Origin of the sequence: Pantoea sp. M_10 (genome assembly GCF_008631515.1) — a bacterium.
Classification (GTDB): Bacteria; Pseudomonadota; Gammaproteobacteria; order Enterobacterales; family Enterobacteriaceae; genus Pantoea; species Pantoea anthophila.
On record NZ_VWUL01000009.1, the window covers coordinates 112,955 to 156,928 of the forward strand.

Annotated in this window: 45 protein-coding genes (1 of these 45 running past the window's edge); 27 read left to right on the forward strand and 18 right to left on the reverse strand. The window is 54.8% G+C overall.

The features are described 5' to 3' along the window. The 3 genes in view from uxaC to F3I47_RS19910 are tightly spaced (at most 2 nt apart) and all read left to right on the forward strand, a layout consistent with a single transcriptional unit that may run on beyond the window. A protein-coding gene (gene uxaC, locus F3I47_RS19900; protein ID WP_009087351.1) for a glucuronate isomerase crosses the window boundary here: on the forward strand, positions 1-561 show its 3' end. The gene continues 855 nt to the left of window position 1, outside the view; only the last 561 of its 1,416 coding nucleotides appear in the window; its start codon lies off the left edge, out of view; it ends in the stop codon at positions 559-561. 2 nt (positions 562-563) lie between these two features. Beyond that, the gene (locus F3I47_RS19905; RefSeq protein ID WP_150030264.1) at positions 564-2,033 is read left to right on the forward strand and encodes a tagaturonate reductase; all 1,470 of its coding nucleotides are present in this window, start codon (positions 564-566) and stop codon (positions 2,031-2,033) included. Beyond that, on the forward strand, positions 2,017-3,507 hold the full coding sequence (locus tag F3I47_RS19910; protein WP_150030228.1) for a UxaA family hydrolase: 1,491 nt from the start codon (positions 2,017-2,019) through the stop codon (positions 3,505-3,507). Before F3I47_RS19905 ends, F3I47_RS19910 begins: the two co-directional genes overlap by 17 nt. Before the next feature lie 194 nt (positions 3,508-3,701). On the opposite strand, the gene sstT is transcribed toward F3I47_RS19910, so the two are convergent. The 3 genes from sstT to F3I47_RS19925 all read right to left on the reverse strand — a co-directional run bounded on the left by sstT (position 3,702) and on the right by F3I47_RS19925 (position 7,381). Continuing rightward, the gene (gene sstT / locus F3I47_RS19915) at positions 3,702-4,934 is read right to left on the reverse strand and encodes a serine/threonine transporter SstT (protein WP_111208118.1); all 1,233 of its coding nucleotides are present in this window, start codon (positions 4,932-4,934) and stop codon (positions 3,702-3,704) included. A gap of 235 nt (positions 4,935-5,169) precedes the next feature. Further along, entirely contained in the window at positions 5,170-6,138 is a 969-nt protein-coding gene (locus tag F3I47_RS19920) for a TerC family protein (RefSeq protein ID WP_009087344.1), read from the reverse strand. A 256-nt stretch (positions 6,139-6,394) separates the two neighbouring features. After that, on the reverse strand, positions 6,395-7,381 hold the full coding sequence (locus F3I47_RS19925) for a Gfo/Idh/MocA family protein (protein WP_150030227.1): 987 nt from the start codon (positions 7,379-7,381) through the stop codon (positions 6,395-6,397). Positions 7,382-7,527: 146 nt separating this feature from the next. On the opposite strand from F3I47_RS19925, the gene F3I47_RS19930 reads away from it, so the two are divergent. After that, complete coding sequence (locus tag F3I47_RS19930) at positions 7,528-9,216, forward strand: chloride channel protein (protein WP_111208139.1); 1,689 nt, start codon at positions 7,528-7,530, stop codon at positions 9,214-9,216. On the opposite strand, the gene F3I47_RS19935 is transcribed toward F3I47_RS19930, so the two are convergent. Then, on the reverse strand, positions 9,213-9,716 hold the full coding sequence (locus F3I47_RS19935; protein WP_009087337.1) for a M48 family metallopeptidase: 504 nt from the start codon (positions 9,714-9,716) through the stop codon (positions 9,213-9,215). The two genes, F3I47_RS19930 and F3I47_RS19935, sit on opposite strands and share 4 nt — an antisense overlap. Positions 9,717-9,801: 85 nt before the next feature. On the opposite strand from F3I47_RS19935, the gene rlmG reads away from it, so the two are divergent. Then, entirely contained in the window at positions 9,802-10,920 is a 1,119-nt protein-coding gene (gene rlmG / locus F3I47_RS19940; RefSeq protein WP_111208120.1) for a 23S rRNA (guanine(1835)-N(2))-methyltransferase RlmG, read from the forward strand. On the opposite strand, the gene F3I47_RS19945 is transcribed toward rlmG, so the two are convergent. Next, positions 10,921-12,939, reverse strand: coding sequence for an NADPH-dependent 2,4-dienoyl-CoA reductase (locus F3I47_RS19945; RefSeq protein WP_150030226.1), 2,019 nt, complete (start codon positions 12,937-12,939; stop codon positions 10,921-10,923). A gap of 151 nt (positions 12,940-13,090) precedes the next feature. After that, complete coding sequence (locus F3I47_RS19950) at positions 13,091-13,798, reverse strand: polyphenol oxidase family protein (protein WP_150030225.1); 708 nt, start codon at positions 13,796-13,798, stop codon at positions 13,091-13,093. 106 nt (positions 13,799-13,904) lie between these two features. Between F3I47_RS19950 and F3I47_RS19955 the strand changes: the two genes are divergently transcribed. From F3I47_RS19955 to F3I47_RS19970, 4 genes are all read left to right on the forward strand, one after another. Then, a complete protein-coding gene (locus F3I47_RS19955) occupies positions 13,905-14,714 on the forward strand; it encodes a 5'-nucleotidase, lipoprotein e(P4) family (protein ID WP_150030263.1) in 810 nt (269 codons plus the stop codon). Positions 14,715-15,294: 580 nt separating this feature from the next. Further along, positions 15,295-15,927 (forward strand): carbonic anhydrase, encoded by a 633-nt coding sequence (locus F3I47_RS19960; protein WP_033736060.1) that lies wholly within the window; start codon positions 15,295-15,297, stop codon positions 15,925-15,927. After that, positions 15,927-17,402: a SulP family inorganic anion transporter gene (locus tag F3I47_RS19965; protein ID WP_150030262.1), complete on the forward strand. Its 1,476-nt coding sequence runs from the start codon at positions 15,927-15,929 to the stop codon at positions 17,400-17,402. Before F3I47_RS19960 ends, F3I47_RS19965 begins: the two co-directional genes overlap by 1 nt. 269 nt (positions 17,403-17,671) lie before the next feature. Continuing rightward, complete coding sequence (locus tag F3I47_RS19970; RefSeq protein WP_150030224.1) at positions 17,672-19,096, forward strand: GGDEF domain-containing protein; 1,425 nt, start codon at positions 17,672-17,674, stop codon at positions 19,094-19,096. 19 nt (positions 19,097-19,115) lie between these two features. On the opposite strand, the gene ddlA is transcribed toward F3I47_RS19970, so the two are convergent. From ddlA to F3I47_RS20005, 7 genes are all read right to left on the reverse strand, one after another. After that, positions 19,116-20,213, reverse strand: a complete 1,098-nt coding sequence (gene ddlA / locus F3I47_RS19975) for a D-alanine--D-alanine ligase (RefSeq protein WP_150030223.1) — start codon at positions 20,211-20,213, stop codon at positions 19,116-19,118. A 92-nt stretch (positions 20,214-20,305) separates the two neighbouring features. Next, complete coding sequence (locus F3I47_RS19980; protein WP_150030222.1) at positions 20,306-20,857, reverse strand: hypothetical protein; 552 nt, start codon at positions 20,855-20,857, stop codon at positions 20,306-20,308. Next, on the reverse strand, positions 20,854-23,217 hold the full coding sequence (locus tag F3I47_RS19985) for a fimbria/pilus outer membrane usher protein (protein WP_150030221.1): 2,364 nt from the start codon (positions 23,215-23,217) through the stop codon (positions 20,854-20,856). The genes F3I47_RS19980 and F3I47_RS19985 overlap by 4 nt, the downstream gene beginning before the upstream one ends. Before the next feature lie 18 nt (positions 23,218-23,235). Beyond that, entirely contained in the window at positions 23,236-23,916 is a 681-nt protein-coding gene (locus tag F3I47_RS19990; protein WP_111208126.1) for a fimbria/pilus chaperone family protein, read from the reverse strand. Between the two features lie 63 nt (positions 23,917-23,979). Continuing rightward, the gene (locus tag F3I47_RS19995; RefSeq protein ID WP_150030220.1) at positions 23,980-24,669 is read right to left on the reverse strand and encodes a DUF1120 domain-containing protein; all 690 of its coding nucleotides are present in this window, start codon (positions 24,667-24,669) and stop codon (positions 23,980-23,982) included. Positions 24,670-25,423: 754 nt separating this feature from the next. Next, positions 25,424-25,738, reverse strand: coding sequence for a hypothetical protein (locus tag F3I47_RS20000; RefSeq protein WP_009087309.1), 315 nt, complete (start codon positions 25,736-25,738; stop codon positions 25,424-25,426). An 828-nt stretch (positions 25,739-26,566) separates the two neighbouring features. Further along, on the reverse strand, positions 26,567-27,172 hold the full coding sequence (locus tag F3I47_RS20005) for a sigma 54-interacting transcriptional regulator (protein ID WP_150030219.1): 606 nt from the start codon (positions 27,170-27,172) through the stop codon (positions 26,567-26,569). A gap of 161 nt (positions 27,173-27,333) precedes the next feature. Between F3I47_RS20005 and F3I47_RS20010 the strand changes: the two genes are divergently transcribed. Further along, positions 27,334-27,558 (forward strand): hypothetical protein, encoded by a 225-nt coding sequence (locus F3I47_RS20010; protein ID WP_150030218.1) that lies wholly within the window; start codon positions 27,334-27,336, stop codon positions 27,556-27,558. 486 nt (positions 27,559-28,044) lie between these two features. Here the strand turns inward: F3I47_RS20010 and F3I47_RS20015 are convergent, their stop codons facing one another. Both F3I47_RS20015 and F3I47_RS20020 read right to left on the reverse strand, forming a co-directional pair. Next, positions 28,045-29,082, reverse strand: coding sequence for a tyrosine-type recombinase/integrase (locus F3I47_RS20015; protein ID WP_122889576.1), 1,038 nt, complete (start codon positions 29,080-29,082; stop codon positions 28,045-28,047). Continuing rightward, positions 29,082-29,654, reverse strand: a complete 573-nt coding sequence (locus F3I47_RS20020) for a phage repressor protein CI (protein WP_150030217.1) — start codon at positions 29,652-29,654, stop codon at positions 29,082-29,084. Before F3I47_RS20020 ends, F3I47_RS20015 begins: the two co-directional genes overlap by 1 nt. Positions 29,655-29,787: 133 nt before the next feature. Between F3I47_RS20020 and F3I47_RS20025 the strand changes: the two genes are divergently transcribed. From F3I47_RS20025 to F3I47_RS20095, 14 genes are all read left to right on the forward strand, one after another. After that, complete coding sequence (locus tag F3I47_RS20025; protein WP_010256626.1) at positions 29,788-30,051, forward strand: hypothetical protein; 264 nt, start codon at positions 29,788-29,790, stop codon at positions 30,049-30,051. Between the two features lie 30 nt (positions 30,052-30,081). Beyond that, positions 30,082-30,591: a phage regulatory CII family protein gene (locus F3I47_RS20030; protein ID WP_150030216.1), complete on the forward strand. Its 510-nt coding sequence runs from the start codon at positions 30,082-30,084 to the stop codon at positions 30,589-30,591. Positions 30,592-30,600: 9 nt separating this feature from the next. Further along, entirely contained in the window at positions 30,601-30,804 is a 204-nt protein-coding gene (locus F3I47_RS20035) for a phage filamentation protein Fil family protein (protein WP_122889578.1), read from the forward strand. Continuing rightward, entirely contained in the window at positions 30,741-31,082 is a 342-nt protein-coding gene (locus F3I47_RS20040) for a DUF5347 family protein (protein WP_150030215.1), read from the forward strand. The genes F3I47_RS20035 and F3I47_RS20040 overlap by 64 nt, the downstream gene beginning before the upstream one ends. A gap of 69 nt (positions 31,083-31,151) precedes the next feature. Next, complete coding sequence (locus tag F3I47_RS20045) at positions 31,152-31,379, forward strand: DUF2732 family protein (RefSeq protein WP_150030214.1); 228 nt, start codon at positions 31,152-31,154, stop codon at positions 31,377-31,379. Next, complete coding sequence (locus tag F3I47_RS20050) at positions 31,379-31,591, forward strand: TraR/DksA family transcriptional regulator (protein ID WP_122889581.1); 213 nt, start codon at positions 31,379-31,381, stop codon at positions 31,589-31,591. Before F3I47_RS20045 ends, F3I47_RS20050 begins: the two co-directional genes overlap by 1 nt. Then, on the forward strand, positions 31,578-31,940 hold the full coding sequence (locus F3I47_RS20055) for a DUF5405 family protein (RefSeq protein WP_150030213.1): 363 nt from the start codon (positions 31,578-31,580) through the stop codon (positions 31,938-31,940). Before F3I47_RS20050 ends, F3I47_RS20055 begins: the two co-directional genes overlap by 14 nt. Beyond that, complete coding sequence (locus F3I47_RS20060; protein ID WP_150030212.1) at positions 31,937-32,758, forward strand: DNA adenine methylase; 822 nt, start codon at positions 31,937-31,939, stop codon at positions 32,756-32,758. Before F3I47_RS20055 ends, F3I47_RS20060 begins: the two co-directional genes overlap by 4 nt. Then, positions 32,755-35,001, forward strand: a complete 2,247-nt coding sequence (locus tag F3I47_RS20065; RefSeq protein ID WP_150042094.1) for a replication endonuclease — start codon at positions 32,755-32,757, stop codon at positions 34,999-35,001. The genes F3I47_RS20060 and F3I47_RS20065 overlap by 4 nt, the downstream gene beginning before the upstream one ends. Positions 35,002-35,205: 204 nt before the next feature. Further along, the gene (locus tag F3I47_RS20070) at positions 35,206-35,397 is read left to right on the forward strand and encodes a hypothetical protein (protein ID WP_010256650.1); all 192 of its coding nucleotides are present in this window, start codon (positions 35,206-35,208) and stop codon (positions 35,395-35,397) included. Between the two features lie 15 nt (positions 35,398-35,412). After that, complete coding sequence (locus tag F3I47_RS20075; protein ID WP_223812774.1) at positions 35,413-35,649, forward strand: DinI family protein; 237 nt, start codon at positions 35,413-35,415, stop codon at positions 35,647-35,649. A 74-nt stretch (positions 35,650-35,723) separates the two neighbouring features. Then, positions 35,724-35,981 carry a hypothetical protein gene (locus F3I47_RS20080; RefSeq protein ID WP_150030210.1) on the forward strand — a complete coding sequence of 86 codons (258 nt, stop codon included), beginning with the start codon at positions 35,724-35,726 and terminating at the stop codon, positions 35,979-35,981. Between the two features lie 366 nt (positions 35,982-36,347). After that, on the forward strand, positions 36,348-36,602 hold the full coding sequence (locus tag F3I47_RS20090; protein ID WP_029519675.1) for a type II toxin-antitoxin system HicA family toxin: 255 nt from the start codon (positions 36,348-36,350) through the stop codon (positions 36,600-36,602). After that, a complete protein-coding gene (locus F3I47_RS20095) occupies positions 36,599-36,940 on the forward strand; it encodes a type II toxin-antitoxin system HicB family antitoxin (RefSeq protein ID WP_150030209.1) in 342 nt (113 codons plus the stop codon). Before F3I47_RS20090 ends, F3I47_RS20095 begins: the two co-directional genes overlap by 4 nt. A gap of 35 nt (positions 36,941-36,975) precedes the next feature. On the opposite strand, the gene F3I47_RS20100 is transcribed toward F3I47_RS20095, so the two are convergent. From F3I47_RS20100 to F3I47_RS20110, 3 genes are all read right to left on the reverse strand, one after another. Then, positions 36,976-38,517, reverse strand: coding sequence for a P-loop ATPase, Sll1717 family (locus F3I47_RS20100; protein ID WP_150030208.1), 1,542 nt, complete (start codon positions 38,515-38,517; stop codon positions 36,976-36,978). A 230-nt stretch (positions 38,518-38,747) separates the two neighbouring features. After that, positions 38,748-39,779, reverse strand: a complete 1,032-nt coding sequence (locus F3I47_RS20105) for a phage portal protein (RefSeq protein WP_150030207.1) — start codon at positions 39,777-39,779, stop codon at positions 38,748-38,750. Further along, entirely contained in the window at positions 39,779-41,542 is a 1,764-nt protein-coding gene (locus F3I47_RS20110; RefSeq protein ID WP_150042096.1) for a terminase ATPase subunit family protein, read from the reverse strand. Before F3I47_RS20110 ends, F3I47_RS20105 begins: the two co-directional genes overlap by 1 nt. Positions 41,543-41,686: 144 nt before the next feature. Here F3I47_RS20110 and F3I47_RS20115 point away from each other — a divergent pair, with 144 nt between their 5' ends. The 3 genes from F3I47_RS20115 to gpM all read left to right on the forward strand — a co-directional run. Next, the gene (locus F3I47_RS20115; protein WP_150042098.1) at positions 41,687-42,535 is read left to right on the forward strand and encodes a GPO family capsid scaffolding protein; all 849 of its coding nucleotides are present in this window, start codon (positions 41,687-41,689) and stop codon (positions 42,533-42,535) included. A 52-nt stretch (positions 42,536-42,587) separates the two neighbouring features. Continuing rightward, the gene (locus tag F3I47_RS20120) at positions 42,588-43,736 is read left to right on the forward strand and encodes a phage major capsid protein, P2 family (RefSeq protein WP_150029885.1); all 1,149 of its coding nucleotides are present in this window, start codon (positions 42,588-42,590) and stop codon (positions 43,734-43,736) included. Between the two features lie 3 nt (positions 43,737-43,739). Next, on the forward strand, positions 43,740-43,974 hold a 235-nt coding region (gene gpM / locus F3I47_RS20125), incomplete at its 3' end, for a phage terminase small subunit (RefSeq protein WP_255474559.1).

Sequence of the window (43,974 nt, forward strand, 5' to 3'; positions counted from 1 at the left end):
GAATATGCCCGTCGCGGCTGGGTGCAGCAGTATCACATTGGCGCGCTGCGCAACACGAACCCGCGTCAGTATCAGCTGCTGGGGCCGGACGTCGGCTTTGACTCGATCAACGATCAGCCGCTGGCCGAACCGCTGGCACGCCTGCTGGGCGCACAGAACCTCAATAACGCGCTGCCGAAAACCATTCTTTACTGCCTGAACCCGCGCGACAACGAAGTGCTGGCTACGATGGCGGGCAACTTCCAGGGCGAAGGAGAGGCGGGCAAAATGCAGTTCGGCTCCGCCTGGTGGTTCAACGACCAGCTGGATGGCATGCAGCGCCAGCTGACCCAGCTGTCGCAGATCGGACTGCTGAGTCGCTTTGTCGGGATGCTGACCGACAGCCGCAGCTTCCTCTCCTACACACGCCACGAATATTTCCGCCGCCTGCTGTGTCAGATGATCGGTCGCTGGGTAGAGCAGGGTGAGGCGCCAGGCGATGAAGCCCTGTTAGGGCAGATGGTGCAGAACATCTGCTTTAACAACGCCCGCGATTACTTCGGCATTGAGCTGGGAGCCTGATGATGCAGAGGCTGAACCGCCGCGACTTTCCGGGCGCGTGCTATCGTGACCGGGTGATCCAGTTTGGCGAAGGCAATTTCCTGCGCGCCTTTATCGACTGGCAGATCGACTGGCTGAACGAGCATCAGGGCACTGATGCCGGGATCGTGGTGGTGCGGCCTCGTAACCGGGACGTCAGCGATACGCTGAATCAGCAGGAGGGACTCTACACCACGCTGATTCGCGGGCTGAACGCGCAGGGTGAGCCGGTCAGCGAAACCCGCCTCATCCGCAGTCTGAACCGTGAGATCCACCCTTATCAGCAGTTCGGCGACTTTATGGCGCTGGCGCAAAATCCTGACCTGCGCATGGTTTTCTCGAACACCACCGAGGCGGGTATCGCCTTTGCGGAGGCGGACCAGCTCACCGACCAGCCCGCCAGCAGCTTCCCGGGAAAACTGACGCAGCTGCTGTGGGCGCGCTACTCCCATTTTAATGGGGCCAGCGACCGTGGCTGGCTGGTGGTGCCGTGCGAGCTGATTGACCACAACGGCGACACGCTGCGTGAGCAGGTGCTGCGCTACGCCGATCACTGGCATCTGCCGACCGAATTTAAAAGCTGGGTGCATCAGCACTGCGCTTTCTATAACACCCTCGTCGACCGCATCGTCACCGGGTTCCCGGCGGAGAGTGAGCAGCTGCAAAGCGAGCTGGGCTATGAAGATCGCTATCTGGTGGCGGGCGAAGTCTACTACCAGTTTGTGATTCAGGGGCCGTCGGCGCTGTTCAGTGAACTGAAGCTGGAGGCGCTGTCGCCGCAGGTGCGGCATGTGGACAACATCGCGCCCTATAAAGCGCAGAAGGTGGCGATCCTGAATGGTGCCCATACCGCGATGGTGCCGGTGGCGTTTCTGGCCGGTCTGGAGAGCGTGGGCGAGGCGATGGCCGATCCGGCTATTGCCGGGTTTGTGGCGTCGTTACTGCGCGAGGATGTCATCCCAACGCTGGATCTGCCTGCTGCGGAGCTTCATGCCTTTGCCGATGCGGTTCTGCGCCGTTTCCGTAATCCCTTTATTCGCCATGCGCTGCTGTCGATTGCCCTGAACAGCATGACCAAATTCCGCACCCGTCTGCTGACGCCGCTGCTTAACGCACATCAGCAAACCGGGCAGTGGCCGGTGCACATTACCTTTGCGCTGGCGGCGCTGATCGCCTTTTATCGCGGCGAGCTGGCCGGAAAAGCGTGGCCGCTGCAGGATGATCCCCACTGGTTACAGCGCTATGCCGATGCCTGGCAGGCGCAGGAGAGCGGGGCGATGTCGCTGCAGCAGCTGGTGGAGAACGTGCTCAGTGATGCGCAGCACTGGGGCGAAGATTTAACCCGTCAGCCCGGGCTGGCTGAGACGGTTACCCGGCACCTGCAAAACATTACCGTCCACGGCGTTCGTGAGGCGCTGAGTCAACTGAGGTCACGCGATGCAAGACGCAATTAAAATCGATCCCCGCGACAATGTCGCCGTGGCGTTACGTGACTTAGCCGCAGGCGCGACGGTTGAGCTGCCACCACAGCGTGTGGTGCTGCACCAGGCCGTCGGGCGTGGGCATAAATTTGCCCTGCAGCCTGTCGGGCAGAATGAGTTGGTAATCAAATATGGCCTGCCGATTGGCCATGCCACGCAGCCGGTGGCGGCCGGAGAGCTGATCCACTCGCAGAATGCCCGCACCAATCTCAGCGATCTGGACCACTATGCATATCAGCCCGACGTCGTGTCGCTGCCGCCGCAGCGTGGCGATCGGGAGGTGCAGATCTACCGGCGCGCCAGTGGCGAGGTCGGCATCCGCAACGAGCTGTGGATCCTGCCCACCGTCGGCTGCGTCAACGGCATTGCGCGTCAGATCCTGCAGCGTTTCCTGCAGGAGACGCAGCAGGCGGAAGATATTGATGGCGCGTTCCTGTTCAGCCACACCTTTGGCTGTTCGCAGCTGGGGCAGGATCACGACAACACCCGCACCATGCTGCAAAACATGGTGCGGCATCCCAACGCGGGCGCAGTGCTGGTGATTGGTCTGGGGTGTGAGAACAATCAGGTCGACGTCTTCCGTGACACCCTCGGTGCTTTTGAAAGTGACCGGGTGGAATTTATGGTGTGCCAGCAGCATGACGATGAGGTGGAAGCCGGACTGGAACGTCTGCATGCGCTCTATCAGAAGATGCGTCACGATCGGCGTGAACCGGGCAGGCTCAGCGAGCTGAAGTTCGGGCTGGAGTGTGGCGGCTCGGACGGCTTCTCCGGCATCACGGCCAACCCGCTGCTGGGACGTTTCTCCGACCAGATGATCGCCAACGGCGGCACCACCGTGCTGACCGAGGTGCCGGAGATGTTTGGCGCGGAGCGGATCCTGATGAGCCGCTGTCGCGACGAGGAGACCTTCCATAAAACGGTCGCGATGATCAACGACTTCAAGCAGTACTTTATCGATCACCAGCAGCCGATCTATGAGAATCCCTCGCCGGGCAACAAGGCGGGTGGCATTACTACGCTGGAGGAGAAGTCGCTGGGGTGCACCCAGAAAGCGGGGCAGAGCCAGGTGGTCGATGTCCTGAAATATGGCGAGCGGTTAACCACACCGGGGCTGAATCTGCTGAGTGCACCGGGCAACGATGCGGTCGCCACCAGCGCCCTGGCGGGTGCCGGATGCCACATGGTGCTGTTCAGTACCGGACGCGGCACGCCCTATGGGGGGTTTGTGCCTACGGTGAAGCTGGCGACGAATACGCCGCTGGCGGAGAAAAAACCGCACTGGATCGACTTTAATGCCGGACGGCTGATTGAGGGGATGAGCATGGAGGCGATGCTGGAAGATTTTGTCGATACCATCGTGGCGATTGCCAGCGGTCAGCCCACCAACAACGAAAAGAACGACTTCCGCGAGCTGGCGATTTTCAAAAGCGGGGTGACGTTATAATTTGCGGGCAAAAATGACGATCCAGAAGTCGTCATTACCGTCTGTTGATTCGGTGCACTTCGCGGGTGGCAGAGTCCGATCGCAAAGTCGCTTAAAGCATCCCTGCTCGCTCGGCCCGCGCCTTCCCTGGCGCGGGACGCTTTGCTCTTCGGACTCAGCCACCCACTCTTTGAACTGCTGAGCTATCTGAAAGATTAAGCCCGGCTGGTTTCGCGTTCCGCTTCTGCCTGGCAGACAGCGGCGGTAAACAGAATATCCGTCGACGAGTTCAGCGCGGTTTCTGCCGAATCCTGCAGGACGCCGATAATAAAGCCGACAGCCACCACCTGCATCGCCAGGTCATTCGGAATACCAAACATGTTGCAGGCCACCGGGATGAGCAGCAGCGAACCGCCCGCCACACCCGATGCGCCACAGGCACAGAGGGAGGCCACCAGACTCAGCAGAATGGCAGTCGGCACATCAATGCTGATCCCCAGCGTATGCACCGCCGCCAGCGTCAGCACGGTAATGGTGATTGACGCGCCCGCCATACTGATGGTCGCGCCCAGCGGAATCGACACCGAATAGGTATCCTCATCCAGCTTCAGACGTTTCGCCAGCGCCATATTCACCGGAATGTTGGCGGCAGAACTGCGGGTAAAGAAGGCGGTGACGCCGCTTTCGCGCAGGCAGGTGAAGACCAGCGGATAAGGGTTACGGCGGATCTTCCAGAACACCAGCAGCGGGTTAACCACCAGCGCCATCAGCACCATACAGCCCAGCAGCAGCGCCAGCAGATGCGCATACTGCCACAGCGCACCAAAGCCGGTGGAGGCCAGAATTGACGCCACCAGACCGAAAATACCGACAGGCGCACAGCGGATGACGCAGCGCACCAGCCAGGTCACGGCTTCGGACGCGTCATTAAGAAAGGCGCGGGTGGTGTCACTGCTGTGCCGGAACGCCAGACCCAGACCAATCGCCCACACCAGAATACCGATATAGTTCGCCTGCATCAGCGCGGTGATCGGATTCGACACCATGCTCATCAGCAGCCCGTGCAGGACTTCCGTGATGCCGGAAGGAGGAACGATTTCGGTACTCCCGACCGCCAGCGTCAGCGTCTGCGGGATCAGATGGCTGAACAGCACCGCGACTACTGCCGCGAAAAAGGTGCTCAGCAGGTAGAGCATGATAATCGGCCGGATGTTGGTTTTCTGGCCCTGCTGGTGGTTCGCAATCGAGGCGATGACCAGCACCAGAACCAGTAAGGGGGCCACCGCTTTCAGCGCACTGACAAACAGTTCGCCCAGCAGACCGACCGCTAACGCGGCATCGTGTGAGATCCAGGCGAGCGCGACACCGGCGACCAGCCCAATCATGATTTGCTTCACCAGGCTACCGGCGAGCAGCGTACCCAGACGTGCGGAGAGAGTTTTCTGCATAATAGTTTCTATATTTTGTCGCGAATGTAGTTTCAGGCGCGATGTTTTGCATCGGCTAAAACGGTTTGCCCGGCGGAGTATAAGGAAAAGATCGGACGAGAAAAGAGAAAGTTCTGCCGCTGTGGAGCGCGTCAGATTTTTATTATGCTGAATAGTGGAAGTGTGACAGAGGGATGAAATGGCGCGGCAGGCTGCCACAAAATAAAACAGGGGCATCCGCTGCCCCCGCAGGTAATTATGGTGCGAGCTTTTTCTGGTCTCTTTTGCGGTTAACCCAGGCATTAATCAGCAGGGTTGATGCCAGAATGAGACCGACCACACTCAGCGAGATGCCGACCGGGATGTGGTAGAGGTCGACAATCAGCATCTTAAAGCCGATGAACACCAGCACAATCGCCAGGCCATACTTCAGCATCGAGAAGCGCTCTGCCACGTTCGCCAGCAGGAAGTACATGGCACGCAGACCCAGAATGGCAAACAGGTTGGAGGTCAGGACGATGAACGGGTCGGTGGTGACGGCGAAGATCGCCGGAATACTGTCGACCGCAAAGATCACGTCGCTCAGCTCCACCATGATCAGCACCAGCAGCAGCGGTGTCGCAAACAGCACGCCGTTTTTGCGGGTAAAGAACTTCTCACCGTCGAGATCGTCCGTCATGCGCAGATGCTTACGCAGCCAGCGCACCACCGGCTTGTCGCCTACTGCGCCATCATCCTCTTTCGCCAGCGCCATTTTTACCCCGGTAAACAGCAGGAAGGCACCGAACACATAGAGGATCCAGCTGAACTGGGTCACCAGCCAGCTACCGGCGAAAATCATGATGGTACGCAGCACGATAGCGCCTAATACCCCGTAGATCAGCACGCGACGCTGCAGGTTGGCCGGAATAGAGAAGTAGCTGAAGAGCATCAGCCAGACAAAGACGTTATCCACCGCCAGTGCTTTTTCCAGCACGTAACCGGTCAGAAAGGCGAGTGTCTGGGTGTTAGCCACTTCGCGTCCTGCGCTGCCTTCCAGATACCACCAGAAAGCGGCGCTGAACAGCAGTGAGACGGAAACCCAGATCAGCGACCAGATCGCCGCCTGTTTAAAAGACATGGTCTGCGCGCCGCGGCGTCCCTGCAACAGCAGGTCGATAGCCAGCATGATAAGCACCACAACCGCAAAGCTGCCCCAGAGTAAAGGTGTCCCCACAGTTTGCATATTCGTATCCTGTCTGAAAAATAAAAAAAACGGCTGAAGTCAGAAGACATCAGCCGCTTATTTTTGTGTAAGCAAACCTCGCCTTCCGGCAAGGTCTCACTTACAACACAGAAATCGATTCCGGGTTGCCTGACGACCGGATGCTTGCGCAACGTAGTGACGATCAATCAGATTACAAGTTACTCCCCTTTGCAGAAAGCTACGTTACGGTTTCACCGCCCAGGAAGCAACAGCTCGCAGACATATTTAGAAATATTTACACAACCGTCCGGTCGGCCGGGAAGATAACACCGGTTTGACGACGGATTTCAGTCAGCAGTGCCGCCGTGGTGCGTGAGATCGCAAGCCCGGGATGCGCCACCTGACGCTGCGCCACCAGCCGGGCAAATTCGGCCGCCTCATAACGCATCGTGTTGCTATGCTGCGGCTGACTTAACACCTGCTTTTCTCCGCCGCGGGGAATAAAGGTCAGCTGCTGACACTCCGATAACTTCTCAATAAGCAGCGATCCGGCTTCTCCCTGAATCTCGCTGGGCAGGCTGGAGTCACTGACTTTCGAGTGCAGAATCGTCACGTCGAAATCGCCGTAGTCGAGCACCACCACCCCATGTCCGTCCACGCCGCTCTCAAGCAGGGTGGCGCTGGCCTGCACCCGCTGCGGCGCACCCCACAGTGCCACCGCCGAGGCCAGGCAGTAATAACCGATATCCATGATCGAGCCGTTCGACCAGCGCGGATCAAAGGTGTTGGGATTTTCACCGTTGAGATAGCGCGGGTAGCGCGATGAATACTGACAGTAACTCAGCAGGGCTTTCCGCATCCGCCCCACGGCGGGCAGCGCCGCTTTTAAATGCAGGAAATTGGGCAGGCTGGCCGTTTTGAACGCCTCAAACAGCACCACCTGATGTTCCCGGGCGCAGGCGATCATCTGCTCCGCCTCGGCCAGATTGGAAGCCAGCGGCTTTTCACAGATGACATGCTTACCGTGCGACATAAACAGCAGTGCCTGCTGGCAGTGCAGAGCGTTAGGGCTGGCAAGATAGACCGCATCGATCGCCGGGCTGGCGGCCAGGGCCTCCAGCGAGGTAAAGGTTGCCTGGCAGGGATAGTCGGCGATAAAGGCGTCCGCCTGCTGCTGACTGCGCGAATAGACCGCACAGAGTTGCATCCCGCCGGTTTCATGCGCGGCATCAATAAACTGGCGTGTTATCCAGTTTGTTCCCACAATGGCAAAACGAATCACGTTTTCTCTCCGGCAGCGGTAAAGCGGCAGAGTAACATCTCTCCGGCGCGGTGCAATGGGGAGGGACGGGCAGGGATTGATCCTGCGATCCCGATTCCAATACTATGCGGGAGCGATGAATGTCAGGCACCAACCAGGGAGCGCAGGTGAAAGCAAGTAAGCACGCATTAAACTGGACCACACTGCTGATCGCCATTCCGGTCGGGTGTGCCGCATCGCTGGTGACGCTAGCCTTTCGCGGCGTGATTGAACTGATCAACCATCTGCTGTTTGCCCGCAGCGGGGAGATTAGCGGGTTACTGCCGCTCTGGCCGTGGATTTTCTGGCCGCTGCTGGTGGGGGCTGGCGGTGTGCTGGCGGGCTTTTTTCTGCGTTATGCGGTCGCCATTGAGCAGCAGCAGACGGTGAAAACCGACTATCTTGAGGTGATCAACGCCCGGCTCGATGCGGTGCCGACCCGAACCTCACTGTTCCGCGCCTTGTCCTCCATCGCCAGTATCGGCAGCGGCGCGTCGATAGGGAAAGAGGGGCCGATGGTGCAGCTTTCGGCGCTGTGCGGCAGCGCGATTGGCCGCCTGCTGCCCGCCTCGCTTAACCTGAAAAACAGTGACGTGGTGGCGATGGCGGCGGCGGCGGGGCTCTCATCGGTCTACCATGCGCCGCTGGCTTCGGCTATCTTCGTCGCCGAAATCGCCTTCGGCATCTCCGCCCTGCAGCGGCTGATCCCGCTGATTATCGCCTCCGCCACGGCGGTGATGACCATGTGGACGCTGGGCTTTCGCAGCGCGCTCTACCCGCTGGCGGAGGCAAACTTTGCCATGGATCTCAGCAGCCTGCTGATGACAGTGCTGATTGGTTTGTGCGCCGGTCTGGCGGGCTGGCTGCTGATTAAGTGCATTGCCCGCAGTAAAGCGCTGTTCAGCCGGGTCGCCTCCCTGCCGCTGCGCCTCGGTGCAGGCGGAGTGGCCGTGGGCTTACTGGCACTGCTCTCAACCGATATCCTCGGCAACGGCTACGAAGTGATTGTGAAAGTAATGGCGGGCCACTATCTGCTGCCGGGCCTGCTGCTTCTGCTGCTGCTGAAAACCGTTGCCACCAGCCTCTCGGTGGGCTCGAATGCGGTCGGCGGGCTGTTTACGCCGTCACTGCTGATTGGCGCGCTGCTCGGCGTGATCCTGGCGACGCTGGGAGCGATGCTGCATCTGCCGCTCGGCAATGTGCTGCTCTATGCCGCTATTGGCATGGCGGCGGTGCTGGCGGCGGTCAGCCAGGCCCCGCTGATGGCGATGCTGATGGTGCTGGAGATGACCCTCAACAGCAGCCTGCTGTTTCCGCTGATGATTGCCACGGTGCTGGCCTCCATGGTGGTCTATCGGCTGCAATCGGCCAGCACCTACCCGGTAGTAAGCCATCACTTCACCCGTTCAGAAGCGAAATATGATTTCGATAACATGCGCATTGCCGAGCTGATTATTCCCGGCGCGGCGTTGCAGCCGGAAGCGTCGGTGGGGCAGGCGCTGGCGGTCAGTTCACTGAAGCGCGAACGCTACGTCTATGTGATCAACGCCGGGGGGGCTTTCCTCGGCGTGGTCTCGATTCATGAGATTTCACGCCGGGTGCTGGCACAGGAGATCACCCTCGACTCGCCGGTGCAGTGCGTGATGGATCAGGATTTCCCGGTGATCTATCAGAACCAGAGCATGCGTGAAGGGTGGGAAGCCTTTGCCGCCGTCACGCTGGAGCGGTTGCCGGTGCTGAACAACCCCGCTGAGCGCCATTTTGAGGGCGCGCTGACCAAAACCAGTCTGATCCAGAAAGCGCAGGAGTTTCTTTAAGCCGCGTTGCCGCGCATCGCCTGGTCGGTCATCCAGAGCCGCGCATCAAATTCGAGCTGGTGGTAATCCGGCTCCATATGGCAGCAGAGCTGGTAAAACGCCTTATCGTGATCTTTCTCTTTCAGGTGAGCCAGCTCATGCACCACGATCATGCGCAGAAAAGGCTCCGGCGCGAGGCGGAAAAAGGTGGAGATACGGATTTCCGCTTTTGCCCGCAGTTTGCCGCCCTGCACGCGCGAGATAGCGGTATGCAGCCCCAGCGCATGCTTCATCACTTTAATTTTGTTGTCCCACACCACCTTACTGATCGGCGGCGCGTTGCGCATAAAGCGGTTTTTCAGCGCCTGGGTGTAGTCATACAGCGCCTTATCGCTCACGACATCGTGGGTATCGGGATAGCGTTCCTGCAGAAACGCGCCTAAGCGCTGATGGGTAATCAGGGTCTGCACCTGTTCAAGAAGGGGAGCAGGATAACCCTGAAGGTAGATGAGTGAGGACATTAGGGATTCCAGGCGAAAAAGAGTATACTGCGCGCCCTTTTTATCGGGGCGAAAATTAATCAAAGTGTACCACGCCGGAGAATTCATGAGCCAACTTGAACTGAACGATCGCACACTGATCCTGCATCGCTTCCCGCAGATGCGTGACGAAAGTCCATTACAAGCCTGGGATGCGGCTGATGAGTATCTGTTACAGCAGGCGCTGCCAGAGGGGCCGGTGCTGGTATTCAACGACAGTTTTGGTGCCTTAACCTGTGGTCTCAATCCGCGTCCCGTCTGGCACGTCAGCGACTCCTGGCTAAGCCAGCAGGCCGCCCGGCAGAACCTCTCTTTCAACGGGATGGATGACAGCGACGTCCACTTTATTGACAGCCTGGCGGCGCTGCCTGCTTCCCCGGCGGCGGTGCTGATTAAAGTGCCGAAGACGCTGGCGCTGCTGGAGCATCAGCTGCGCGCGATTCGTGAAGTGGTGACCCCGGAGACGGTGATTCTGGCGGCAGCCCGCGCCAAAGAGATCCATAACTCCACCCTGCAGCTGTTTGAACAGATCATCGGCGAGACGAAAACCTCGCTGGCGTGGAAAAAAGCGCGGCTGATCTTCAGTCAGTTCAGCCAGCCTGCCCTGCGCGAAGCCAGTCCCACGCAGGTCTGGCCGCTGGATGGCACCCCTTATCAGATCCACAACTACGCCAACGTTTTCTCACGCAGCTCGCTGGATATCGGCGCACGCCTGTTTGTGCAGCATCTGCCGGAAAATATCGAAGGCGAGATTGTCGATCTGGGCTGCGGTAACGGCGTGGTGGGGCTGATGGCGCTGGCACAGAACCCGCAGGCTGAGGTGCATTTTCTGGATGAGTCCTACATGGCGGTCGCCTCCAGCCAGCTTAACGTGGAAGTGAACCGTCCGGAGGATCTGTCACGCTGTCAGTTCCTGGTCAACAACGTGCTGAGCGGCTATCCCTCGGACCGGCTGCACGCGGTGCTGTGCAACCCGCCGTTTCACCAGCAGCACGCCGTCACCGATCACCTGGCGTGGCAGATGTTCCGTGATGCCAAACGCTGTCTGCAATATGGCGGCGAATTGCGCATCGTCGGCAACCGCCACCTCGACTATCACCAGAAGCTGAAAAAGCTGTTCGGCAACTGCACGCTGGTCGCCTCTAACCAGAAGTTTGTAGTGCTGCGCGCAGTGAAAATGCGCTAGTCAGACACGCAGCGCCAGCGCGGTCGCCTGTGCGATGGCTCGGCGCGCATCCAGTTCCTGCGCCACATCGGCACCGCCGATCACCGTCACCTTCTGTCCCCGTGCACGCAGCGCCGCTTCCAGTTCGCGCTGCGGCTCCTGTCCGGCGCAGATAATCACATTATCGACCGCCAGCAGCAGGGTTTCACCGTTGCGCCGCAGGTGCAGCCCGCGATCGTCAATCGCCAGATACTCCACGCCGCCCCACATCTCCACGCCGCGCGCCTGCAGACTGGCCCGGTGGATCCAGCCGGTGGTTTTTGCCAGCCCGGCGCCGGGTTTGCCTGTGCGGCGCTGCAGCAGCCAGATCTGCCGTAATGCGGCGGGCGGCTCGGGGGCCACCACACCGCCGCGCTGCGTCAGGCTCTGATCGATACCCCACTCAGCGTAAAAGGCCGCGCGATCCGCGTCATGCGAAGGCTGCGACAGAAACTCCGCCACATCAAAACCGATGCCACCGGCTCCGATAATCGCCACCCGTTTCCCCACCGGACGCCCATCGCGCAGCACCTCAAGGTAGCTCAGGACGCTGGGGTGATCGATGCCCGGAATATCCGGCGTGCGTGGCTGAATGCCGGTGGCCAGCACCACCTCATCGGCATCACCCAGCCCATCGGCTGTGACCCGGCAGCCGGTCCTGACTGTCACCCCGGCGGCCGCCAGCTGGTGGCGGAAATAGCGCAGGGTTTCACTGAACTCCGCTTTGCCGGGGATCAGCCGGGCAATATTGAACTGGCCGCCGATATCGGCGGCGGCTTCATACAGCGTCACCTGATGTCCGCGCCCGGCCGCCTGCAGGGCAAAGGCCATTCCGGCCGGGCCACCCCCGACCACCGCCAGCCTGCGCGGAGCGCGACTGGGGATAACCGGCATCAGCGACTCGTGGCAGGCGCGCGGATTGACCAGGCAGGAGGTGATCTTTCCGGCGAACACCTGGTCGAGGCAGGCCTGATTACAGGCGATGCAGGTGTTAATGCTGTCCGGTTCGCCGCGCTGCGCTTTGCTGACAAAGGCGGCATCGGCGAGGAAAGGGCGCGCCATCGACACCATATCGGCGCAGCCTGACTGCAGCAGCTCTTCGGCGACGGCGGGGTGGTTGATGCGGTTAGTGGCGATGACCGGCACCGACACGTGAGCACGCAGGCGCTGCGTGACCCAGGCAAAGGCCGCGCGCGGCACGCAGGTGGCGATGGTCGGGATGCGCGCTTCATGCCAGCCGATACCGGTATTGAACAGCGTGACCCCACACTGCTCCAGCTCGCCCGCCAGCAGCAGCGTCTCCTCCAGCGTACTGCCCTCTTTGATCAGATCGAGCATCGACAGCCGGAAGATAATGATAAAACGGTCGCCGGTGGCGGCGCGCACCGCGCGGGTGACCGCCAGGGCAAACTGCATTCGCTGGCGGAAGTCGCCGCCCCAGCGGTCGCTGCGCTGGTTGGTGTGCTTCACCAGGAACTGATTAATCAGGTAGCCTTCAGAGCCCATGATCTCGACGCCGTCGTAGCCGGCCTCTCGGGCCAGGCGGGCGCAGCGCGCAAAGTCATCAATAGTCTGTTCAATCGCCGCCTCGCTCATCGCCTGGGGCGTAAACGGATTGATCGGCGCCTGAAGGGCAGAGGGCGCGACCAGATCGGGCTGATAGCTGTAACGGCCGGTGTGCAGGATCTGCAGGGCGATTTTGCCCTGATGCTGATGAACGGCATCGGTAATCTGCCGGTGCCAGTGACACTGCGCCTCCTCTGTCAGCATCGCGCCGTGGGCGGTGGTAACACCCTGCGCATTAGGGGCAATGCCGCCCGTGACAATCAGCGCGACGCCTTCGCGCGCGCGCTCGCCATAGAAAGCCGCCAGCCGGGCTGCGCCATCCGGGTGCTCTTCCAGGCCGGTGTGCATGGAGCCCATCAGGAAACGGTTTTTCAGTCGGGTAAAACCCAGGTCCAGCGGCCTGAACAGCGCGGGATAGTCGGAATGGACGGCCATGATCAGCACTCACGATAAAGTGGTCGGATGAGTTAACTCTAGCCATTTCTGTGTTAAAAAAAAAGTGAAAGAGTGTCAGGGTGTGAGTGAAATCAACATCAGCTGCGACAGGCCGTGCGTCCGCCGTGGCCGATTTTCACGGCGGGCGCGATTATCGCCGCCGGATCCAGGAGTAGCGGGAGTGATAGCCGCTGCCCGTATGGGTGTTGAAGCGGTAGCTTGAACCGCTCTCGGCCATGCAGTAGGTGCAGACGCCGACATTATCGATCTGCGCAGCCGGAACGCCCGCATCGACCAGCATCTGCGTCGCCAGCGCCGGCAGATCGAACCAGATACCCTGCTGACGCGCCGTCGCCTGCGGGCGCTGAGCCTCACCATTGACCGGCTGCTGCCTGTGCCAGCGCAGCCCGCGGGCCAGCGCCGGATTCCGGGCGATCTCCGCCAGCTGAGGTTCAGCCAGCTCATAACAGCAGGGGCCGAGTGCCGGGCCGATCGCCACCAGCAGATTCTCTGGCTCGCTGCCCTGTTCGCACAGTTTTTCCACGGCGCGGATCAGCACGCCCGCCAGCGTGCCTTTCAGTCCGGCATGCACCGCCGCCACGATGCGCTGCTGAGGATCGGCGATCAGCACCGGCAGGCAGTCAGCGGTATACACCGCCACCGGGCGCGTCCCGCTGCTGATAATGCCATCCGACTCGCAGCTTTTGGATGGGGTGTTTTCGACGTCGAAGACGACCGTGGCACTGTGGCGCTGATGCCCCCAGGCGGCATCGGCGGGCGGTGGCTCACCGGCGGGCTGAAAGGCATAATCCACCCAGTCCAGCGAGTCGAGCAACGGCGAGCGCGGGATAACGGCCATAGGAATCTCCTGTGATAACAGCGTGCATTGGGCTGCCAACAGCTTACGTTAACTGCTACATTTTTGAAGCGTCTCCTCAGCCCTTTCTCACCTTAAGGATGAAATGATGAAAACCTCCGCAAAACTTGCCGCCTCCGGACTGGTTGCCCTGCTGCTGACCGGCTGCGCCTCCTCGTCACATCAGACCGCTCAGCAGCAGCTCGGGCAGCAGTCGGTGCTGGCGGTCAACTGGTTCCAGCAGTCCGGCGAATATCAGGCGCTGACCTGGCAGGCGTTCAACACCGCACGCATGGCGTTCGATCAGGCACCGTCGCTGACCGGCAAACCGAAAGCCGTGATTGTCGATCTGGACGAAACCATGCTGGATAACAGCGCCTACAGCGCCTGGCAGGCGAAAAACGGTCAGCCGTTCAGCAGCAAGAGCTGGTCAGCCTGGACCCAGGCGCGACAGGCGAAAGCGGTGCCCGGCGCGGTTGAGTTTGCACGCCACGTCACCCAGAACGGTGGCACGCTGTTCTACGTGTCGAATCGCGATCAGAAAGATTACGCCGCCACGGTGGCGAATATGCAGCAGCTCGGTTTTCCTGACGTCAGTGAAAAAACGGTGCGTCTGAATACCGACAGCTCCAACAAGCAGGCGCGTTTCGATGCCATCAAAAATGCGGGCTACAACGTGGTGCTCTACGTGGGCGATAACCTCAACGATTTCGGCGGAGCGACCTGGCATCAGGGCAATCAGCAGCGTCGCGATTTTGTGAATCTCAATCATCAGCAGTTTGGCACGCAGTTCATCGTGCTGCCGAACCCGCTTTACGGCGACTGGGAGAGCGGTATGGCGGAGAATTACAATAAGCTGACGCCGGAACAGCAGCTCTCCGTGCGGGAATCGCGCCTGCAAAGCTGGAACGGTAAATAATTCGTCAAGAAAAAGAGCCTGACCCGTTCAGGCTCTGTTAAATTCTGGTCCTGATTTACTTTCCGCTGTCACTATTTTGCTGCGAATTAAATTAATCATCTCTCGCTTTATTCTTATCTCAAAGCAGGCGTATTTAACTGGCTCTTTGCTATTAAGATGGTTGATTGTGCTAATGGTTAATTTTTTAATTAAGAGTAATCCTGGTAAAAGTGGGGCGGACGGGCAGGGCAAGAAAAAGCCATGCGGTTAGTGTTTGTATTTATTTGTCAGCAATAAATTAATTCATTTATTTTAAAGTTTTTAACTGACTGATATATATTGTCTTAATCTGCTATGCTTATGTTTCCTCATTTTTCTCCTGCTGAATTAAATTTACTTTCCTCTGACTTTTGCTGACGTTTAATTGACAAATCACGCCATGTTAAAGCGTTGTGAAATATTGCTCGTGCATTGGCAATGGTTAACGTCTATAACCTTTTTCTGTGACCTTGTTCTTATTTACCTGGCGGCTCTCACGCTATTTGTGAGCCGATACACTTTGTGATCAGCCAGGATGCGACATCCCGGTAGTAGAGAGAAGATGAATGTGACGACACTTAAACCCTTATTAGCGAAAAATCGCAGTTGGGCATTACAGCGCCGCCAGCGTAATCCAGACTATTTCAAAAAATCCCTTCATCAGCAAAAACCGCACTCGCTCTGGATTGGCTGTTCAGACAGCCGTGTTCCGGCCGAAGTGCTGACCGGCTCCCACCCAGGCGAACTCTTTGTGCACCGCAATATCGCCAACATGGTGCTGGAGGAGGATGACAATCTGCTGAGCGTGCTGCAATACGCGCTCTTCTTTCTCAACGTGAAACGCATCGTGCTCAGCGGCCACTACGGCTGCGGCGGGGTTGAAGCCGCACAGAACCTGCCAGGCAGCGTGCTGGAAGGGCAGGACACCGCACTGGGAAGGCGTATTCAGCGGCTGCGTGATGACATTCAGCAGGGGCTGGCCGAGGAAGGGCCAGCAGACGCGACCCCCGATGAACAACGCGATCGGCTGGTAGAAGCCAACGTTAAAGCGCAATTCGCCAGGCTGGTGAAGTCTGAGCCGGTCAGGCAAATCTGGCAATCGGGCCAGGAACTGGAGGTGTTTGGCTGTGTTTATGACCTACGCTCCGGCCATCTCAAAGAGCTGATTCATCAATCTTCAGAGGAGCCTTCATGATGAATTCTGATACCCTGCGCCGCGACATCCCGGCGGGTCTGGTGGTTTTCCTGGTGGCTTTACCGCTCTGTCTGGGTATCGCTCAGGCCAGCGGGCTGCCGCCGTTTGCCGGTCTGCTGACCGGGGTGATTGGCGGTCTGGTCGTCACCTCGTTAAGTCCCTCCCGCTTTGCCGTCAGCGGTCCGGCGGCGGGTCTGGTCACTATCGTTGTCGCCTCGATGGCGACGCTGGGCAGCTTCTCCGCCTTCCTCACCGCGCTGATTATCGCCGGGGCATTGCAGTGCCTGTTGGGTCTGTTGCGCGCCGGACGGTTTATCTCGCTGGTGCCGGGCAGTGTGATTAAAGGCATGCTGGCGGCGATTGGCCTGCTGCTGATCATGCAGCAGATCCCGGTGGCGCTGGGCGCGGCGGGCGATGCGGAGCTGGTTTCGCTGGTGAATGGGGAGATGACCTTCTCACTGCCGTCGATTGTCGTGGCGGCGGTCGGTTTAGCCATTTTATGCCTTTGGACAACCGCCCCGATCAAACGCATTAAGGCGCTGGCCTGGATCCCCGGACCGCTGATTGCGGTGCTGGTCGGCTGCGTCGCTACGGTGGCAGGCGGAAGGCTGTTCCCGGAGATGGCGCAGGGGCTGGCACGCATCTCGCTGCCCGCCTTCGACAGCGTCTCTGCGCTGGTGGCTGAGCTGGAAACGCCTGACTGGATGGCCTGGCAGAATCCGCAGGTCTGGGTCGTCGCCGTGACGCTGGCTCTGGTTGCCAGCCTGGAAACCCTGCTGAGTCAGGAAGCGCTGAAAAAGCTGCGTCCGCAGACGCCCGCGCCGTCGCCCAACAAAGAGATGTTCGCTCAGGGCATCGGTAATCTGACCGCCGGTTTTCTGGGCGCGATGCCGATAACGGCGGTGATTGTGCGCAGTTCGGTCAACGTCAGCGCGGGGGCGCAGACAAAGCTCTCCATCTTCATTCACGGTGTGCTGCTGCTGATCTGCGGCATGTGGTTCAGTGAGATGCTGAACGCCATTCCCCTGGCCAGCCTGGCCGCGGTGCTGCTCTACACCGGCTATAAACTGGCGACCCCTAAACTCTTTGTCGAACAGTTCCGGATGGGGGCCCAGCAGTACGTGCCGTTCCTGGCGACCATCGTCGGCATTATTACGCTGGGGATGCTGGTCGGCATCGGCATCGGTATCGCCACGCAGATCCTCTACAGCATCTATAAAAGCCATCGCAACGCGCTGCAGCTCACCCGTTATGACGACCACTACGTCCTGCGTTTTCAGCAGAACCTGACGTTTATGCACAACCCAAAGCTGCAGGGATTGCTGGATGAGATCCCGGAGAACAGCGTGGTGATTATCGATAATGACAATGCGGAATATATCGATCCCGATGTGAAAGCGGTGCTGAAAGATTTTGGCGACAACGCGGACAAGCGCGGCATCCGCCTGAGTCAGTGGCCGGTGGCCGTAAAATAGCCTGAAGCGCAACGGCAGCATCAGCAGAAGAGCAAAAATCGGATATCTCGGATAGCCGATTTTTTTACTGGCGGGGCATAATAAAGCCCCGTTTTCTGCTGTCATCTGCTGTGCTTACCCGGCACTGGGTCATTTTATTGAGTTAGCCCATGAAGTGGGGTTTTATCGCAGGATGACATTGAGGGCATTCAGGATTTAATCATTCTGACACCACGCGCCTGTTCAGGCTGGCGTGGAGAGCCAGCCTCACCGCGATAAGGTCCGGACGCATGCGCACACCGCTATTTGAAGAGCACAACGCAAAGAAGAACGCATTTTTGCTGTTTTTAATCACGCTGCTGTTTTGTTTTATCGGCGGACATCTGCGCTTTCCCAAAGAGCTCTCTCTCTTCTGGCCGGTCAATGCGATCGTGACGGGCGTCATCGTCCGCAATCCCTTTCTGCACCGGGGCCGCTACTACCTGGCTATCCTGGCCGCCATGGTGTTCAACGACACCGTTTTTTCGGGCTGGGCGTTCTCAGCGTTAACCCTTAACGTGGCGAATGTGCTGTTTGTGCTGGTGGCGGTGACGCTGCTGGTCAGGCATCTTCAGCACGATTCCGGCAGTGAGCGGATTACCAGCGTGCTGCGAATCTTCCCGGCCTGCCTGCTGGCCGCGTTCACCTGTGCCAGCTGGGGCGCGCTGGCGCAGCAGGCTGATTTTGATACCGGGCTGGCGGTGGCATGGGCTGACTGGTTCAGCGAGCAGTTCTCCACCGGGCTGATGCTGCTGCCGTTTTTGCTGACCCGCGACTGGTCGTCGCTGTCGCCCCGCCAGTTTCTGCACATCCGCAAGCTGCTCCCGGTTATCGCCGTGGCGGGTTCGCTGACGATCGGGGCGATGATGGGAGGCGCGGGCAGCCTGACGTTCCCGGTTCCTGCGCTGATCTGGTGTGCGGTGGTGTTGCCCATGCCGCTGACCAGCCTGGTGATTTTACTGACCGGCATTACCGAAATTATCCTGGTGTCGCACGGCGTGATGAACATTCAGGGCAGCGATGCGATGTTGCCGCTTAACCATCTCACCTCGGCCCGGCTGGGGGTGGCGACCATCTCCATCAGCCCGCTGATCGTGGCCGCGAGTATGGATGCGATCCGTCAGCTTAACCAGCGCCTGGCGCTGCGGGCGAATTACGACTTCCTGACCCGGCTGCTGTCGCGCTCCGGTCTCTATGAAAGCCTGCGCAGTGAACCCATCTTCCCTGAACGCAAAGCGGGCGTTATCCTGCTGGATGTCGACTACTTCAAAGCCATTAACGACAATTTCGGTCATGACGCGGGCGACAGCGTGCTGGAAGAGATCGCGCGCCGGATGCAGCGGGTGGTGGGCAAAGAAGCGGGACGCATCTGCCGTTTTGGTGGCGAGGAGTTTGTGGTGGTGCTGTTCGATCAGAACCCGGAGAGACTCTATTTTCTGGCTGAGAATATCCGGCAGACGATGGCGAAAGAGAAGTTCTGGCTGCAAGGGAATACCGTGACGGTGACCGTCAGTCTGGGACTGGCGCATGACAGCGCCGCTGAGGCGACGGAGTGGCCCCCCGTCATCAACCGGCTGATCTCTGCGGCAGATAAAAACCTCTATCTGTCGAAACGCAACGGCCGCAACCAGACCTCACCGGTTAACTACCGCACCTTCACCAGCGACGTGGCCTGACGCCACGCCGCTGAGGCAATTAGCTGACGCTGCTTTTCAGGGTGCTGGCCTGCTGGTGGCGCTCGATGGCCAGGTCGATCAGGCGGCTGATCAGATCCTGATAGCTGAGTCCGGCTGCCTGCCATAATTTCGGGTACATGCTGATATTGGTGAAGCCGGGCAGGGTATTCACTTCGTTGACAATAATCTCGCCGTCGTCGGTTAAAAACACATCGACGCGCGCCATACCAAAACACTCCAGTGCCGTGAAGGCTTTAATGGCGACCTCACGAATGGCATCGCTGGTTTCCGTGGAGAGGGCGGCGGGCACCACCGTCTGCGCACCGCTTTCCGAGATGTATTTGGTGTTGTAGGAGTAGAAGGCATCATGCACCACCACTTCGCCGCAGGGGCTGGCTTCGGGCGCATCGTTGCCCAGCACCGCGCACTCAATTTCGCGTCCTTTAATGCCCTGTTCAATCAGCACCTTACGGTCGAAGGAGAAGGCGAGCGCCAGCGCGGCGTCAAATTCCTCCAGGCTGTCCACTTTGCTGACGCCGACCGATGAACCCTGATTGGCGGGTTTGATAAACAGCGGCAGGCCAAAGCGGGCAATGACAGCCTCTGCATCCAGCTGGGCGCGCTGCGCCTGGGTGACGCTCAGCCACGGGGCGACCTTCAGACCGGCATCGCGTAACAGGCGTTTGGTGAAATCTTTATCCATGCTGACCGCAGAACCGAGCACGTCGGAGCCGACAAAGGGTAACGAAGCCATCCGCAGCAGGCCCTGCAGAGAGCCATCCTCACCCAGCGTGCCGTGAACGATAGGGAAGATGACATCGATCTGCGACAGCGGATGTGCGTTGTGACGGGTGATAACCTGCTGCTGAGTATGACCGGGTACCAGCGCCACATCGTCAGCCGCGCGATTCAGGGCGATCAGTGACGGATTCTCAGCGTTCAGTAAGAAGTTGGACGCATCGTTAAGACGCCAGTGCCCCTGTTTGTCGATGCCCAGCAGCACCACGTCGAACCGGGTTTTGTCTATCGCCTCAAGGATATTTTTGGCCGACTGCAACGACACTTCATGCTCAGCCGATTTCCCGCCAAACACGATCCCTACCCGCAACTTAGTCATCAATTTTGCCCACTGAAAAATCAAAACCTTAAGATAGCATGGGGTTTGCGCGGGAAAACAGGGTAAGGCGCGAGATAATTTTTCAGCGGCCGTTAACCCTCATCGCTGACGACAAAGCTGCCGTTAAGCTGCCACTGTTTCCGCTCACTCACCCGGGTGGCATCGGCAGCCAGCCAGGTGACTATCGTCACTTTTGCACGTAGCGTGCTGCCGGAGGCGATCTGGCCCTCTTTGCGGAACTGCAGAGGCTGACCGGCGCTGAACGCCATCGCTGCCGCCTCTGTTCCGGCTCGTTCGATCGTGACCGGACGATCGTCGAGCGTCACATCATGCAGGGTCAGTGTCGCCCGGCCCTGTTCGCCAAACAGATAGCTGTCGGCGTCTTTCGCGGGCCCGCTGAACATCAGTTTTAGCGGTGTCGGGCGGTCACAGATGACCGTGATCTCTGACTCTCGCGGGTCACCCATCCGCAGTTCGACGGCAGTCAGCGCATTGCCCGGGCGACCGAGCAGCTCGCCCCGTGTCATTTCACCGTAATCAATCCGTGGATCGCTGAGCTGAATTTCGCACGCCGCACGGGCAGGGAGTGCGGCAAAAAGGCCACTGAAAGCCAGCAGCAGAGGCAGAACAGAGAGCTGTTTCATGGGACGCATCTCGCGGAAAGTGAGGCATAAAGGGTGCCGGGCTGGTTATACCAGGGCGTAAGCATATCGATGGCACACTGACGGCCATTGCGGTCGAGGCTGAATAGCGGCTCGTCCGGCAGGTCGTCGAAAAAGAGCGTGCCATCTTCATTCACAAAGGCGATCAGATGACCTTTGCCATTTTTGACAGGGGCACCCGGTGCCGGACTTTGCTCTGGCGGGAAGCTCACCAGCGCCCGGCGAACCGTATAGGCGGGCAGAATCACCGGCACTACCGCGCCGCGGTAAGGCGTGATGTCTGCAATACCGCTGATGACCTGGACATTGTCAGGCAGGCTCTGGTTTTCGATCTGTACGGTATTCTTCTGCCACGGTGTCCAGGAGGTGATGGCATGACCCGTGTGGTCGCTCCACACCACGCCGCCAGGGGTGTGGATACTGACGTCAGGCTGGGGGCTGTTGAGGGAAATAATGCCAAAGGTATCGCCTGTTTTGCGGGGCGAAAAGGTCACTCCCTCACTATGCAGGACGGCGCTGCCGCGCGCGCCCGCGTTGTAACTGGTGCTGTTTTCATTATGCGAAACGCCGCCGCTCAGCTGACTGTATTTGGTGGTCCAGGTTGCGGAACCCGCAACTGACGCATCCTCACGCTGACTTTTCTCCCCGGAGACGCTCCAGGCAAATTTATCATTCAGGGTGCTGTCAACACCCATGCCGGCGCGTGTTTTCCCCCGGGTGTCATTAACCCAGCTGCGCACGCTGCTGCGGCTGCCGAGCGGAACCGCGAAATTGAGGTAAACGTAATGGTCATCAGTGTGGCGCTGATCCTGCGTGAGCCGGTTTTTCTGGATGCCGAGATTGACGTTCACTTTTCCGAAGGTGCGGCCCCAGCTGAACATGTAGCCCAGACTTTCTGCATTCTGCCAGCTCTGTGACAGGCTGCCGGAAAAGGCGAGCACGCCGAGCTGCGGCTGGCTATAACTTATCCCCGCGGCGTACTGTGACCGGATCTGTCCATTCTCCTGACGGGCGTCTCCGGCGCGCCATGAACTGCCTGGATCTCTGAAATCACGGCTGCGAAAGCTGGCGGAAGAGGTCAGTGATAATCGCGGCGTCACGCCTGCGCTGATGCTGAGCTGGTGAGTGAGGCCCTGCATGTTGCCTCGCTCCCCGGCCGAATCCTGCACCTGCGAGGCGGTCTGGGTCAGGGAAGCGATAAGGCGTTCTGCCAGCCGCAGCGTGGTGCGCCAGGAGGCGGCCTGATAGTGCTCGCTCATCAGCCCGCCTGCCGTCACGGCCATGAAACCATTCTGATAAAGTCCGGCGGAACCGACGAATACCGGGAACGACTCATCGGTCAGGCGCAGACGTCCGGCGGCCAGAGAGAGTCCGGCATTTGCCAGAGAAACCGTGGTCTGAGCCTGAATATAGGGGATCGTCTGCTGCTGACGATGACCGGACTGGTCATGGCTGACGATCTCAAAATCATCGGACTGATTGATCGCCGGGATGTCAGCCAGTGTGTTCATGCCTGCTGTGACCTGATAGGTCTTCAGCAGGATGCCCGCCTGCCAGACCTCGGCAGTACCGGCTTGTGAGAAGAGCAGATTCAGCGACACGCCGCTGTTTCCGCTATTTTCTGCACTGCGTTCTGGCATGAGTTGTGCGCCCAGCAGGTTTATGCCGGAAAACAGGGTGTCGCCCGCGGTGATCTCACCTATCTGCACGACCGACGCCCAGCCGGGAAGGGAGCGCTGGGCATAACTGTACAGTCGGGTCAGCTGGTGGTGTTCATTCTGGCTGGTATAGCTCTGCCCGCTGCGGAGTACCCAGTTGTTGATATTGCCCCCAATCTCGGAGGTCAGCGTCTGCGAGTGGTGGTTTTGTCCGGCGCGCGTCTGGTACTGATAGCGTCGGCCATCGTAATTCATCACCAGCGCATTTCCCCCGCTGGAGAAGCGCGGATGCGCAGACAGGTCGCCTGCCGGGACCTTCAGCAGCAGGCTGCTGCGGTCAACCTGCTGCTCCAGCAGAATCGGGCTGTCGGATGGCAGCTGCAGGCAGCGCGCATCCTCTGCCTGACGGAAACGATCGGGGATGATCCCCAGCTTTTCTGGCAGATCGGCTGGCCAGCAGGGATTACCGGCCTGATCAAAGGTCAGGATATGCACCCCTTTGCTTTGACCGTTAATGACAATATTGACGGGCTGTTTCCCCGGCAGAAAGTGCGTGCCTGCATCAAGCAGTTCAGCGGCACTGGCGTCGTAGCCGAGCGCTTTGAGCATCTCTTTGTCATAGCGGTTTGCCGCCTGCACACAGGCTGAACTGACCACAAGGCTGAGTATCAGAAATTGTTTCATGGATAAAGGTGAACGGGCTCAGAGCGGCACATTAAAAGGGGCGGTTAAAATTCCATATCGGGTGACGGGGTGCAGAAGCAGGGCTTTCACCTTATTCGCGGAGGCAGCAGGCAGAGCCACATCAAACTTTTCACCCGGAAGAATGTAGGAATTTTTCAGTTCAACCGACCCTTTGCCGGGCAGTAAATTAATCTCTCTGGTGAGCCTGACGATATAAGGTGTCGGATTTTCAATGTGCAGAGAGGCGCCTGAAAGATGGAAGGTCAGCCCTGTCCAGGGCGCGGTGTTTACCGGCAGGCTGGCGGGGGAAATAATGACCGGAATATTCTGGCCAATGAGAATGCGGGCGCGATTCTTTTTACCATCATCCTGCGGGATAGAGACAAAATTAATTCGCTGCATCTTCTGGGTATCCAGCCTGACACCCTCTTTTAACACCACCCGGATCTGCTGGTTTTTCCCTCCATCGACACGAACCAGTTGAGGGGTAATAATCAGCCGGTTTTCAGGGTCTTCAGGAATTGTCTGCAGGCTGCTGTGCAGCAGCGCCGTATCCCTGTCTGTGTTCAGTACATTAACCGTCACTTCACGATTCTGGTCATCAAGAAATAAAGCCGGTACTTCAGGCTTCATGCCGGCTGCAAATACGCCGGATACAGACAAGGAAAAGAGAATGGCAACAGAGAGAATTATTTTCATTTTATTTTTACCCTGTATTTAAAACGCGAAGGCCGGACGGCCTTCGCTGACAATCATGAAAAATTACAGATAAACCACAGAGAAAGTGACGTTACCGTCAATAGGCACTTCTTCACCGCTCGGGTAGGCATCCGCTTTCTTCAGAATCATTCTTGACGCAATGGAATAGGAGGCTTTAGTCATGGCTGCCGGGGTGGTGCTATTGGCATCCGCCGCCAGGGTAAAATAGCCGTTTTTGGTCAGCGTTGCGGGTGCTGTAGCCGTCACATGAGTGAGGGACCATGCCGCTTTATCGCTACTGGTCAGCACATTGGTATTCGCTGCACCGTCGGCGGTTGCGTCGGTAATTGCCAGTGCCATCGCCCCCACATGTCCCTGGGCGCTGTCTGTCCCTAAGCCGAAAATGTGTGCATCTGATAAGCCTGAAACGGAGGTTTTCATCTCTTCAGACATGTTCGCCAGCGTCATGGCACTTGCCGCACGGTTATCTGTTGTCTGAACGGCAATCGCGACAGGCGCTTCACAATCCACATTCAGGGTAACGGTGTTGCCCTGTTTAACATTGCTGTCCTTTAGCAGTGTCGCTGCGGCGATGGTGCCAAGATCAATGCTTGCAGAGCTTAATGCCACACCACAGGCGGCTGGAGTGATGGTACCGGTGATGGAAAGGGTCGCAGATTCTGCAGCCTGACCCGCAAAACTGACGGACGCCATCGCGGCAATAATGGTGGTGCTTAATAATAATTTTCTCATATTATCTCTCTTATCAGATTTGTTATAAATGAGCAGTTCTGAACAGACCGAACGCTCTCTTTGCTGTGCGGAGTAATCAGCGTGCAAAGTGATAATGAATAAGAGATATGAGGCGCATAATATTCTTATCCCTTAAACTGAGCACACTGATTAATCGCCTTCTCCTGATTTTTAATTTTGATTCAGGAAGGTCAGGCTAACATAGAAGTTTATTAATGGTTTAGTTAACGAATAAGTAAAGTTGTCTTCATTTGAAGGTGAGTGTTTATAGCATGTTTGATGCGTTATAGTTTTTTCTGTTTAACCTTATATTTATAATTTAAAATTAACGGCAGGGAGAAAATGGTAATAACAACCTCCCCTGAAATAGATTTATTTTAAAAAAAAAGATGTCTAAGCGCGGACAGTTTTGGGGAGCGTAAGCAATCCTGCCTGCTAATGCGCAAAAGGTGAGGTATGCTCTGGGTGAGTGTTGAACGCGGCTGTCAGCGATCGGGGTGTCGGGGATAACGTTGATCGGCATCATGCCACCCCCGCCCTTAAATCAGCATCATTATCAGCGGCGTTTAACGCGCTTGTTTTCGATAGATTCGATCACAACGAATGCCAGCATAAGGGCGGGGATTTTTGAAGTCCGTTATTTTAGCGGTCAATTTCTGCCATTCGCTACGGCAAAACTTAAAGGCTGAGTTTATCCGGGAGGGGTAAGGATTTACGTCAGCATTTATTTGATCGGTGATAACGGGCTGTGCTGTTATACCAGCAACTGTGAACCGCTGGTACCGTAGTTGACGCGGAAGTCAGCAGCGTATGCGGCGACAGCATCTTTTCCCCACAAGGCACCCATAATGACGCATACGGCCGGGCCAATGACGCCGCCCAGAACCGCACCACAGAGCTGAGCAATAGGTCCGAATACAGCACTGCGGCTTGCACTTCCACCGACCGTGACACCGGTTGCCAGACCTTCGATAAAGCCCCAGATAGCCCCTTCAAGCGCCCCTTCAATGGTAGAGACAAATTCACCACCGCTTACGGTTTCAATTTCACACAGAGTTAAATCACGCATATTTCAATTCCTTTTAATGTATTTTCGGTTAGTTAAAGCATCTTTACTGCTGTTATACCCGCGTTATGAAGCTGATGCCTTTTAAAAGCGCCACTGCATTACGCTGAGTTCTTTACCTCCAGGCTGACACCTTAAGCGACTAATGCTACATGGACGAAAAGAGGGCCTGTTAAATAATACCATTTACCATACTGCGGAAATCCTTCCGCCTATGCCTGCAGCGGGAAACGTTGCCTGACTGAAAATCGTGGTGAATTGAATCATCTTTAAAACTGTACCCCGGCTCACTGAGTTTTATCGGGCTGGCCTGACGATGAATAACGGAAAAATCTTCTCTCTGTAATAAGCTGTTTTGCGGAATGTAACAATATATTTTTTTATGCATAAATAAAGTTTTTTCTGATGGCTGGAATCACTTATTTGTCCTCATTTTGCATCATTTGTTTTTTATTTTTACATTTTATCAGTGAGTCGACTCATCGTCGTCTGGCTAAAATGGCTGCCTGTTCATCTGAGTAGTTGTCTGATATCAGGAGTTTTATTTAGTGTTTAATTTTCTTTTTCCTGTATCAATAATTTATAACCGCTATCATCCGCGAGTAAATCGTAGTATTGAGCATAATAAATACGCCAAGGTCTCTTTTTTAAACAGGGCGCCGTCAGGTTATAGGATCAGCCGTCTTGTCGGTCCCTTATGAGTATCACCGGAAAAAAGGGAGAATGGCATCTGTTAACTGAAGAGCTTCACGGATTCAGTCAGATTTAATCCGATGTTCTGTGAATTCATCGGTGTAATAGAAAAATCAGCGCCTCATGCATGATGACTTATTACAGATGTGCTGAAATTCTCTGGCAGGCCAGCCCCCAGGGCGCGCGGAACGTTCTGTCTGCCACCTTCTGCCGAAGATCGCGATTGGTGGCGGCGATCAATCTTACATCCACCGGGATCAGCCTGTTTCCCCCGACACGCTCGAACTCCTGCTCCAGTAAAATATACAGCAGCTTCTCTTTCAGGCTCTTAATCTGCTGACAGGCGAGCGCATTATCTACCGCAATCGCAATGCGCTCAGCAATCTGCTGCAACACCCGCAGATTGGCTGCAGTAAAACTGTTGAACTGGCACTGAACCAGTTTCAGCACCCCCCAGCGTTTTAGGGTAAAACCCAGTGGCAGGATAGTGAGGGTTTTGCTCTGATCGCGCCAGGACTCTTGAAAAAGGGAACGCTCATGATCTTCTGGCTCCTCGTTCGGGCCAACATGTGTCAGCAGCATCTCTCCACTTGTCATTACCTGCTGAGCTGCAGAGCCGGCCAGCAGCATGCGCGACTGTTCACGCTGAGCCACCTGAGGCTGAAGATAATGGGTCACATAAACACTGGCCTGCTTACTCTCTTTATCCGCCTCACAGAGCACAATACCTTTCGCGTTGATCATCTTCTATTGTTGGGGCTATTTTACAATTTCGACAGTAGACTCAGGTTTAGTTAAGAAAATTATAATCTGGCTGAGTAGTGGTATTTATCTACGCCATCAATGAGTGGCTCTTGGCCATCACGAACTGAAAGTGACAATGAAGGTTCAATTTCAGCAAATGAATGGTTATAAAAGATGATCAAACAACGATGGATTTGAATGTTTATAATGGTAAATTCGATGGAGTAATTTCAACTCCAGCTATCAGGAATTTCATTCGAGCAACACCAAAAATTACTGATTACTTCTTATTGAAAGGATACAAACAACCCTTTAGAAATTCGGGCGTTGGATATGTCTATGAAATTATTATGGGTAAAAATATTTATTTGCAGTTATTGACGTAAAGTTAGAAGGGGAAAACCTGGTATTAACTGACAAAACAGAAGGAGGCAGTGAATTTCTTCCTAAAGAAATCACCCTTCTAAAAAGGTCGGATGAGGCATCTGGCGAACGTCTTAATGCACACTCCTCGGATAGAGTTAAGCAAAAAAATTGAACAGTTCAGCAAGGCTCGATAACGAGCAAGAGAATGATGAGGTTACAGGATGCAGATTCGAAGAGCTGTGTTTCAGTTTCACTGAGTTTGGCGTTCTTACATGCAATTGTGAAGTTAAAGAAAAAATGTGGGGGGACAAAAAGGGGGGAATTAATTTGCAGAACAAAAAAGCCACCCTGAAAGGTGGCTCTAATCTGCTGATTTCACAGCTAAAAATTGGTGGCCCCTGCTGGGTTTGAACCAGCGACCAAGCGATTATGAGAAAGTTGAATACCAACGTAAAAACAATAACTTGCGTTGTTTAACAATGACATAGGTTGCCAATGATTGCCAATCATTTGCCAACCTTGACCATCTCTGCCGCCATTTTGTCGCCACTTTTGGCTAGCGGGTTTAGCTTTGCGGCTTCTTCTAAATGGTCGGGTGCAAAGTGGGCATATCGCATAGTCATTTTGATATCCGTATGGCCCAAGACTCGTTGTAACACCAAGAGGTTTCCCCCGTTCATCATAAAGTGACTTGCAAACGTATGGCGTAAAACATGCGTAAGCTGCCCGGCTGGCAACTCAATTTCTGTTCTTTCAAGAGCTGACCGAAAGGCGCCATAACAATCAGCGAATAATCGACCAGTTTTTTTTTCAGGAATTATTTTATAAATTGCATCTGTAATAGGGACAGTCCGGTTCTTTCTACCTTTGGTTTTTATATATGTAATTTTGTTTTTTGTTACCTGGCTTCTTTTCAATTCTTCAGCTTCTGACCATCTTGCGCCAGTAGCAAGGCAAATTTTTACAACGGTTTCTAAGTCTGCCTGATCACTGTTGCGGCATTCTGATAGCAGGTGTTCTATCTGAGAATGTGTCAACCAAGCCATTTCGCTTTCTTCAGTTCGAAAGGGACGAATGTGTCGTAAAGGGTTTTCACCTGTCCACTCTCCGAGCCTGCCGAGTTCATTAAATACGGCACGGAAGTATGCCAGCTCTAAATTTAGCGTGCGGGGAGAAACTTCCTTAACGCGATTTGAACGAGCAAAGTCACCTTTGAGGCGTCGCTCTCTGTAGCGTGAAAACATTTGAGCATCAAAATCAACTGCAAGCGGCTCGCCCATGCACTCAAATGCATGAGTCATTGTAAGCTTTCTCTTTTCGCCGTCTTTGAGGGTGATGCCGTGAGCGCTATACCAGGAGGTGATAAGGTCTTTCAGTGTGCGGCGATCTGCTTGTTCCTCATTCCAGGGCTGTTGAGTAGTATGCTGTTCAAATGCTAACGCTTCACCTTTAGTCGCAAACTTTTTGCGGATACGCTTGCCATCTCGCCCGTTAGGGTAGACCTCGCTTATCCAGCCACCTTGAGAAAGTTTGCGCACGGTCATTAGTTCACCTCGCTGTACACGCCAATTACGCGGCCAAAAGGCTTGATATCATCAATGCCGCACTCAAACGTGATTTTTCCGCCTGCGACATGAATTTTTCTTCCTGGCAGAACGGTTATCTCTCTAAGGCTGATTGAGCTTTCGATATCTACAATCCAGAGGCCATCAGCTAAAGAAGCCTCTTGTTCAACAATGTAGCTTTTTCCTTCATTCCTGACGCAGACCGCGCTCTTAAGCGGCTTACCAAATAAGTCCTGATCAATACTTAGATTGCTAACTTTAGTTAGTTTTCCCTCGCTTAATGTAAATAACTCCAGCCTCACAGATTTATCTGGTTCGCTTCCAGTGGGATTCACCGCCCCTTCACCAGTCATAAGCCACTTAAGATCAGCACCAGTTTCTAAAGCGCAGTGCACGGCAAAGTCGTAAGACACATTGCCACGTGTATAGCGGTTTTGAAGAGAGCTGGCGGCGATTTGGAAGTGGTTAGCTAGCTGAACTTTTTGAGTGAAACCGTAAACCTCACAAATCCTATTTAGTAACGCTTCGTTATTAAAATTAGAATTAAGCATTAAAATTGGTATTCCTATGTTGCGCGATACTAAAATTAGCATTAGTATCGCTATGAATTAGGCAATTGATGGCAAACGTCGGCAAAACTTTGGCAATCAATGGCAGAAACATACAAAAGAGGAATGATGCAATATGGCTTCTGAAATCGCAATCTTCAAAGTTCCGGCCCCTATCGTTACAACTGAGCAATTTGCTGAGCTGGAAGGCGTGTCCCTTCGTACTGTTTATCGTTGGACAACTGGCGACAACCCGCGCTTACCAATTGAAGCTCGCTCTATCCGCAAAGGATGCAAAAGAGCTGGCGGGCCTATTCGCATTTATTACGCTCGCTGGAAAGAAGAACAGCTGCGTAAAGCGTTCGGCCATTCCCGTTTTCAGCTCATTATTGGCGGCTAATTCACATTAAGTGAATAGGGAGATTCGCACATGTTTGATTTTAAGACTTCCACCCATAACCACTATGACGACGCCTGCCGCAAGTTTGCTCTGACACACAGCATGGCTGAGCTGGCGCAACATGCAGGCATGAAAGCACAGACCCTGCGCAACAAGCTAAACCCGGATCAAGTTCATCAGCTGACTGTTCCAGAACTGCTGTTGCTTACCGATTTGACCGAAGACGCAACGCTGATAGACGGCGCGCTGGCTCAACTGCACTGCCTACCCTGCGTCCCGATAAACGAGCTGGCAAAAGATAAGTTTCCGGCCTACGTGCTGAAGGCTACCGCTGAAGTTGGAAGCATGGCCGCCAGCGCTGCAAACCCGGAGCGGATAACTGCAACATGCCGCCGCAGTATTATGGAAGCCGCAAATACCGGCATTCGCTGCATGATGCTGGCCGCACTGGCCGTACAGACACGCGTTCACTCTAACCCAACCTTAGCCTCAACCGTTGACGTTATAAGCGGGCTGGGTGCTTCGATTGGCATCAGTTGAGGGCGCACGATGATTTCATTTGCGGCACACCTCAAGCGACAGAGTCCGTCAATGTCCTACGGGAATGGCTGGATTATGGGCGAGAACGGCAGGCGCTGGCATCCGGTATTAAGCCAGCAGGTACAGGAAAAAGAGCAAAGAGGTAAATCATGGCTATCGAGGGCAATTCAATGCTGGTTGAGCTTACTGCCGGTCAGAGAGTTTCGGCGCTGAATCACGTAGCATTAATTCGCGCGCAGCTGATGGGCGGCAACTGTGAAAAAGATATGGCTCGTTTTTTCTCTGAAATGCGCGATGTTAAAGACAGTAATTACCGGGACAACAAGCGCGCACTGAGCGCAATTCTTTTCCTGGCTAACATCGGTAAAGACAGGCACGAAGCTGATTTTAGTGAACTGACTACTGATGAACGAAAGGCGCTTATTTGTGCAATGAATCATCTAAAAGCAGTCGTGAGTTTATTTCCAAAGCGAATGACCCTTTCTAACTAAATAACCCGATGCAAATAAATGGCGTTAACCCGCCGGGCATTCTTTTGCCAAAATTCAGGAGAAAGAAACATGCGAAATATCCAGACCCGTAATTATAAAGCTGATGACGAAGCGCTTAGCGCCATGCTGAATAAGGCTAAAACTGAGCAGCGTTCTGATGATGCGCTATCGGTTTCTATCCGCCTGGCCGCACTGGCAATTCATGCCCGCCAACAAGAATTGTCTGCAGTGGAGATTATCGAACTGCTGGACAAAGAGGCAGAGCGCTTTGAGGACCAGGCACAGGAGCTGCACTAATGGCTGACTCAATGGACATGGCGCAGGCCCGCGCCGACGAGCTGCTGGCGCGCAACATCGCCAGCGTAGTAAATCGCCCGGTCAGCGTAGCGGCTTCTTTCTGTGAAGACTGCGACGCGCCAATCCCGGAGAAGCGTCGCCGTGCCATTCATGGCGTGACTCGCTGCGTTGAATGTCAGGAACTGAAGGAAAATTCCAATGCTTTCAATTAATGAAACTCACGATATTTCCGTCGCTAAAAACGGAGATTATGTTTTAAGCCGTATGGTATGGCGAATCGCAGAAGGAAAGCGTACACGGGTGACCGAGGTAATCGCTATTTATAAATCCGAAGTTATGTTAACTCGCGATCTTATTGGTGATTGCGTAGGCATTGCTGACTACAAAAAAGAAATAAGCGACTTAGATCAGTTGTCAGATATATATGGTCGCTTGCTAATTGGCTGTCAGGAGATTTTTGCTGTTCTTTCCCCACTTCGCGAGCAAAGAATAACCGAATATAAAATTCGTATGCGTCAGGAAGAAAAGCGCGCAAAGGCATCCAAAGGTGGTGCTATATGAGCACGATCCTGAAATGGGCGGGCAACAAGTCCCGAGTAATGCCGGAACTGCTGACGCGCCTGCCTGAAGGTGATCGCCTGGTCGAACCCTTCGCCGGTTCATGCGCAGTAATGATGAACACCGATTACCCGGCCTACCTGATTGCGGATATAAATCCCGATCTCATCAATCTCTATCGCCAGATAAAAGAGCATACCCGCCCGTTTATCATTATTGCGGCCAGCCTCTTTATTCAGAACAGAACCGGCGAAAGTTATTACGCTGTGCGTGAAGCATTTAATCATGATCCGTCGCTGCCTCTTCTGGAGCGCGCCGCTTATTTCCTGTACCTGAACCGCAATGGCTATCGCGGTCTTTGCCGCTATAACAAGCGTGGTGAATTTAACATCCCGTTTGGTAACTACGCAGAGCCATATTTCCCACTGGCTGAGATAGAAGCATTCGCGAAGAAAGCGCAGCGCGCGACGTTCATCTGCGCTGACTTTCGCGAAACGCTGCGCCTGACCAAAGCTGGCGATGTGGTGTATTGCGATCCGCCTTATGACGGTACGTTCGCGGAATATCACTCTGCAGGTTTTGACAAAGATGAGCATCACGATCTGGTCAGCATGTTGCTTGACGTCTCGGAGCGCTGCCCGGTTGTGGTTTCTAATAGCGACACTCTCTACACCCGCAGCATTCTTCGCGCTTTCGATATCACCGGTATTAGCGTAGCCCGCTCGGTTGGCGTTGCTGCAGGTAAAAGCAAGCGCGCAACAGAAATCATCGCCGTGCGCAATCCTGTTGCACGGTCTGCAGAACAGCTGGCGGCTCAATGATTCAGGAATACGCTTACCCGTGGAATGCTCCACGGGAAGCCATCGCCAGCCCGTACCCCACCTATGAGGAAATGCACAGCCGCAGTCAGATGATTGCGGCTTTAGTGCGTGCGCAGGAACTACTCGAAAAGCAGCCGACGCTGATTCAGATCGACGTAAAGCGCCGGGTCAGTGAGCTGGAAAAAACACAGGGTATTGATCGTGCCAATGCGTACTTAACGAAAACTTTCGTTGAGCGCACATTGCCACGCGTTGAAACCGTTAACGCTCAATATCGCCTCGGTGAAATGAGTCACGGCACGTTTAACCTGCTGGCAGGCAATGCCACTAAACAGGCAGGTGCGGCCAGCGCGGGCGGCACTCTTTGGGAACTGATGCGCCGCTTTAACCGCCTGCCGGATATGGCTCGCGCCGACGTCGATTTGCTTGCCGGAGATGTTGCTAATTTCATCCTCGCCGAGCTGGTACAGGCACACGAGCAGGCCAGCGATGAGTCAGATTACAAATACACGCACCGCGTTTACATGACCGCCGCCACCATCACTCATGAGCTGAGCCAGACGCCGCCATTATGGGATAAAGTCACGTCACGACTGTTTGACCCGGAGGAAGTTACCCCGGCGATCATGCGTATGCAGACGGAAAAATGGTGGAAGGGCCGACTGCGCCGCGTGGCTGCATCATGGCGTGAACATCTTCAAATCGCCCTGGCTAACGTCAGCAAAAAGCACACCCCCTACGCCAGCAGCATGACCGTTTCAGAGTGGCGCGAGCAAAAGCGCCGCACCCGTGAATTTCTGAAAGGAATGGAGCTGGAAGACGAGGAAGGCAACCGCATCAGCCTGATCGAGAAATACGACGGCAGTGTGGCCAACCCGGCGATCCGCCGCTGCGAGCTGATGACCCGCATTCGTGGCTTCGAAAACATCTGCAATGAAATGGGCTTTATAGGCGAGTTCTACACGCTGACCGCCCCGGCGCGCTATCACGCCACAATCAAAACCGGGCATCGTAACCGCAAATGGAACGGTGCCAGCCCGGCCGATACGCAACGTTATCTCTGCAGCGTCTGGCAGAAAATCCGCGCCAAGCTGCACCGCGAAGAAATCCGCATCTTCGGGATCCGCGTTGCTGAGCCTCATCATGATGCGACCCCACACTGGCACATGCTTATGTTTATGCGCCCTGAACAGGCTGAGCGCGTGCGCGAAATTATGCGCGATTACGCCTGGCAGGAAGATAGCAGCGAGCTGACGACAGACAAGGCCCGCAAGGCGCGTTTTCACGCCGAGGCTATCGACCCGGAGAAAGGCAGCGCAACGGGTTACGTTGCTAAATACATTTCCAAAAATATTGATGGTTATGCACTGGACGGCGAGACAGACGACGAGAGCGGAAAAGATCTGAAAGAAACAGCCTCGGCCGTTTCTGCCTGGGCGGCACGCTGGCACATCCGGCAGTTTCAGTTTGTGGGCGGTGCGCCGGTCACGGTTTACCGCGAGCTGCGCCGCATGGCAGACAGCGAAACCGCGCACGGCCTGAGCGTTGAGTTTGCGGCCGCGCATGACGCCGCCGACGCAGGAGACTGGGCCGGATACGTTAACGCGCAGGGCGGGCCGTTCGTACGCCGCGACGATCTGGCTGTGCGCACCTGGTATCAGGCAAGCGAAGACGTGAATGAGTACGGCGAGGAAACCGTGCGTATCAAGGGTGTTTACGCAACCGAAGTTGGTGACGATACGCCAATTTTAACCCGTCTGATGCAATGGAAGATTGTTCCGAAACGTGCCGTTGATTTGGCTTTTGAATTTCAGGACGCGTCCGCGTCCTCTCGGAGTTCTGTCAATAACTGTACGGGAGGTTTGAGATCTGAGGATTCAAATCCACCGGAAAGTTTCGAAAAAATCGACCTGGACGGCATGAGCAGGAAGGAGCGGCGTCAGCTTTTAAGCCGGATAAGAGCGCAGAAGCCAGAAAAGCGGCATCTGAAGCTGAGGAGGTCTGACAAAATCGAAGCTGCGTGCGACAGCGTAATAGCCCAGGTGAAAGATTTAAGTGGTGAAACCATCAGTCGCGGGCTGGCCGTGCGTCTGATTAGCGGCACGCAGACTAAAATCGCCGGTCAAATGTTCCGCAGCCTACCTAATGGAGAACTGGCCCGCCCAATACTGGAGCCGAAGAGGACTTTTGTATTAGAACGATTCAACCGTTTAGCAGAAAAGCACCGTACAAAAAGCGAATAATGTTGCGCTGAAGTTGGAAAATCTTAAGTAGCTGGCATTCACATCACTAAGTTTACTGGCAAGCTTAGTTTTATGATGAGTCGAGAATAAAAATGTTCCTTATCAGCTAGATAAAAAATTAAATTGGCTGGGACATTTTTCTTCCTCAACCTGTAAATGCTGTGCTACTGTATAAATAGACAGTGTTTTTAGTGGGGAGGGCACATGGATAACGGTTTAAAAGAGCGAGTAATGCTTGAGCGGGTAGAGTTGATTGCGCGGCTTACTTCTGAAGGGATCTGTAGGGAGCAGGATAGAGTGATCGCTTTAAATCTCATCGCTGAATTGGCACGTAACACTTCAATGGCTAATCAACAGTTTTCGGTCGTATTTTCGGCTGTGCCGATTGATAAATAAAATCGAGGCAGAGAAATGATGCGTATTGAAATCATGCTCGATAAGAATCAGAAAATCAGCCAGTCGGTGGTAGATGCTTTCCGGGAAGAAGTGCATAAACGTGTAACTGCGCTGTTTCCTGATGCAGTAGTACAGGTGCGGCAGGGTAGTTACACCAAAATTGAAATGCCTGGTGTAAAAGTTGATGAAGACCGTCGCAGGCTGAATGATTTACTTCAGAACGTCTGGGAAGATGACAGCTGGCTGCATTGATAATCGGGCTGATGCCAAAATCTTGATTTTGGCGGCAGCACGGTTGAACAACGAGCATTGCGAGGCGTTAGCAAATGGCCGGAAAAGACACTAATTATCAGATCGTTTATCGTGGGGATTACCTTGAGTATTTCCATTCCGGCGGCTGGGTATTCTTTCAGCGTCCAAAAGAGGCTGGCGGAGGATTCTGGCTCGGCAGGACTTACGATTTTGTTTTTATGTTCGAGTTACCGCGCCCTGTTTCACTTCGTGAAGGCATCATTTACATGCAGCAGTTGAACTATGGAAGCGCTGCTAACTCCGATTATTCGGGTTCTGTAACCCGTAAATGAGCCATGCATGCATAACGTGCATGGATTCGCATTAATTTCTGAAGCACTGAAACACCCTGCAGCGCCAGTAATGGCGGTGTTTTGCGAGGTACATGCAACTGCATTAAAAGCGATGCACAAAGCGGGCAGGCGTGGCGGGGATAGCATTGCGCGCTGAGGGTGCAAACATGTATGCCGCAGCGTGCGTCAGCGCCTCGCTGTGCGGTTTTATGGTTCCATGTCACCCCGAGCCGGTTGCGACAAACCATCGCCTCAGAGGCGCTTATACTCACGTGTGCTGCATGTCATCAATGCGCGGTTGAGTGGTGTCATAAAGTGATACCATAAAAGGCTTGCAGTGGTGTCACTTTGTGATACTATAAGCCCATGAACAAACGACACCAGAAAACGCTGTCAGATGTGTTCGCCCGGCCGGTTAGCGGTTCGATAAAGTGGAGTGATATTGAATCTCTTTTTATCGCTCTCGGTGCGGAGGTTCACGAAAGGGAAGGTTCAAGGATTGCGGTACTGCTGAAAGGGCAAAAGAAAATCTTTCACAGGCCGCACCCCAGACCAACCACTGACAAGGGGGCGGTTAACTCCATCCGGGTATGGCTCGATAGCTTAGGAATCAGACCATGAACAATACACTTAAAATCGACGGCCATCTGGCCGTCATCACCTTTGACCCTGAGATCGAAATGTTTCGCGGGGAGTTTGTCGGCCTGAACGGCGGCGCTGATTTCTACGCTTACAGCGTCGAAGAGCTGAAAAAAGAGGGTTCAACATCACTGGCGGTTTTTCTCGACGAATGCCGCAAGGATGATATCGAGCCGTATAAAACATTCAGCGGCAAGGTGACTACCCGCCTGACGCCAGAAAGGCATCAGGCGCTGGCCGTAACTGCTCAGGCGCATGGTGTTTCAATCAATGAACTGCTCAATGAAGGCGTTGATCTCGTAATTGAAAAACACTCATGATTAGTTTAGTAAAACGGCCCAAGCGGGCCGTTTTTTTATACTCTAAAGAACAGGGGGTGAATATAGAACTTCTTATTGTAATCACTTATATCTAAGTTGGTTTTATCAAATGAGGAAAATATTATCAGAGAATCAGTCTTCTTTATGCCTATCAGGCCAATTGTAAACCACACATCTAATAAAGAGTTAAAGTCTGTTGCAACTCTATCATCAAAGGTATCATCATCATGATGAGATTTTGACATCAAAAACTCTTGAATCTCACTGATTTTTTCAGTGATATCGGATTTGTAAAACTCTTGCTTATCTAATAATGCTAAGCTATCTGTATAATCTGTGATGTGCTTGAATCTACTAAGCCATTCTTTGTTTATTGCGGTTTTCCGTGAGGCGTAATATTTTTCCTCAGCCTCTAATATATAATCCTCATTCATAGAGGTTGAACCATCACCCTGATTTAAACAATAATTAACAAAGTCTATGGCATCACGTGGGCGAAGCATGGTTCTTTCAACTATGTACTCTGAAGCTTCTGTGTCTTTTACCTTGAAATTAAAAATATCCGAGAATGTTACATTCGTTTTACCTGCGTATTTATGTTTTATAAGGTAATTGATGCGCCTGTCTAATATTTCAAAAATCTCTTTCCTTTTCCATTCAATTGGAATTATAAGCGATCTATCTTTTTCTTCTTGCCGAAGATTGGTTTTATAAATGCCCATTAAAATATCAGTTCTGATCGAAATTAACACTTTCACTGAGCGCAAATCAATTAACTCTTTAAATGCATCTAACAATGCATTTATGAAGTCATAGCGAATGCTGCTGCTACTGAGCCATGACTTATCTAAATCATCAATGCTGATAATAATTCTGTTCTGACCTTCATCTGCAGTTTCTTCAGTGATTATCTTTATAAGTTCTTTCTGCTTCCTGAGTAACTCGCTGCTGACATATCGAGCTGTTTCAGTTTGTATCTTCTGAGCTACTTCATCAACCATTTTACCGGAGGCTTTTGCTAATCCGTTTCCAATCGATCCGTTCAGTTCATGCTGCATTTTTTCAGTTATTTCTGAGACTATTTTATCATTGAAAAAGTTGCCGCTATATTTAGAAACGTATTCTTGAGCTAGTTCAAGATTGTATCTTTTCTTTTTGCTGGTGACTAATGTTTGCATTTTCTCAAAAAACGATTTATTGCTAACAAAAGTCATTTCTATAACTTTAACAATAAGGACATGAATCCAAAGAGACTTATAAAAAACTCTTAAATCGATATTGTTATTTAAAAGCTGAGAGATAAATACATTATTATTAATATGTTCAAAAACCGTTGATTCGGCCTCTATTACGGCATGCTTTTTGACTATAGGATCTTGGGCTAACTTTTTAAGTATTGCTGTTTTTCCTGAACCTGTCCTTCCTACAATAATTCGCTTCGTGAAATCAACGTCCTTATTAAATTTCTTTAAGGTTTCATAAACATTTGATTCTAAAAAACACTCTTCTAAAAATGTATCAGACTCTGCATCCAGACTACCGATCTGATCGCTGTTTTTGAAAACAAAATTAGCCATGAGGCATCCTTAACTCAAATATATCTTCTTTTTTTGGTGCATAAATCAATAGCAGGTCGAGAAAGCAATGGCAACATTTCCTTTACAGTGGTTCCAAAATTACAGATGCGTAATTTCATCTTGCTTTACCTCAATAAAAATAAAACCCTTAAAAATCAATGCAATTTGACTTTTTAGGGTTTTGGCAAGTATTTCACTTACTTAAATGCGGTGTAATTATCCAGATAAGGTTAAGTAAGTTGGTAAGGTTTGAATGTAACCACTTCATCACCTATCCATGCATTTACTTCTTTCATCCGCTCCTGCAGCGGTGTCAGTTCGTTACGCACAAACACCTGAGACGCTTTCACCGCGTCGCCGAACCCGCCGGAGTTATCCGGGATAATCCCCATCATCTGCGGCGGCACGCGGTGCGCGCTTAACAGGTCGTCGCGGCTGGCCTTCTTGATGTTAAAGAAATCGTCTTTCGTAGCCACTTCACTGAGCGGCAGGATCTTAATGCCATCCGGCTTACCGTTCGGCGCGTACATAAACAGATTGCGGAAGTTACCCAGCCCTTTCGTGTCGCGCATCGCCTGTCGCATCCGGTCAACGTCGCTGCTGCTCTGCGCCGCGTCGGTCATATACAGGATGTAACCGGCGTGCGCGCCGTTCTGATAATACTTGCGGCGGAACAGCGTTGCCGCCTCATTCAGCCAGGCGGAGTTAAGCGCGCTGAGATATTCCGGCAGGCCGTAAAGCTCCTGATTGATATCCGGCTCCAGCAGGTGAAACACGCTGCCAGCCGAAAATTCGTGCGGCTCTTTCCAGTCGTTAACAAACCAGTAAACGCCGTCCTTCACGCCCCTGCGGGTAAATTTGGCCGGGGTGGTTTCAAGGCGCAGCGGCTTACCCAGGCCATTGCGGCGCAGCTCGGCAAAGGCATTGCCGAAGACCAGATAATCCAGCGCAAATTTGCTGAACTCCTGCTGGCTCATCATCGGGTGCGGATTAAACGTTGATGCCAGAATGTTGCGCTTTACGTAAATCGGCGAGCTGTGATGCACAGCCGAGCGCAGGCTCTTAGCCAGCCCGCTAAAGCTGACCGGCGGCTCAAACCAGCGCCCGTTACCGATGCACTCGGCGTAATCCAGAATATCGCGCTTATCCATGACCGGCGTCGGATCGCCAAAGGTAAACGCCTCGGCGTGCTGCTGCGGTGCGGTTGCCTGTACAGGCTGCGCGGTGGCGGTGTGAGCCTTGCGGCCTCTGCGTTTTCTCATCAGTAAAATTCCAGAATTGAGGGATTAGCGCCGCCGCTGGCTGCGGTAAGCGGTTCGTTTAACAGTGCGTGCATGATTGCCCAGGCGACGTCAGCATGGCTGGCTTCTTCGCTGCGGCTCGCCTCGTAGGTTGAGCGGTTGCCGCTGGCCGTCATGGTTTTACGGATTGCCATAAACGACTGCGTGATGTCCGTTGCCCCGGCGTCATACTCAAGCCGCCCGCTGCTGATGGTGTCTTTCGCCTTCAGCACCATTGCGGTTTTCACTTCCGGTGAGTATTTGATTTCGCGCGCGGCCGGGTAAAACTGGCGTACCAGCTGGAAAACACCCTGGCCGATGCCGGTGGCATCCACGCCGATATATTCCACGGTGTATTTTTTCGTTAAGTCCTCGATAGATTTCGCCTGCGCGGCAAAGTCCATGCCCCGCCACTGGTGACGCTCCAGCACGCGGAACTTACCGCCCGCAACGAGCGGCGGCGCGATTACCGCACAGCCTGCGCTGTCGCCGGTGTGCGACGGGTCATACCCGATCCAGACCGGCCGGTATGCAAACGGGCGCGGCAGGTACGGGTTAAAATCTTCCCACTCTTCCAGGCTGTCGATCATGCAGCTCTGCAGCTCGGTAAACGGGAACACGCTCGCCTCATCATCGACAAAATCACACATCAGCAGGTTCTGATATTCCGCCGGGCTGTATTCAAGCTGCAGTTGCTCAATGTCGAACAGGTTGCAGCCGCCGGTCAGCGCATCCTCAACCGTCACGATCTGCCGCCACTGCCCGTCACCGCACAGCGCGCCTTTCGCCAGGTGTGAATGCGACAGGTCTATCTCGATGCGATCATCTCTGTTGCGCCGCCCCTTGTTAAACAGCTCGCCTGACCAGAACGGATAGGCGCTGTGTGAAAGAGCCGACGGCGTGGAAAAATAGGTCGTGCGCCATTTCTTGTGCAGCGACATGCCGCTGGCAACCTTGCGCAGCTCCTGGAATTTCGGGATCCAGAAATATTCGTCCAGGTACAGGTTGCCGGTGTAGCTCTGCGCGGTACGCACGTTCGTACCGAGAAATATCAGGCGCGCGCCGTTCGGCAGCACGATGGGATCGCCTTTCAGGTCAACGTCAGCCTGGCGGGCGAAGTCGAGGATATAGTTTTTAAAGACGTGGGCCTGCGCCTTGCTGGCCGAAAGAAAAATCTGGTTGCGCCCGGTGGTCAGCGCATCGATCAGCGCCTCACGGGCAAAGTAGAACGTTGCGCCAATCTGGCGCGACTTCAGGATATTGCGGATGCGGTGAGTCAGCCCGGCGCGGTGCCAGTTGAGCTGATACTCAAAGCAGTTATCCATAAACACGCCGGTCAGCTTGTCGATCTGCTCGTCGCTGAACTCGTTTTTAACTACCGGCTGGCGCTCACCTTTATTGCGGTTGCGCACGTTGAGGTTTAAGTCGGCCTCGTTGCCGCTGCTGCGGTAGCGCTCAACGCGGGCAAGACGCTCAATCTGACGGCCGAGCGCGTCTATTTCTTTGTAATCACCATTCCCCTTTACCTCTTTCATGATGAGCTGAATCAGCCGGGCTTCCATGCTGGATTCAACGCGACTGATGGGCGCGACGTTGTCCCACGCGTCGCGCAGCTTCCAGCTCTGCACGGTTGGCGTTTTCTGTCCGAGCGTCTCCGCAATCTGGCGCACGGAATAACCCTGCCAGTAAAGCAGCGCGGCCTGGCGGCGCGGATCGCTGATGATGGTTGTCGGTGTCATGTTCATACCGGCAAGGCTACCGGTGCCGAAAATGGCGCGCCTGCTGTCCCTGTTTGCTGATGCATCAGCGGGCTGGCATTCGTTGAGGGATTGTGTGGCGACGGGGAAACTGGCCCCGAACCGACCCAACACCTGACCGGAGCCTGATTAATGGCAGCAATCAAAGCAAAGCGTTTTCGTATCGCAGTTGAAGGCGCAACTACCGACGGCCGTGTCATTTCCCGCGACTGGATTTCGCAGATGGCGAAAAACTACAGCCCGGAAATGTACGGCGCACGCATCAACATGGAGCACATTCGGGGCTATGCCGCTGACAGCACCTTCCGCCGCTTTGGCGACGTGACCGCCGTCGAGGCTGAAGAAATCGGCGACGGCCCGCTCAAGGGCAAGCTGGCGCTGTTCGGCTGGATTGATCCGACGCCTGAGCTGGTCGAGCTGACCAAAGCGCGCCAGAAAATCTACACCTCTATTGAAGTTAACCCTGAGTTCGCCGAAACGGGCGAGGCGTATCTGGTCGGCCTGGCCGTGACTGATGACCCGGCAAGCCTCGGCACTGAGATTCTGAGCTTCAGCGCCATGGCCAAAGTTAATCCGCTGGCGTCCCGCAAGCTGGACAAAGGCAACCTCTTTACCGCCGCCGAAGAAACCGTGATCGAGTTTGAAGAGGTGGCCGATGTGGCTCCAAAGCTGCTGGAGCGTATTGCAGCCATGTTTTCGGCCAAAAAGAAAACCGATGGCGAGCAGTTCGCCGACGTCAGCGCGGCAGTAACGGCCGTCGCCGAGCAGGTGCAGCTGAACTCGGAGAGCCAGACGCAGGAGCTGTCGGCGCTGGAGCAATCCGTCACCGCACGTCTGGAGGCTATCGAGCAGCAGGCCGGGGAAGACCGCGCCGCTTTCGCTGCGCTGCAGGGCCAGCTTTCGCAGACCGACGGCAGCTTTACCCGCCGCCCGGCGGCAACCGGCAGCGATCCGAAGTCCGGCGTGCAGACCGACTGCTAATCAGGCGTTGCCTGAACGTTAAAACCCAACACAGAGATAAACAGGAACGCCAATGCGCAAGAATACACGCTTTAAGTTTAACCAGTTCATGACCCGCCTCGCCGAGCTGAACGGCGTCGAAACCGAAGACATGAACAAAAAGTTTACCGTTGAGCCGTCGGTCACGCAGACCCTGATGAGCCGCGTGCAGGAGTCTTCCGACTTTATGACCCGCGTCAACATCGTGCCGGTGTCCGAAATGAAGGGCGAAAAAATCGGGATCGGCGTGTCCGGTTCGATTGCCAGCACGACCGACACGGCAGGCGGCGACGAGCGCGAAACCGCTGACTTTGCCGCGCTGGATAAGCAGGGTTATGAGTGTGTGCAGGTCAACTATGACTTTCATATCCGCTATAACACGCTCGACCTGTGGGCGCGTTATGAAGATTTTCAGGCCCGCCTGCGTGACGCCATCGTGAAGCGCCAGGCGCTTGACCGCATCATGATCGGCTTCAACGGCGTGACCCGCGCCAAAACCTCGAACCGCACCAAGTTCCCGATGCTGCAGGACGTGGCGGTAGGCTGGCTGCAGAAGTATCGCAATGATGCACCGGCGCGCGTGATGAGCAAAATCACCGAGGAAGACGGCACCGTCGTCTCTGAAAAAATCCGCGTCGGCAAAAACGGCGATTACGCCAACCTCGACGCGCTGGTGATGGATGCCACCAACACCCTGATCGAGGCGTGGTATCAGGAAGACCCGGAGCTGGTTGTGATCTGCGGCCGCCAGCTGCTGGCTGACAAATATTTCCCGATCGTCAATCAGTCGCAGGCCAACACCGAGCAGCTGGCAGCCGACCTCATCGTCAGCCAGAAACGCATCGGCAACCTGCCAGCTATCCGCGTGCCGTACTTCCCTGCTAACGCGCTGATGATCACCCGTCTGGATAACCTGTCAATTTACTTTCAGGAAGGCACGCACCGCCGCCTGATTGACGAAGCGCCGAAGCGCGACCGCATCGAAAACTATGAGTCAATCAACGAGGACTACGTGATCGAGGATTACGCGGCCGGTTGCCTGGTTGAAAACATCGAAGTCGGTGAGTTCGCTGCACCTGCAGCCACAACGCAGGAAGCAGCGGCAGGGCAGGAAGCAGCGGCAGGGCAGGAAGCAGCGGCAGAAAACGACGGCGCTGCCGGCACCGAAAAAACGGAGGCGTAACGCATGTTAAGCCCTGCCCGACGTCACCGCATGCGCCAGCAGGCTATCGAAGCCTCGCAGATCGCCGACAACCCGCTGCGCCACGCCAGCGGCTATGAGCAGATGCTCATCAAGCTCAACGACGACAAGCGCCGCCTGAAGAAAGTGCACTCTAACGAGCGCAAGGCGGAAATGAAGCGTCAGCTGCTGCCTGAGTACCTGCCGTGGGTGTCCGGCGTGCTGGAGAAAGGCAAAGGCG

Coding starts and splice junctions, on each gene's coding strand:
- F3I47_RS19945 (WP_150030226.1), bottom strand. CDS start 12,939: ATGGCCGTCCATTCCGACTATCCCGCGCTGTTCAGGCCGCTGGACCTG.
- F3I47_RS19910 (WP_150030228.1), top strand. CDS start 2,017: ATGCAAGACGCAATTAAAATCGATCCCCGCGACAATGTCGCCGTGGCG.
- F3I47_RS20075 (WP_223812774.1), top strand. CDS start 35,413: ATGATGCGTATTGAAATCATGCTCGATAAGAATCAGAAAATCAGCCAG.
- F3I47_RS20045 (WP_150030214.1), top strand. CDS start 31,152: ATGCGAAATATCCAGACCCGTAATTATAAAGCTGATGACGAAGCGCTT.
- F3I47_RS20020 (WP_150030217.1), bottom strand. CDS start 29,654: ATGCTTAATTCTAATTTTAATAACGAAGCGTTACTAAATAGGATTTGT.
- F3I47_RS20035 (WP_122889578.1), top strand. CDS start 30,601: ATGATTTCATTTGCGGCACACCTCAAGCGACAGAGTCCGTCAATGTCC.
- F3I47_RS19920 (WP_009087344.1), bottom strand. CDS start 6,138: ATGCAAACTGTGGGGACACCTTTACTCTGGGGCAGCTTTGCGGTTGTG.
- rlmG (WP_111208120.1), top strand. CDS start 9,802: ATGAGCCAACTTGAACTGAACGATCGCACACTGATCCTGCATCGCTTC.
- F3I47_RS20010 (WP_150030218.1), top strand. CDS start 27,334: ATGGTTATAAAAGATGATCAAACAACGATGGATTTGAATGTTTATAAT.
- F3I47_RS20060 (WP_150030212.1), top strand. CDS start 31,937: ATGAGCACGATCCTGAAATGGGCGGGCAACAAGTCCCGAGTAATGCCG.
- F3I47_RS19905 (WP_150030264.1), top strand. CDS start 564: ATGCAGAGGCTGAACCGCCGCGACTTTCCGGGCGCGTGCTATCGTGAC.
- F3I47_RS20030 (WP_150030216.1), top strand. CDS start 30,082: ATGTTTGATTTTAAGACTTCCACCCATAACCACTATGACGACGCCTGC.
- F3I47_RS20025 (WP_010256626.1), top strand. CDS start 29,788: ATGGCTTCTGAAATCGCAATCTTCAAAGTTCCGGCCCCTATCGTTACA.
- F3I47_RS20040 (WP_150030215.1), top strand. CDS start 30,741: ATGGCTATCGAGGGCAATTCAATGCTGGTTGAGCTTACTGCCGGTCAG.
- F3I47_RS20055 (WP_150030213.1), top strand. CDS start 31,578: ATGCTTTCAATTAATGAAACTCACGATATTTCCGTCGCTAAAAACGGA.
- F3I47_RS19995 (WP_150030220.1), bottom strand. CDS start 24,669: ATGAGAAAATTATTATTAAGCACCACCATTATTGCCGCGATGGCGTCC.
- sstT (WP_111208118.1), bottom strand. CDS start 4,934: ATGCAGAAAACTCTCTCCGCACGTCTGGGTACGCTGCTCGCCGGTAGC.
- ddlA (WP_150030223.1), bottom strand. CDS start 20,213: ATGACTAAGTTGCGGGTAGGGATCGTGTTTGGCGGGAAATCGGCTGAG.
- F3I47_RS19965 (WP_150030262.1), top strand. CDS start 15,927: ATGAATTCTGATACCCTGCGCCGCGACATCCCGGCGGGTCTGGTGGTT.
- F3I47_RS20070 (WP_010256650.1), top strand. CDS start 35,206: ATGGATAACGGTTTAAAAGAGCGAGTAATGCTTGAGCGGGTAGAGTTG.
- F3I47_RS20050 (WP_122889581.1), top strand. CDS start 31,379: ATGGCTGACTCAATGGACATGGCGCAGGCCCGCGCCGACGAGCTGCTG.
- F3I47_RS19990 (WP_111208126.1), bottom strand. CDS start 23,916: ATGAAAATAATTCTCTCTGTTGCCATTCTCTTTTCCTTGTCTGTATCC.
- F3I47_RS19955 (WP_150030263.1), top strand. CDS start 13,905: ATGAAAACCTCCGCAAAACTTGCCGCCTCCGGACTGGTTGCCCTGCTG.
- F3I47_RS20095 (WP_150030209.1), top strand. CDS start 36,599: ATGAACAATACACTTAAAATCGACGGCCATCTGGCCGTCATCACCTTT.
- F3I47_RS19960 (WP_033736060.1), top strand. CDS start 15,295: ATGAATGTGACGACACTTAAACCCTTATTAGCGAAAAATCGCAGTTGG.
- F3I47_RS20115 (WP_150042098.1), top strand. CDS start 41,687: ATGGCAGCAATCAAAGCAAAGCGTTTTCGTATCGCAGTTGAAGGCGCA.
- F3I47_RS20015 (WP_122889576.1), bottom strand. CDS start 29,082: ATGACCGTGCGCAAACTTTCTCAAGGTGGCTGGATAAGCGAGGTCTAC.
- F3I47_RS20100 (WP_150030208.1), bottom strand. CDS start 38,517: ATGGCTAATTTTGTTTTCAAAAACAGCGATCAGATCGGTAGTCTGGAT.
- F3I47_RS20120 (WP_150029885.1), top strand. CDS start 42,588: ATGCGCAAGAATACACGCTTTAAGTTTAACCAGTTCATGACCCGCCTC.
- F3I47_RS20110 (WP_150042096.1), bottom strand. CDS start 41,542: ATGAACATGACACCGACAACCATCATCAGCGATCCGCGCCGCCAGGCC.
- F3I47_RS20090 (WP_029519675.1), top strand. CDS start 36,348: ATGAACAAACGACACCAGAAAACGCTGTCAGATGTGTTCGCCCGGCCG.
- F3I47_RS19970 (WP_150030224.1), top strand. CDS start 17,672: ATGCGCACACCGCTATTTGAAGAGCACAACGCAAAGAAGAACGCATTT.
- F3I47_RS20005 (WP_150030219.1), bottom strand. CDS start 27,172: ATGATCAACGCGAAAGGTATTGTGCTCTGTGAGGCGGATAAAGAGAGT.
- F3I47_RS19935 (WP_009087337.1), bottom strand. CDS start 9,716: ATGTCCTCACTCATCTACCTTCAGGGTTATCCTGCTCCCCTTCTTGAA.
- F3I47_RS20105 (WP_150030207.1), bottom strand. CDS start 39,779: ATGAGAAAACGCAGAGGCCGCAAGGCTCACACCGCCACCGCGCAGCCT.
- F3I47_RS19980 (WP_150030222.1), bottom strand. CDS start 20,857: ATGAAACAGCTCTCTGTTCTGCCTCTGCTGCTGGCTTTCAGTGGCCTT.
- F3I47_RS20000 (WP_009087309.1), bottom strand. CDS start 25,738: ATGCGTGATTTAACTCTGTGTGAAATTGAAACCGTAAGCGGTGGTGAA.
- F3I47_RS20080 (WP_150030210.1), top strand. CDS start 35,724: ATGGCCGGAAAAGACACTAATTATCAGATCGTTTATCGTGGGGATTAC.
- F3I47_RS20065 (WP_150042094.1), top strand. CDS start 32,755: ATGATTCAGGAATACGCTTACCCGTGGAATGCTCCACGGGAAGCCATC.
- F3I47_RS19985 (WP_150030221.1), bottom strand. CDS start 23,217: ATGAAACAATTTCTGATACTCAGCCTTGTGGTCAGTTCAGCCTGTGTG.
- F3I47_RS19950 (WP_150030225.1), bottom strand. CDS start 13,798: ATGGCCGTTATCCCGCGCTCGCCGTTGCTCGACTCGCTGGACTGGGTG.